Origin of the sequence: Sporolactobacillus terrae DSM 11697, from assembly GCF_000648615.1 — a bacterium.
Lineage (GTDB): Bacteria > Bacillota > Bacilli > Bacillales > Sporolactobacillaceae > Sporolactobacillus > Sporolactobacillus terrae.
In genome coordinates this window covers 1-52,233 of record NZ_JFZC01000036.1, presented here as the reverse complement: position 1 = coordinate 52,233, position 52,233 = coordinate 1, and the positions used below count along the sequence as shown (strand labels likewise).

At 46.4% G+C, this 52,233-nt stretch carries 46 protein-coding genes and 1 tRNA gene; 3 read left to right on the top strand and 44 right to left on the bottom strand.

The window, feature by feature from the left end:
• Positions 1-96: 96 nt before the first annotated feature.
• The 11 genes from tatC to AA84_RS18580 form a co-directional block, all read right to left on the bottom strand.
• Positions 97-846, bottom strand: coding sequence for a twin-arginine translocase subunit TatC (gene tatC, locus AA84_RS17300; protein ID WP_037563158.1), 750 nt, complete (start codon positions 844-846; stop codon positions 97-99).
• Positions 847-857: 11 nt separating this feature from the next.
• Positions 858-1,070 (bottom strand): twin-arginine translocase TatA/TatE family subunit, encoded by a 213-nt coding sequence (locus AA84_RS0106555; protein ID WP_028976541.1) that lies wholly within the window; start codon positions 1,068-1,070, stop codon positions 858-860.
• 159 nt (positions 1,071-1,229) lie between these two features.
• Positions 1,230-2,669, bottom strand: coding sequence for a branched-chain amino acid transporter BcaP (locus tag AA84_RS0106550; protein WP_051575169.1), 1,440 nt, complete (start codon positions 2,667-2,669; stop codon positions 1,230-1,232).
• 738 nt (positions 2,670-3,407) lie between these two features.
• Positions 3,408-4,691, bottom strand: coding sequence for a phosphopyruvate hydratase (eno, locus tag AA84_RS0106545; RefSeq protein WP_028976539.1), 1,284 nt, complete (start codon positions 4,689-4,691; stop codon positions 3,408-3,410).
• A 112-nt stretch (positions 4,692-4,803) separates the two neighbouring features.
• Positions 4,804-5,565, bottom strand: a complete 762-nt coding sequence (gene tpiA, locus AA84_RS0106540; protein WP_028976538.1) for a triose-phosphate isomerase — start codon at positions 5,563-5,565, stop codon at positions 4,804-4,806.
• Between the two features lie 47 nt (positions 5,566-5,612).
• Complete coding sequence (locus AA84_RS0106535) at positions 5,613-6,800, bottom strand: phosphoglycerate kinase (protein ID WP_028976537.1); 1,188 nt, start codon at positions 6,798-6,800, stop codon at positions 5,613-5,615.
• A gap of 144 nt (positions 6,801-6,944) precedes the next feature.
• Complete coding sequence (gene gap / locus AA84_RS0106530) at positions 6,945-7,952, bottom strand: type I glyceraldehyde-3-phosphate dehydrogenase (protein WP_028976536.1); 1,008 nt, start codon at positions 7,950-7,952, stop codon at positions 6,945-6,947.
• Positions 7,953-7,967: 15 nt separating this feature from the next.
• On the bottom strand, positions 7,968-9,002 hold the full coding sequence (locus AA84_RS0106525) for a sugar-binding transcriptional regulator (RefSeq protein WP_028976535.1): 1,035 nt from the start codon (positions 9,000-9,002) through the stop codon (positions 7,968-7,970).
• Positions 9,003-9,387: 385 nt separating this feature from the next.
• Positions 9,388-10,695, bottom strand: a complete 1,308-nt coding sequence (gene rpoN / locus AA84_RS0106520) for an RNA polymerase factor sigma-54 (protein WP_028976534.1) — start codon at positions 10,693-10,695, stop codon at positions 9,388-9,390.
• Positions 10,696-10,996: 301 nt separating this feature from the next.
• Complete coding sequence (locus AA84_RS0106515; protein WP_028976533.1) at positions 10,997-11,938, bottom strand: magnesium transporter CorA family protein; 942 nt, start codon at positions 11,936-11,938, stop codon at positions 10,997-10,999.
• 402 nt (positions 11,939-12,340) lie between these two features.
• On the bottom strand, positions 12,341-12,838 hold the full coding sequence (locus AA84_RS18580) for a CotD family spore coat protein (RefSeq protein ID WP_223362463.1): 498 nt from the start codon (positions 12,836-12,838) through the stop codon (positions 12,341-12,343).
• A 293-nt stretch (positions 12,839-13,131) separates the two neighbouring features.
• Here AA84_RS18580 and AA84_RS0106505 point away from each other — a divergent pair.
• Positions 13,132-13,204 (top strand) — tRNA-Arg (locus AA84_RS0106505).
• Between the two features lie 455 nt (positions 13,205-13,659).
• Positions 13,660-14,244 (top strand): ATP-dependent Clp endopeptidase proteolytic subunit ClpP, encoded by a 585-nt coding sequence (gene clpP, locus AA84_RS0106500; protein ID WP_028976532.1) that lies wholly within the window; start codon positions 13,660-13,662, stop codon positions 14,242-14,244.
• Between the two features lie 50 nt (positions 14,245-14,294).
• Here clpP and AA84_RS0106495 read toward each other — a convergent pair whose 3' ends face one another.
• The 24 genes from AA84_RS0106495 to hpf all read right to left on the bottom strand — a co-directional run bounded on the left by AA84_RS0106495 (position 14,295) and on the right by hpf (position 44,226).
• Entirely contained in the window at positions 14,295-14,564 is a 270-nt protein-coding gene (locus AA84_RS0106495; protein ID WP_028976531.1) for an HPr family phosphocarrier protein, read from the bottom strand.
• Between the two features lie 35 nt (positions 14,565-14,599).
• Positions 14,600-15,538 carry a DNA-binding protein WhiA gene (gene whiA / locus AA84_RS0106490; RefSeq protein ID WP_028976530.1) on the bottom strand — a complete coding sequence of 313 codons (939 nt, stop codon included), beginning with the start codon at positions 15,536-15,538 and terminating at the stop codon, positions 14,600-14,602.
• A 17-nt stretch (positions 15,539-15,555) separates the two neighbouring features.
• Positions 15,556-16,518, bottom strand: coding sequence for a gluconeogenesis factor YvcK family protein (locus AA84_RS0106485; RefSeq protein ID WP_028976529.1), 963 nt, complete (start codon positions 16,516-16,518; stop codon positions 15,556-15,558).
• A gap of 5 nt (positions 16,519-16,523) precedes the next feature.
• Entirely contained in the window at positions 16,524-17,390 is an 867-nt protein-coding gene (gene rapZ, locus AA84_RS0106480; RefSeq protein ID WP_037563162.1) for an RNase adapter RapZ, read from the bottom strand.
• Between the two features lie 379 nt (positions 17,391-17,769).
• Positions 17,770-18,717 carry a thioredoxin-disulfide reductase gene (gene trxB / locus AA84_RS0106475; RefSeq protein ID WP_028976527.1) on the bottom strand — a complete coding sequence of 316 codons (948 nt, stop codon included), beginning with the start codon at positions 18,715-18,717 and terminating at the stop codon, positions 17,770-17,772.
• Between the two features lie 197 nt (positions 18,718-18,914).
• Positions 18,915-20,441, bottom strand: coding sequence for a tetratricopeptide repeat protein (locus tag AA84_RS0106470; RefSeq protein WP_028976526.1), 1,527 nt, complete (start codon positions 20,439-20,441; stop codon positions 18,915-18,917).
• Positions 20,442-20,736: 295 nt separating this feature from the next.
• Positions 20,737-21,390, bottom strand: coding sequence for a pyrophosphatase PpaX (gene ppaX, locus AA84_RS0106460; RefSeq protein WP_028976525.1), 654 nt, complete (start codon positions 21,388-21,390; stop codon positions 20,737-20,739).
• Positions 21,391-21,467: 77 nt separating this feature from the next.
• Positions 21,468-22,277 carry a prolipoprotein diacylglyceryl transferase gene (gene lgt, locus AA84_RS0106455; protein WP_028976524.1) on the bottom strand — a complete coding sequence of 270 codons (810 nt, stop codon included), beginning with the start codon at positions 22,275-22,277 and terminating at the stop codon, positions 21,468-21,470.
• 25 nt (positions 22,278-22,302) lie between these two features.
• Positions 22,303-23,226 carry an HPr(Ser) kinase/phosphatase gene (gene hprK, locus AA84_RS0106450; protein ID WP_028976523.1) on the bottom strand — a complete coding sequence of 308 codons (924 nt, stop codon included), beginning with the start codon at positions 23,224-23,226 and terminating at the stop codon, positions 22,303-22,305.
• Positions 23,227-23,532: 306 nt separating this feature from the next.
• Positions 23,533-23,919 (bottom strand): phage holin family protein, encoded by a 387-nt coding sequence (locus tag AA84_RS0106445; protein WP_010026438.1) that lies wholly within the window; start codon positions 23,917-23,919, stop codon positions 23,533-23,535.
• The gene (locus tag AA84_RS0106440; RefSeq protein WP_028976521.1) at positions 23,916-24,107 is read right to left on the bottom strand and encodes a PspC domain-containing protein; all 192 of its coding nucleotides are present in this window, start codon (positions 24,105-24,107) and stop codon (positions 23,916-23,918) included. Before AA84_RS0106440 ends, AA84_RS0106445 begins: the two co-directional genes overlap by 4 nt.
• A gap of 99 nt (positions 24,108-24,206) precedes the next feature.
• Positions 24,207-27,086 carry an excinuclease ABC subunit UvrA gene (gene uvrA, locus AA84_RS0106435; RefSeq protein WP_028976520.1) on the bottom strand — a complete coding sequence of 960 codons (2,880 nt, stop codon included), beginning with the start codon at positions 27,084-27,086 and terminating at the stop codon, positions 24,207-24,209.
• Between the two features lie 7 nt (positions 27,087-27,093).
• Positions 27,094-29,064 carry an excinuclease ABC subunit UvrB gene (uvrB, locus tag AA84_RS0106430; protein WP_037563155.1) on the bottom strand — a complete coding sequence of 657 codons (1,971 nt, stop codon included), beginning with the start codon at positions 29,062-29,064 and terminating at the stop codon, positions 27,094-27,096.
• 385 nt (positions 29,065-29,449) lie between these two features.
• The gene (locus tag AA84_RS0106425; protein WP_028976518.1) at positions 29,450-29,740 is read right to left on the bottom strand and encodes an AbrB/MazE/SpoVT family DNA-binding domain-containing protein; all 291 of its coding nucleotides are present in this window, start codon (positions 29,738-29,740) and stop codon (positions 29,450-29,452) included.
• Between the two features lie 342 nt (positions 29,741-30,082).
• Positions 30,083-31,279 (bottom strand): cell division protein, encoded by a 1,197-nt coding sequence (locus tag AA84_RS0106420; protein WP_028976517.1) that lies wholly within the window; start codon positions 31,277-31,279, stop codon positions 30,083-30,085.
• A gap of 183 nt (positions 31,280-31,462) precedes the next feature.
• Positions 31,463-31,627: a hypothetical protein gene (locus AA84_RS18965; RefSeq protein ID WP_160168706.1), complete on the bottom strand. Its 165-nt coding sequence runs from the start codon at positions 31,625-31,627 to the stop codon at positions 31,463-31,465.
• A gap of 637 nt (positions 31,628-32,264) precedes the next feature.
• Positions 32,265-33,722: a S41 family peptidase gene (locus AA84_RS0106405; RefSeq protein WP_028976515.1), complete on the bottom strand. Its 1,458-nt coding sequence runs from the start codon at positions 33,720-33,722 to the stop codon at positions 32,265-32,267.
• Between the two features lie 172 nt (positions 33,723-33,894).
• Positions 33,895-34,788 carry a permease-like cell division protein FtsX gene (gene ftsX, locus AA84_RS0106400; protein WP_028976514.1) on the bottom strand — a complete coding sequence of 298 codons (894 nt, stop codon included), beginning with the start codon at positions 34,786-34,788 and terminating at the stop codon, positions 33,895-33,897.
• Complete coding sequence (ftsE, locus tag AA84_RS0106395; protein ID WP_028976513.1) at positions 34,778-35,473, bottom strand: cell division ATP-binding protein FtsE; 696 nt, start codon at positions 35,471-35,473, stop codon at positions 34,778-34,780. The genes ftsX and ftsE overlap by 11 nt, the downstream gene beginning before the upstream one ends.
• Before the next feature lie 381 nt (positions 35,474-35,854).
• Positions 35,855-36,922 carry a D-alanine--D-alanine ligase family protein gene (locus AA84_RS0106390; protein WP_028976512.1) on the bottom strand — a complete coding sequence of 356 codons (1,068 nt, stop codon included), beginning with the start codon at positions 36,920-36,922 and terminating at the stop codon, positions 35,855-35,857.
• 187 nt (positions 36,923-37,109) lie between these two features.
• Positions 37,110-38,006, bottom strand: coding sequence for a YitT family protein (locus AA84_RS0106385; RefSeq protein WP_028976511.1), 897 nt, complete (start codon positions 38,004-38,006; stop codon positions 37,110-37,112).
• Positions 38,007-38,803: 797 nt separating this feature from the next.
• A protein-coding gene (gene prfB, locus AA84_RS0106375; RefSeq protein WP_128166406.1) for a peptide chain release factor 2 occupies positions 38,804-39,902 on the bottom strand; the annotation gives its coding sequence in 2 pieces (ribosomal slippage) (positions 38,804-39,838 and positions 39,840-39,902; 1,098 coding nt in all).
• A 26-nt stretch (positions 39,903-39,928) separates the two neighbouring features.
• A complete protein-coding gene (gene secA, locus AA84_RS0106370) occupies positions 39,929-42,448 on the bottom strand; it encodes a preprotein translocase subunit SecA (RefSeq protein WP_028976508.1) in 2,520 nt (839 codons plus the stop codon).
• Positions 42,449-43,680: 1,232 nt separating this feature from the next.
• Complete coding sequence (gene hpf / locus AA84_RS0106365; protein WP_010023804.1) at positions 43,681-44,226, bottom strand: ribosome hibernation-promoting factor, HPF/YfiA family; 546 nt, start codon at positions 44,224-44,226, stop codon at positions 43,681-43,683.
• 406 nt (positions 44,227-44,632) lie between these two features.
• Between hpf and AA84_RS18960 the strand changes: the two genes are divergently transcribed.
• Positions 44,633-44,770, top strand: coding sequence for a hypothetical protein (locus tag AA84_RS18960; RefSeq protein ID WP_156031551.1), 138 nt, complete (start codon positions 44,633-44,635; stop codon positions 44,768-44,770).
• Positions 44,771-44,923: 153 nt separating this feature from the next.
• Here the strand turns inward: AA84_RS18960 and fliT are convergent, their stop codons facing one another.
• The 9 genes from fliT to AA84_RS18955 all read right to left on the bottom strand — a co-directional run bounded on the left by fliT (position 44,924) and on the right by AA84_RS18955 (position 52,145).
• Complete coding sequence (fliT, locus tag AA84_RS0106355; RefSeq protein WP_028976507.1) at positions 44,924-45,268, bottom strand: flagellar protein FliT; 345 nt, start codon at positions 45,266-45,268, stop codon at positions 44,924-44,926.
• Positions 45,268-45,663: a flagellar export chaperone FliS gene (fliS, locus tag AA84_RS0106350; RefSeq protein ID WP_028976506.1), complete on the bottom strand. Its 396-nt coding sequence runs from the start codon at positions 45,661-45,663 to the stop codon at positions 45,268-45,270. The genes fliT and fliS overlap by 1 nt, the downstream gene beginning before the upstream one ends.
• 12 nt (positions 45,664-45,675) lie before the next feature.
• Positions 45,676-47,283 carry a flagellar hook-associated protein 2 gene (locus AA84_RS0106345; RefSeq protein ID WP_037563152.1) on the bottom strand — a complete coding sequence of 536 codons (1,608 nt, stop codon included), beginning with the start codon at positions 47,281-47,283 and terminating at the stop codon, positions 45,676-45,678.
• A 16-nt stretch (positions 47,284-47,299) separates the two neighbouring features.
• A complete protein-coding gene (locus AA84_RS0106340; RefSeq protein ID WP_051577840.1) occupies positions 47,300-47,671 on the bottom strand; it encodes a flagellar protein FlaG in 372 nt (123 codons plus the stop codon).
• Positions 47,672-47,822: 151 nt separating this feature from the next.
• Positions 47,823-49,193, bottom strand: coding sequence for a flagellin N-terminal helical domain-containing protein (locus AA84_RS0106335; protein WP_028976503.1), 1,371 nt, complete (start codon positions 49,191-49,193; stop codon positions 47,823-47,825).
• A 169-nt stretch (positions 49,194-49,362) separates the two neighbouring features.
• A complete protein-coding gene (locus AA84_RS18335) occupies positions 49,363-50,964 on the bottom strand; it encodes a hypothetical protein (RefSeq protein ID WP_051577839.1) in 1,602 nt (533 codons plus the stop codon).
• Positions 50,961-51,341, bottom strand: a complete 381-nt coding sequence (locus tag AA84_RS0106325) for a hypothetical protein (RefSeq protein WP_028976502.1) — start codon at positions 51,339-51,341, stop codon at positions 50,961-50,963. Before AA84_RS0106325 ends, AA84_RS18335 begins: the two co-directional genes overlap by 4 nt.
• A gap of 265 nt (positions 51,342-51,606) precedes the next feature.
• Positions 51,607-51,960 (bottom strand): hypothetical protein, encoded by a 354-nt coding sequence (locus AA84_RS0106320; RefSeq protein WP_028976501.1) that lies wholly within the window; start codon positions 51,958-51,960, stop codon positions 51,607-51,609.
• Between the two features lie 17 nt (positions 51,961-51,977).
• On the bottom strand, positions 51,978-52,145 hold the full coding sequence (locus tag AA84_RS18955; protein ID WP_160168705.1) for a hypothetical protein: 168 nt from the start codon (positions 52,143-52,145) through the stop codon (positions 51,978-51,980).
• Positions 52,146-52,233 lie beyond the last annotated feature (88 nt).

The window sequence follows — 52,233 nt, the reverse complement described above, 5'->3', positions numbered from 1 at the left end:
TAAAAAGAAATAAAGAAAGAACTGCATGCCATCGCATCCTCTTACGCCCACATCAAATTTATCCCCCGAGAAACATTTTACACATAGTGCCTGTTTTCAGCTTAGCTCCACTTGATCTTCAGTTTTGCGGCTCCTTCTCACTTTGCGCCGATACGTTATCAAAGCAACGGAAACACAAATTTCATAGAGCAGCAGCAGCGGAACCGACATGAGAATGTCTGAAACAAAGTCCGGCGGCGACATCACAACGCCGACCACGATTAAGACAAAATAAGCGATGCGGCGCATTTTTCGCATCCGTACCGGCGTAAGAATCCCGATATTAGTCAAGAAAACGACAATTACTGGTAATTCAAATAAAAAACCAAAGGGCAGGACGCTATGCGTCATAAAACGAAAATAGCGTTCCGTTGTAAAGACGACCTGAAACGTCCCATCATTCAATCCGAGTAAAAAGTGAAGGATGTTCGGAAAAACGATCTCATAGCCGAAGACAAGTCCGCCGATAAAGAGCAGAAAGATCGCCGGAATATAAGAAAGCGTTACCCTGCGTTCTTTCTCACTCAGTGCCGGTGCGACAAACCGCCACAGCTGCCATGCTGCAAACGGAACAGTCACCGCCAGAGCCGCCACACCGGCGATGAGAAAATAAACGCTGACAATTTCTGTCGGCCCAAGAACTGCCAACTTGCTGCCGACACCAAGATCATGGACCAGCCATAAATAGCAGCGTTTTACGAAAAATAACATCGTCGCGCTGCTGGCGATAAACACAATAAATACAGCTATCATTCTTCTGCGCAGCTCATTGAAATGCTCAATGAGCGCCATTTTTTTGTCGGCCATGCGTCTCGATCTCAGTCCTTTTTACCGCTTGTCTTCTCTGCCCTGACGACTGATGTTTTCGCATCAGGGTCACTGTCTTCGCCTAATCCCTGTGTCGCATTTTTAAATTCTTTTAGCGTTTTGCCAAAAGCTCTGCCGATTTCAGGAAGTTTGGACGGTCCGAAGATCACCAGCGCGATGACGAGAATCAGAATTAATCCGGGAATGCCAATACCGCCTAACATATCAAGCACCTCTTTATAAAATTGATCATTGTTTGCAAATTTGTCAAAAGTACGCAACCTGATCATCGCACGACCGCCTTCATTCGTCAAACTTCTTGTTTGGCTCGCAAAAAAATAACGGAAAAGAAGGAGCTTCTTTTCCGCTGATTACTCAATCAATTATGAGTGAAGTTGTTTCTTCCGTTTTCCAAGTTCACTGTGCCTAAATCCAAAAGCAAAATAGATAACCAAACCAATGACGAACCAAATAATGAAGCGAATCCATGTCTGTCCGGTCAAGTTAATCATCAGATAGCCACAGGCCAGTACGGACAGGAACGGAATTACATAAACAAACGGAACCTTAAAATTACGCTTTATGTCCGGCCGCTTGATACGAAGGACAACCACACCGATTGAGACACAGATAAATGCAAATAGCGTTCCGATATTGACAAGCTGTGCTAATTCACCAAGAGGAATGAGCGCAGAGAAGACGGTTGCCATGCCCCATGTCAGCAAAATACTGAACACAGGCGTTTTCTTTCCTTTTGTCAGACGTGAGATCGATTTCGGCAGCAGGCCGTCACGGCTGATGGCAAAGAACAGGCGTGTCTGTCCATACATCATAACAAACAGCACGGTTGTGATTCCCAAAATCGCGCCTAGAGAGACAAAACCGGCCACCCAATCTTGATGCACAAAGCGGAGCGCAAAAGCAACCGGGTCGCCTACATTCAGCTTTGTATAAGGGACCATCCCGGTTAAGACAAGCGAAACCGCCACATACAAGACCATGCAGACTGCCAATGAAGAGAGAATCCCAATGGGCATGTCGCGCTGCGGATTGCGTACTTCTTCGGACGCAGAGGAAACCGCATCAAATCCGATGTAGGACAGGAACGCCGTTGCAGCGCCCTGAACCACCCCATCGAAACCAAACGGCATGAAGGGCGTCCAGTTGGTCGGCTGAACATAAAAGGCGCCGACAACGATGAACAGCAGAACAACGCCGATTTTAATCAGTACCATAATATCATTAATCCGACTTGACTCTTTAACGCCGCTGAGCAAGATCAATGAGAGTGCGAACACAATCACCGTTGCCATTAAGTCAAAATAAGTACCGGCGCTCGGATTAAATGCAGAACTTATCTCGGTCGGCAAATGCAGCCCGAAGCCGCGAATCAATTCTTGAAAGTATGCGGACCAACCGCTTGCAACTACGGAACAGGCAAGTCCGTATTCAAGGATCAAGTCCCAGCCGAGGATCCATGCAAACAGTTCCCCAAATACGGTGTACCCATAGGTGTAGGCGCTCCCTGATGCAGGAATCATCGATGCAAATTCCGCATAGCATAAGGCGGCAAACGCACAGGCGATTCCGGATAAAAGAAATGACAGGACAATTGCCGGCCCAGAATGCTCCGCTGCAACAACCCCGGTCATGACAAAGATTCCGGTACCAATGACGGCGCCGACACCAAGCATCGTTAAATCAAAAGCGCCTAACGCTTTTTGCAACCCCTTATTGCCTTTCGCTTGATGAACGGTAAAGTCCATTGGTTTCTTTCTGAATAACGTTGCATACAATGCAACGAGTCTGCTTAAAAACTCCATGCCAAAAACTCCTTCTGTACATCCTTAATAATCAACGATCGTGGGAAGCTATTATCTCTGTTTTCTGATTATTTATTTTCTATCTCTCTTTATTCCCCACGCGTTGTAAAAACCATTCTACATGGTACCTGGTCCTATGTAAAGGTTCTAATTTCAATCATCACAAATTGTTAAGAAATGTTTGATTAGCGCTACTGAAACCATTCGATATCTAAAGAATCCCTCACATCATTGGTATTCATGCATCATTCATCAATTAAAAGGAATGAATGATAAGAAAAGAGGGCGTCTCAAAAGGGTGTTGGATTTATACTACGCTCCGATTGCTCGCTTGCCGCGGGTGCACCGTGAGCCTTCTCAGCCAGGCAGGACTCTGTGGGGGCTTCCTTGGCTCGCTGATCCCGCTGGCACCAGAGCACTTTCGTGACTTCTGCGTTGCGCGCAGGATATCATGACTTTCGCCGTTGCATACAGGACGTACTTTCACAGGATGTGATGGCTTTCGCGTTGCATACAGGACGTACTTTCACAGGACGTGATGGCTTTCGCGTTGCATACAGGATGTATGCGCACTTAGCGAAAGTTCCTTTAGGAAAGTTCCTTTAGGAAAGTTCCTTCAAGAAAGCTCCTTTACAATCAGGAAAGTTCCTCTTTATGGCTTATCAGACGTTCTCTCTTATTAAAGTGCACAAAAAACCCTCGCTGACGCGTCCAGCGAGGGTTTTAAATAAAGCTGAATTATTTAATGTTGTAGAATGATGCATCGCCAAGGTATTCAGCAGAACCAGCAAGATCATCTTCAATTCTGATCAGTTGGTTGTACTTAGCGATACGGTCGGTTCTTGCAAGAGAACCCGTCTTGATTTCGCCGGCGTTCGTTGCAACAACGATGTCGGAAATGGATGTATCTTCAGTTTCACCGGAACGGTGAGAAACAACTGCTGTGTATCCGGCTTTTTGAGCCATTTGGATTGCGTTCAGTGTTTCAGTCAACGTACCAATTTGGTTTACTTTGATAAGGATCGAGTTGGCGACGCCAAGGTCAATACCTTTCTTCAGGTAATCGGTGTTCGTTACGAACAGGTCGTCCCCGACGAGTTGCACTTTGTCACCAATAGCCTTGGTCAGTTTTTGCCAGCCTTCCCAGTCGTTTTCGTCAAGGCCGTCTTCGATCGAGATGATCGGGTACTTATCAACCAGTTTGGTGTAGTATTCGATCATTTCGTCAGTCGTTCTTACAACGCCTTCGCCCTTGAAGTTGTACTTGCCGTCTTCATACAATTCGGAAGAAGCCGGGTCAATTGCCAGTTTAACGTCTTCGCCTGGTTTGTAACCTGCTTTTTCGATTGCTTCAAGAATCGTGTCAAGAACTTCTTCGTTGTTCTTCAGGTTCGGAGCAAAACCGCCTTCGTCGCCGACAGCAGTCAGGTGGCCCTTAGCTGCAAGAACAGCTTTGAGTGCGTGGTATACTTCCGCACCGATACGAACAGCTTCCTTGATGGAATCTGCACCTACAGGCATGATCATGAATTCTTGGAAGTCTACGCTGTTATCTGCGTGCTTCCCACCGTTCAGGATGTTCATCATCGGTGTTGGCAGAACTTTAGCGTTCACACCGCCGAGGTAACGGTAGAGTGGAACACCCAGTTCGTCTGCAGCAGCGTCTGCCGCTGCCAAAGAAACACCAAGAATTGCGTTAGCGCCTAATTTGCCTTTGTTTTCCGTTCCGTCGAGATCGATCATGGTTTGGTCAAGCGCTACTTGATCTTGAACTTCCAAGCCAATGACTTCGGGAGCGATGAGTTCGTTAACATTCTTTACAGCTTTCAGAACACCTTTGCCGCCGTAGCGTGCTTTGTCGCCGTCGCGTAATTCAACAGCTTCGTGTTCACCAGTAGACGCACCGCTAGGCACTAATGCGCGGCCTTTGCCGCCGTCTTCAGTATAAACCTCAACTTCAACAGTTGGGTTACCGCGAGAGTCAAGGACTTCGCGACCATAAACTTCAACGATTTGAGACATTCATGATCTCTCCTTATCATCATATAAATTGATCCAAAATGGTGTGAATCGAGCGCTATCTCCGGACAATAACGAACGGTCCGCACCGTTTCAATCTTATTCTTTGCAAAAATTAGCCTTTTACTGCGTCAAGCAGAGCAAGGAATGATTCAGGTTGAAGGCTTGCGCCGCCAACCAGTGCACCGTCGATATCCGATTGAGCGAGCAGATCGCCAATCGTCGCCGGTTTTACACTACCGCCGTATTGAATACGTACTTTAGCAGCGACTGTTTCGTCATACAGATCAGCAACTGTTTTGCGGATATACGCGCAAACTTCATTTGCATCATCTGAAGAAGCAGATTTGCCGGTGCCGATCGCCCAAATTGGTTCATAAGCAACAACAACGTCTGCAGCTTGGTCACTTGGAACACCTGCAAATGCTTTAGTTACTTGGTTTTTGACAACAGATTGCCATTTGCCGCCTTCACGTTCATCAAGCGTTTCACCAACGCAGACGATCGGAATCAGGTGATGGGCAAATGATGCGAGCACCTTTTTATTTACGGTTTCATCCGTTTCAGCAAACATCGCTCTGCGTTCAGAGTGGCCGATGATTGCGTATTGAACGCCTAGATCTTCGAGCATAACCGGGCTGACTTCTCCGGTGAAAGCACCGGAGTTTTCAAAATGAACGTTTTCAGCACTGATCTTCAGGTCCGAACCCTTTGCGTCTGCAACGAGACGGTCAAGAGCAAGGAAAGGAGCAGCAACAACGGAATCAACGAGATCAGCAGAAGGGACTTTGTCCTTAACTGCTTCAACAAATTCGTGTGCTTCCTTAACTGTTTTGTTCATTTTCCAGTTTCCGGCAATAATCGGTTTACGTGACATAATAAGACACCTTCCCTTTCTTGCGGTTCATTCATAGGTCTTGCAGATTATTCAGCGTCATCAAGAGCAGCAACGCCTGGAAGTACTTTGCCTTCCATCAGTTCAAGCGAAGCACCGCCGCCGGTTGAAATATGCGTCATTTTGTCTGCAAGGTGGAACTTTTCAACAGCAGCTGCGGAATCGCCGCCGCCGATGATTGTCGTTGCGTCGGTTGCGTCGGCCAGTGCTTTTGCAACAGCTTCCGTACCCTTGGCATAAGGTTCCATTTCGAAGATACCCATTGGTCCGTTCCAAACAACGACTTTGGACTTTTTGATTGCATCTGCATACAGTGCAACCGTCTTCGGTCCGATGTCAACGCCGAGCCAGCCTTCAGGCATTTTGTCGATGTCGACAACGTCTTTGTTAGCTGTTTCGGAGAATTCATCAGCGATGACCGTATCAATAGGTGTCAAGAAATTAACGCCTTTTTCTTTAGCCAAAGCCAAGAACTTCTTAGCGAGATCAAGCTTGTCTTTGTCAAGCAAAGATTTACCGATTTCATAGCCTTGAGCTTTTACGAACGTGTAAGAAAGTCCGCCGCCGACGATCAATGTGTCGACTTTATCAAGCAGATTTTCGATAACGCCGATCTTATCGGTAACTTTCGCACCGCCGATGATGGCTGTGAACGGGTGTTTCGGATTTTCAAGAGAAGCACCGAGAATTTTCAATTCCTTTTCGAGCAGGAAGCCTGCAACGGCAGGAAGATATTCAGCAATGCCTGCGGTTGACGCATGGGCACGGTGTGCCGATCCGAATGCATCGTTGACGTAAACGTCAGCAAGTGCTGCAAATGCTTTTGCGAGTTCAGGATCGTTCTTCTTTTCGCCTTTTTCAAAACGAACGTTTTCAAGAAGCAGTACGTCGCCGTCATTCAGTTTTGCAACAGCTGCATCAACTTCAGGTCCGACAACCTGATCGGTTTTTGCAACCGGTTTGCCGAGCAGTTCGCTCAAGCGTTTTGCAACAGGATCCATTTTGAAGGAATCCTTGTCTTCAGCCGTAGGACGGCCGAGGTGGGAAGCCAAAATGACTTTTGCACCATTTTCGATCAAGTAGTTGATGGTAGGGAGTGCTGCACGAATACGTGTATCATCCGTTACCGTCGTGCCGCTCAGCGGAACATTAAAGTCAACGCGGCAGAAAACTTTTTTGCCTTTAACATCAATGTCTTTAATGGTTTTCTTTGCCATGCCCAGACCTTCTTTCCAATATTTCATCAGCAGCAAGATAAGGCTGCAGTCCAAATCTCCGCCGACAAGAACAGTATTCGTAAAAAAAGCGGAAACAACTAGGGTTTCCGCTATTCAAGTTCTATTCAAAAAGTTAGGTAATGATTATTTTGCAAGCTTAGCGAAGTATTCAAGCGTACGAACAAGCTGTGAAGTATAAGACATTTCGTTGTCATACCATGCAACAACCTGAACGAGTTGCTTGCCGTCTACGTCAAGAATCTTTGTTTGCGTTGCGTCAAACAGAGAGCCGTAAGTAATACCGATTACGTCAGAAGAAACAATTGGATCTTCGTTGTAGCCGAGGGTTTCGTTAGCATTTGCCTTGATTGCTTCGTTGATTTCTTCAACTGTTGTGTTCTTAGCAAGTGTTGCGTAGAGCAAAGTTACGGAACCTGATTTAACCGGAACACGTTGTGCTGATCCGTCAAATTTGCCTTTCAGTTCAGGAATAACAAGTGCAACGGCTGCAGCAGCACCTGAAGAAGCAGGAACGATGTTTTCAGCAGCGGCACGTGCACGACGAAGATCTCCGCCTCTGTGTGGGCCGTCAAGAGTCATTTGGTCACCAGTGTAAGCGTGAACGGTCGTCATCAAGCCTTTTTCGATGCCGAATTTGTCATTCAATACTTTTGCTACAGGAGCCAACGAGTTGGTTGTGCAAGAAGCACCGGAAATAACCGTTTCTGAACCATCGAGTGAATCGTTGTTTACGTTATATACGATCGTCTTCAAGTCGCCTTTTGCAGGTGCAGAGATAACGACTTTCTTAGCGCCGCCTTTGATGTGTGCTTCAGCTTTTTCTTTCGATGTGAAGAAGCCTGTGCATTCAAGAACGATGTCAACGCCGAGTTCGCCCCAAGGCAGTTCAGCTGGGTCGCGTTGTGAAAGTACTTTAACCTTCTTGCCGTTTACAACAAAGTAACCGTCTTCTACTTTAACTTCGCCGTTGAAACGGCCTTGAGTTGTATCATATTTCAACAGGTTTCCAAGCATTGCCGGATCTGTCAAGTCGTTAACTGCAACTACTTCCAATTCTGGAACGTCTTGAATTCTTCTGAATGCCAGACGACCGATGCGTCCGAAACCGTTAATACCAACTTTAACTGTCATGTCAATAATGACCTCCTAAATGGTTTGGAAATTTTGTAAAATCTCTTGTGCAGCGCCTTCATCCGTGATAAGCACGGAATCCGGGCCTTTCTTGAAGTAAGCCTGAATAGCCTCAGCCTTAGACTTGCCCCCGGCCACGGCAATCACCGATTGCGCGCCGAAAAGGTCTTCCCATTGGAGCCCAATGGTTTGTACCTTGTGGATCACGCGGCCTGTCTGATCAAAGAAATAGCCAAAAGCCTCGGCCACAGCATGTTCCGTGTCAACTCTTTTGAGAATCTCTTCACCGGAATGCCTGCGGATCGCCATCGTTTTCGCATCACCAATGCCGTGCACGATAATGGTCGCACGATGAATCAGCTGCATGACCCGGTGAATACTGGGCTCTTCCATCAAGCTGTGATAGGACTCGTCACTGAGCTGATCGGGAACGTGGAGCAGATGATAGCGCCCTTCGGCTTTTTCCGCCATTTTAGCGCAGATCGTGTTCGCTTGATTTTCGACCTTTTCGCCAAGACCGCCTCTTGCTGACACAAACAGAAGATCTTGATGCGCTTTTCTGAGCGGGCGCATCATTTCCGCAGCAGCCGCGAGCGTGGAGCCCCCGGTCACGGCGATCACATTCACCGCACCCAGTGCGCGTTCAATTTCCTTGACGCAGGCCAGCCCCATCTCATTCTTGACTGTCGCGTACTGATCACTGTCGCCAGAGACAATGACAACTTTAGAAACGCCGAGAACTTCTTCCAATTGCTTTTCCATATTCCTCAGCCCTGATATGTTCTTCATCACGGTTCCCAAATCTTTAACAATGGCTTCTCCGTTTTCCGTCAGATGCATGCCGCTTGACGCCATATGGATCAGCCCTTGTTGACTTAGAAAGGTGACTTCCCCGCGCAAAACGCGTTCCGTCATCCCCAAATGGGTTGACAAACTGCGCCTGCCGATCGGTTGCAGAAAATGCAATGATTGAAGAATACGGTAGCGACTGGACATAATGTCTAAGACATCGGGGATCAGCCTTTTCTGAAGATCAAGCAAATGTTCCACAGCGTCCCCCTCGATCGACCGATACAGGTCTCAAAATGTCCCACACAGTCATTTTATGTCCCATCTGCTCCAAGTAACATGATAACAACTTTTGCCTACGTTTACAAGCATAATCATGTAAATGTTTTGTATAGACTTTCCATTGACGCATAATTGTCACATTAACTAAAAAGTTGATCTTATGCGTTTTTTCCAGCGGTTAAAAGTCTGTAAATTACGAAAAATGATACATTTACATTCGTTGTCTGCCGTTCCCTTTGCATCGCTCAGTGCCTGATCGCCCAACTAAATTATACCCCGTTTCGACAAAAGAAAACAAAAAAAAGATGCTGTAAGCATTTACAGCAATCCGCTCTCGGGACATTTACTGTCCCTTATATGAAAATCAAGCGCGTGCGACCGCGCGGCGCTCAATTGTTGAGCCAATGCCGCACCGTTGCCGATACTTAGCTACGGCTCTTCGGGAACACTTGATGCCCGACTGTCCAAGAATGCCGGCAATGATTTGATCCGACAACGGTCTTCTCGGGTCTTCCTGATTAATCAACTTTTTGATTTCATCTTGAATTTGATAAGCGGACAACGCGGTTTGATTTTTTCCGACGGCTCGAATGAAGAACTGCCTCATCGGCACAATACCATGATTCGTTTGAACGTATTTTCCCGCTGCCGCACGACTGATCGTCGATTCATGAACAGCCAACTGTTCCGCCGCTTGTTTCATGGTGAACGGCCGCAGCGACGTGCGTTCTCCAGTACTGAAATAGGCCTCCTGACGCTGCATCACCAATTCGGCGAGCTGCATCATGGTTTGTTTTCTTCTGGATAATCCCGAGATCAGTGCGTCCGCTTCTTCCATCTTTTCCCGCAGGTAGCGTTTTGTTTCTTTATCCGATGCCTGCAGGTACATTTGATAATCATCATTATTGATCGAAACGGTCGGCAAATACTGATCCTCAAGCTCACAGACAAGCCGATCACCTTTTTGCACGATCGTGACATCAGGAATGATATACTGCGGCGGATCCTCTTGAATCGCGGCAACCGGATTCGGATTCAGTCTACGAATTTGCGCAACCGCTGCGTTAATTTCATCCTTTGTTACATCCATCTGCTCGGCAAGTTCGGACCAGTCTCCGCTCAGAAAACAGTCTCTGTAATCCGTTAAAAGCGTTTCTGCGAGCGGGCTGCGCGATTCAAGACGTCGGAGCTGCAAACACAGACATTCAATGAGTGAGCGGGCACCAACACCGGCGGGATCCAACGACTGAAGCAGCGCCAAGGCTTGCTGCGGATCGACATCACCCTTTGCAAACGGGTCGAGAATCGCATCAGGCGCTTCATCAAGATAGCCGTTGTCATTCAGCGAATCGATCAACAGATCGGTTGCTTCAATACAGCAAGGCTCCAGACGCATCTGATGGAGCTCGCGGTGTAACCGCTCGCGAAAATCAATCGTTTGTGCTTGTGTCTCTGCAATGACATCAGACGTACTTTTCGCTCCCTTGAATGAAAAAAGATCATCACGATGAAGATCCGAATCTGCGACGTTCAAAAGCGGATTTTCCAGTGCCTTTTCACGAATTAAATGTGTAAGTTCCTCATTATTACACTGCAGAACGGCCACGGATTGATATAGGGCCGGCGTCATTTTTAACTTTAACGCTTGCCTTTGAACAAGTGCTAATCCCATCCCGCTCACCCCCTTTAGTAATAGTATAGCAACGAAATGATAAAATGACTACGCTTACAAAGTCGTTTTTTGTCGTTTTTCGTGAGAATTTTTTGAACAATGATCCATTGAACGCGGGCCGAGCGCTTTTTCGCAACTGGGGCCCCTCTATAAAAATGATTAGCGCTTTCTATCGGTATTTTTTTACGCTATATTGGCGTTGTTACAACACGAGGGTGCCTCACCGTCATCGGACTTTTGAGACACCCTCGAAATATTTCCTGTTATCCTCATTTGTAAAGTGCTGGTTTTGCAAAACCGCTCAAAAATACTTCTTCTTCCAGAAGAACAGCGCAGTGATACCAGCTAATCCGATCGCAAGTGTGATTGGAATCCAAAAACCATGTGTCACATGTTCCCAAGGAATCCCGGAAACATTCATTCCCCAGAAACTCGCAACCATCGTTGGAATTGAAAGTACAATGGTCACAGTGGTCAGGAATTTCATGACTACGTTCACATTGTTTGAAATCACGGAAGCATACGCATCCATCATACCGCTCAAGATATTGCTGTGCACTTCCGACATTTCAATTGCCTGCTTGATTTCGATGATCACATCCTCAAGCAGATCCTGATCGTCCTCATACATACGCAGGAAGCGCTGTTTAGTCATTTTCTCCATCACAATATTGTTCGATTTCAGCGACGTTGTAAAATAGACAAGCGTTTTTTCCAGACTAAGTAGATCAAAGAGTTCTTTATTTCGCATTGATTCATGCAGTTCACGCTCGATCATGGACGTTCTGCGATCAATCGTCTTTAAATACTTGAGATAATAGCGGGCGATCACATAAAGAATCTGCAAGGTGAATCGCGTTTTTTTATAGGTGAAAAAATTACGGATCCGATTATTCACGAAGTCGTCGATAATCGGATTGCTCTGCAAACAGACGGTTACGAAATAATAGGGGGTAACAATAATACCGAGTGGAATCGTATCATACGGCGCAGAATCCGATTCGTCCTGTATAAGCACCGGGAAATCGACGATGATCAGAATGGAATCATCCTCTTTTTCAATACGGGAACGTTCGTCATCGTCCAAAGAGTCACGAATGAAATCGGAAGAAATTCCGGTCCCCTCCACCACTTTTTGTATTTCAAATTCAGACGGGCGTGTCAGATTGATCCAGCAGCCCTTGGTCAGCTCATCTTTTTTAATGAGCCGATCTTGTTCATCAGTTAAGTAAATATCAATCATGGTGCACCTCCTCTTAATTCAGAGGAAGCCTACACAGTTATCCGTCCGCCGGGAATGCTGATTGCCCGGGGAGCATTTGATGCTATATAAACTTCCTCCTGCCAATGACCGGGATCAGGCTTTGGACTCGAACCATCAGAACTCATCGAACAATCACTTCCTTCGGCAAGACAATAAAATTTGCTGCACGACTCCCGCGCAGCAACGTACCGCCACGTTCTATAATACATGCTGCGCCTAAAGAACACAAACGAATAATCGCTGCCCACAAAAAAAACAGCTGCCTCATAACGGCGGATCTGTCGCTGCGTCAAGTAAGGTCATGAATGGTTCTCAGCGTACAAAAAAAAGCCTCTTGTACGATGTACAAGAGGCTTTATCCGTGATGAAGCTAACTTCCAATCAGCAATGCGGTGCAGGAAAACATGGTTTTCCGCACTGTACATTGTAGTGTTTTTCATCGCAGGTTTCCGACATTGTGTGCGGATAGTAGTGCTGATGTTCAAAGACATAGTGCGTTTTTCTAACTGTATGCAGACGGTGAATATGTCGAACAATAACCGGTTTGAAAATGTGCTGAACATTGACCGTCATCGGATCATAAACCGTTCCGCCCGAGGTAGGCGGGCAATTCAGTGTATTTTCCATTGTTTTTCCCGGTGCAGTTCCCGCCTGCGCACCAGCCATCGGATAAGCACCTTTTCCTTTCCCTTTTCCTGCCGGCTTAAATCCAGGTTTAAAACTCGGTTTAAAATCCGGCTTGAAATCTGGTTTGAAATCCGGTTTTGGTGCAGCTGCCGGACTGATGTTGCCCATATTCCCTACATTTCCCACGTTGCCGGCGGGACCGAGATTGCCAGCGTTTGGCAGGTTTTGATTTGAATAAGGTGTAACTTCCATAGTTGTTTTTCCTCCTCATCATCGAAGTACACTTATAACCTATGAACCGAAGTGGCCTGTTGCCCTAATGAGAACACCTAATTTTAGACTTTTCACCTAAATTTGGGCAGTAAGCCCACGCCGGATTACGTTGATACAAATGCTAGGCGTACGTATGACAAATTTGATTCGATAAAGAACAAAGTCTTCTCAATGGAATGATTAATCGACAACTAGAAGGAAAACGACAAACAATGCTTGCAAAAATTAACCAAATCGCTTAGAATAGACAAATGTCAGTGAATGAATACTATGCGCTCGTAGCTCAGTGGATAGAGCAATGGTTTCCGGTACCATGTGTCGGGGGTTCGACTCCCTTCGAGCGCATCGCGAAAAAAGATCAGCTAAACGGCTGGTCTTTTTTACTTGTAAAAAAGTGATTTTGCATTGTGGTACGTCAATTGTAAAGGAGCTTTCGCCCCGCAGATTCCCGCCTGTTTGAGGAGGCTTGCGGCGCGCCCGCAGCAAGCGAGCAATTGAAGCGACGATTCAGCACCGAAAAGACACGAACCCATCACATATGGCTGGAAATTAAGGAGCGGGCGCTTTTTGCTCGATTTTTCTTATCTTGCGAGAAAAAATAATCCAGCAAAGCAAAAAAGCTTGCCTATCCACATGTTTTCTATACTATTAATAAGTGAAATGCATCGCCTTAATCCTGCATTTCTAAAATCAAGGTTAAATTGCTATTCTTTAAATTTGACCTATATTGACCTTTAGGGTATTATTAATGTTGGTAAAGGGAAAAATAACTTTCTCAATGGAAAAAGGGGGTTCGTTCAATGCCTTTAATACCTACAGTCATTGAGCAGACAAATCGCGGCGAACGCGCGTATGACATCTACTCACGCTTACTGAAAGACCGCATCATCATGCTCGGCTCAGCGATTGACGATAATGTTGCCAACGCGGTTGTTGCACAGTTGCTTTTCTTAGCAGCCGAAGATTCAGAAAAAGACATTTCGATTTACATTAATAGTCCTGGCGGTTCCATCACCGCGGGAATGGCCATCTATGATACGATGCAATACATCAAGCCAAAGGTATCGACCATCTGTATCGGAATGGCTGCTTCAATGGGCAGCTTCCTTTTAACTGCCGGCGAAATCGGCAAGCGCTATGCCCTTCCGAACAGTGAGATTATGATTCACCAACCGCTGGGCGGCATGCAGGGACAGGCGTCGGATATGGAAATTCACGCAAAACGGATTATCAGCATTCGCGAAAAGCTGAACCATATCTACGCAGAACGTACCGGTCAGCCGTATGACGTGATTGCTCGCGATACCGATCGCGACAACTTCATGTCTGCTGAAGACGCAAAGAAGTACGGGTTAATCGACGAAATACTGACCACAGCAAAATAAGCAGCAAAAAGAAAAAGATCGGGGCATATGCTCCGGTCTTTTTTGCGTCCTCATTTAATCATGGTTTTACCTTTTTCAACAAGTGATGCAAGGGCTTTCAGTGCTTCCTCTGCATCGCTGCCTTCCGCTTTCATAAGCAGCTGTTCACCGCAGGCCGGAGCCATACTCATCACGCCCATGATGCTTTTCATATTGGCAACACGACCGTTCTGCTCAATCGTCAGCTGCGATTGATACTCGCTTGCCTGTTGAACAAATCGTGCCGCAGGACGCGCCTGAAGGCCTTCTTCAAACCCAATCGTCACTCTCTTTGTCAGCAATCGCGGATTGCCTCCCTTCATGAAAATGACGGCGCCTAAACGTTTTGGCCTTGTCGAATCCGATTGGCAATCGCGTCAATTTTGCGAAAGCGGTGATTAATCCCGGATTTGCTGATCGGCTCGCCGTTCACCATTTCTCCGAGTTCCTTTAATGTAATGTCCGGATTTTTCAAGCGGATCTCGGCAATTTCACGCAATTTATCCGGCAATTCATCCAAACCGATGCTTTTCTCGATGAGACGAATGTTTTCCATTTGTCGCATCGCAGCAGACACGGTTTTATTGAGGTTGGCGGTCTCACAATTGACCAGCCGGTTCACTGAGTTACGCATATCTTTGACAATACGGATATCTTCAAAATAAAACAAGGCCTTGTTTGCGCCGATAATGCTCAGAAAATCGGTGATTTTTTCGCCCTCTTTCATGTAGATGATGTATCCGTTCTTTCTCGGTAATATTTTGACATTAAGATTGAACGTATTCATCAGTTTAGCCAAAGAATACGTATATTCTTCATAATTTGAAAAGATTTCAAGGTGATATGAAGATTCCGGATGGTTCAACGATCCGCCCGCCAAAAAGGATCCGCGCAAATACGCACGCTTGCAGCACGCCTTTTCAACAAGGTCCAGCGCAATTTCACGTGTGAACTGACCATTGTCATCAATAATTTTCAGATTTTCAAGAAAGGAACGCGCCGACTCTTTCAGGCGAACAATATAAACGTTATTCTTTTTCAGCCGCATCTTTCTGCGCACTAGGATTTCAACTTGATAATGATACACCTGCTTGATTAAGCGAAAAATGCGGCGAGAAATGGCCGCATTCTCCGTTGCGATATCGAGTTCAATGCGTTTATTGCGGATCGAGATAAATCCGTTCATGCGCGTCAGTGCCGCAAGTTCGGCACGTGCGCAGCAGTCATCCACCTCAAGCATGGTTAATTCTTTTTTGGTTTCAGCGGCAAATGACATGCCCATTCCTCCAAACCTTACACTTTTTTCTCCGTGGCTAAAGACATGAGCATGCGTCCAACCATTGCCTCGTCATGGCGGACGACACCGCCGGCTGTTTTAATCAGCGGTGCATGAATGATGTCGATACCGAGATCATTTAATTCTTTCCAGTCAATTTGTACCGGTTCCGACTCCTCAACTGCATAGCGTTTCAACAAATCAACTTTAATCGGCCGGCTGTTGACGATGATGGTATCGATGAACAGAGACGGCACATGACGATGAATGGCCTTAATATGCTGCGACGCAGTAAAATGGTCGGTTTCTCCTTTTTGCGTCATCACGTTGCACACATAAACCTTACGTGCTTTTGAACGTACAATTTCCTCAGCCAGATCCGGGACAAGCAGATTGGGAATCACGCTCGTAAATAAGCTGCCCGGGCCAAACGTAATCATTTCCGCTTCACGAATGGCGCGAATGCTTTCCGGGAGCGGATGAATATCCGCCGGTTTGATAAATACATGTTCAATTTTCTTATTTGCTGCGGTAATCTGCGATTCACCTTCAACAATGCTGCCGTCACTCATCAATGCGCCAAGCGCAATCATCTGATCGGCTGCAGGCAGCACTTGACCGTGCACGTTAAGAATACGGCTCAACTCGCGTACAGCTTTCACAAAGTCTCCAGTAATCGACGTCAATGCAGCAATCAAGAGATTGCCTAGGGAATGGCCATTAAGTCCACTGCCGGTTTTGAAACGATGCTGAAGGAGCTGTTGAAACATGGGTTCAACATCCGACAGGGAAACAAGGACATTGCGAATGTCGCCGGGAGGGGGGATCTGCAGTTCGTTTCTCAGTTTCCCGCTGCTGCCTCCGTCATCCGCAACAGTCACGATCGCAGTGATATCCACCGGATACTTCTTCAATCCGCGAAGTACAGCCGGTAGACCGGTACCGCCGCCAATCGCAACGATTTTTTTTCGCTCTGTCATTCGAATTATGATCCTCTCTCAATATCCCGGTGCGACACATTGGTCGGGAAATCTCCGGAAAGTTTTTTGGCAATCCATTCGGTCAGTGCAACCGACCGGTGTTTGCCGCCCGTACAGCCGATCGCAATCACCAGCTGTCCCTTGCCTTCGCGCTTGTACTGCGGAATCATGAATTGAAGCAGATCCATAAGTTTCGTCAGGAATTGCTTCGTTTCCGACCATTTCAGTACATATTCAGCGATATCGGCATCCAGCCCTGTCCGCTCACGCATATGCTTCACATAATAGGGATTTGGAAGAAAACGCACATCAAAAACGAGATCGGCATCAATCGGCAGACCGTATTTAAATCCGAATGACAGCAGATTGACACGAAACGTCTCGGTTTCTTTAGCAAATTCCTGAACGATGGTATCGCGAAGTTCCCGCGGTTTCATATCTGTTGTATCTATATAGTATTGCGCAAGGCCTTTGACTTCTTCCAACTTTTTGCGCTCAGCACGAATTCCTTCAATGGGCCGGCTCTTCGGCGAGAGTGGGTGCGAGCGCCGCGTCTCTTTGTAGCGATGCACCAATACCTCATCTTTCGCGTCAAGAAAAAGAATCTTGGGTTTGATTTTATCCGACTTGCTGAATGAATCCAGCGATTCGAAGAGCGAGTCGAAAAAAGTGCCGCCGCGCAGATCCATAACAAGAGCTAGCTTATTCAGTTTTTCAGAATCCGAGTCTTCGATGAGATCAATAAATTTAGGAAGCAAGGTTGGCGGCAGATTATCGATGCAGAAGTAACCCAAGTCCTCAAAAATGCGGGTAGCAATTGTTTTTCCCGCACCCGACATACCCGTTATAATGACTACTTGAATATCCTTCATGTTGCATCCATCCCCACCGATCAATTTTTCATGAACCATGCGAGCGTTTCGCGCCGTATTCACTACTCTTATTATACTCGAAATAGAAAGATTCAGGTAGCAGTGTGGTGGGACAAATTACCGGCATACGATTATGCTCATGAAATAGACGCCTACAGAACCAATAGATGCTTAAAAATGATTCATGATACAAAAAAATACGGCACCGCCTTGCTGAGCGAGCCGTAACATCAATTGATATATATAAAAAGGGGGGTCAATCTCATACCCCTATCATAACGTTCTTTCATTGCATAAAGATTACACGAGAATTAAACAAGGATAAAATCAACGCACAAACTTCACTTTTGCATCATGACGAAAGGCATAGGCTGCATGCTTATTTTACTGCGGATGCATCCTTAAGTTTTTCAACATACTTCTGAGCGTTTTCAGCAGCAATACTTCCATCGCCGGTTGCCGTCACGATTTGACGCAATTCTTTTTGGCGCACATCGCCGGCGGCAAAGATACCTGGAATGCTGGTTTCCATCTTTTCATTGGTCACGATATAACCTTGATCATCCAAAATACCCAAGTCTTTCACCGCGTGAGTCAACGGATTCATACCAACATAGATAAATACACCGTCAACCGGAAAGTCGCTTTCTTCATCTGTTTTCTTATTTTTCAGCGTCAGACTGGACACTTTTCCATCTGTACCGTTGATTTTCGTACAGATCGTATCCCACAAAAAGTCAACTTTTTCATTATTGAACGCGCGGTCTTGAAGAATCTTCTGCGCCCGTAACTGATCACGTCGGTGAATAACCGTCACGCTGGATGCAAATCGGGTGAGGTAGGTTCCCTCTTCAACTGCTGAATCACCGCCGCCGATGACTGCCAACTTCTTGCCTTTAAAGAATGCACCATCGCAAACCGCGCAATACGAGACGCCGCGTCCGGCCAGTTCCGTTTCACCAGGAACGCCGAGCTTGCGGTATTCTGCTCCCGTCGTCACGATGACCGTACGTGCCAAATACTGCTTGCTGCCGCAGTCAATCGTTTTGTGATCGGCTCCGTCAATAATCTTCTTAATGTCTCCATACGCATATTCGGCGCCGAATTTCTTTGCATGTTCAAACATTTTATTTGATAGATCCGGTCCAAGAATGGATTCGAAGCCCGGATAATTTTCAACTGCTTCCGTATTTGCCATTTGACCGCCCGGGATTCCCCGTTCAATCATTAACACCGACATATTTGCTCTTGCCGCATAGACGGCTGCAGTCATCCCGGCAGGCCCCGCCCCCGCAATCACCACATCATAAATTTTCTCTTCTGTCAATGTCACACATTCCTTCCTTAACAAGATTATCCGCATCATTTACCAATACGCAAAAAGCATTGAGAATTTAGGATCGGCTCAGCAAGCCGCGATCCTTTTTTCGCTAAGAAAAATGAATTTTTAATAATAATTATTATTATCTGCTCATCTGATAATTCTATGCTAAAGAATGGAGACACCAAAGTCCAGAAAATTGCTCAGATCTTGTTATCGCCTTGTTCATGCGACGTCGTATCCCATTTTGTCCTTAGTGCACAGGATAATTCATGAATTTTTTTTCGCAATCGATAGACGGTTGTTCCGGCTTCTTCTGCAATTTTTTTCTGTGTCACTGCCTCTCCGCATTCTTTATTCCAGAGATAAATCAGTGCAGCTGCCCAACCCTTTACATCGTTTTCCGAAGCCGTGGTCATTGCATCGATCACTGCCCAGAAACTGTAAAGCTCGGGATGCTTCATCGCTTCCTTTTGTCCGCCGGCAAGCTGCTCCACTTCGCGCATGATTTGCATGTTCGCATCACGAACGCCAGATCGGGTCTCGCTGATGATCCGTGTGGCCATACGCTTTATTTCCGCTGATTGGGCACGTTGAGCAGTTTCAGACAGTACATCGTGCATGTAGTGCGCTGCTGCGTAAAAAAGTGCAAACAACCGATAGGCTTCTTCCTCACCCTTCAATGCTTTCCGGACGAGATCCTTCACCATGAAGTTTCCCGAGGCGTCCGCTTCAAACATCATATCCTGAATTTTGTTGTATTTAAACGGGTGAAACGGTTTATCACTAAAGTAGTCGGCACGGCGCCAGTGTTTGCGCGCGCTTTCCAGATGACCACAGCGATAAGCAGCCAGTGCCACCCAATAATAAAAAACTTGATCGCGATGAACGCCGCGTTTTTCCGCAACATTCAGCCATTGATATGCTTTCTGATAGTCTCCAATCAATAGATAGGTAGAACCCAGCTTGCCGCAATGCTCCGGATAAATGGGGCACATCTGGCCTAGAACCGCCACAACCGCAGCCCGGTCCTTCTGCTGACCAAGCTGATCAAAAAATGTAGTTAAGTTGCACAACGCATGAATATTTCCCGGGTCCTTCTGCAGCACGCGCTGGACCGCATCGAATGCATGTACCGGATCACCCATAGAAAAATATGCGATCGAAAGATTATTTTGTGCCGCCAGAAAATCCGGCTCATCCTCGATCACCTGCTTAAAATGATGAATCGCTTCGTCAAAATGACCATGTTCCAGAGCCAAGCGCCCGCGCTCATGTTCCGTCACATAGGGTCTCTCGTCCCCCTCGAGTTCCTTAAGCTCTGAACTGAGCATCTGGTACAGATCTTCTGCTTCACGCTTGAAGGTCCCGTTTGGTTCAACCGTTAAATAGATTTGAATTTCATCTAAGGCTTCTTGGATTTCACCAAGATAGGCGTAATTGTTGGCAATAAAAAAATAACAATCGGTTACGTTTGAATCGAGTTCGTAAACGACTTTTTTCAGCAATCGATTCGATAATTCATAGTTTTCCAGTTCTGATAGAATCTCCGCCTGGCGGCATAAGTAGTCAACCGCATTGGGATTGAATTGAATGGCTCGATCTAAGTAGTGACGCGCACGTTCAAAATCTCCTTTTCTGAAACTGGTCATCCCTTTTTGATAAAAAAAGTCGCCGTCCCGGCGAAAATCGATAACCTGTGCTTTCTTTGTCCGGTTCCTCTCATCCATAAATACCCAGTTCCCCCGTGCCTTTATTAAAATACTGCACTATTATAGCATAACTGCTCGTCCGCATTGCGTGCATTCTTGTTGCGTGCAGGACGTACTTTCACAGGATGTGAACGTTCCTTTACAATCAGGAACGTTCCTTTATAATTAGCGAAAGCTTCTACTTCCGCAGAACGCGGCTGATTAATCATTCTTGATCCTGAGTGACACTTCAGCTGCTTGCTTGCCGCCGTATGCTCATCTTGTAAGAAAAACCTGAAGCTGCGGTTATGCCTGCTTCAGGTTTTTCAATCCGTTATTTTACTGTCGCTCCCGCACGAACAACGATAGCAATCAGATCGTTCATTTGATGAAGCATATAATCGGGCTTCAAGTTTTTGAGCATCGTTGTCCCCTTCAGCGACCATCCGACCGCAGCGGTTTTAATCTGAGCATTTTTCCCCGCTAAAATATCACCGGGACTGTCGCCAACCATAATCGTTGAATTGGTTTGTGCGGCCAGAGCATCCATTGCGCGTTCCACCGGTTCAGGATCAGGCTTTAGGTGCGTCACATCATCGCTTGTAACGACGGTCTCGAAGAATGGTGCCAGTTTGGTATAGCTCAAGCCGCGTTCCACCATGTCGCGCTTCTTCGTGGACACAACGCCGAGACGGCAGCCTTCATCTTTTAAGGCGGTCAAGGTCTTGCGCACATGCGGAAACGCTTTGACAAGCTGATCATGAAATCGACTATTGTGGTCGCGGTAGACTTCAATCATTTGTTGGGTAAGCTGAGGACTGACAGAGTGAAAACTGGTCTCCAGCGATTCGCCAATAAACGGGATCAAATCCTGCCGTTTGTATTGCCCTGGAAAATATTTGTCCAATGTGTATTGAAAAGACGTTAAAATCAAGTTATTTGTATCAATCAATGTGCCGTCCAAATCAAAAAGTACTGTTTTTATCAATTGTTCAATCTCCCGCTTCTAAAAGAATCCTCTTTTTGCTAGTAGGTGAGCTTACTCGTTACCGTGTACACGAGCCGTTAAATCCCGTACCGCGGCCGTTCCTTTTGTTTCATCCGCCAATAAGCGATCAATCCGATGCCTGCAATAATCAGCACAAGCGACAACCACTGCGAGACACGCAGCGGTCCCATCATCAAGCTGTCTGTGCGCAATCCTTCAATATAACTGCGTCCGATCGCATACCAAATCACATAGCTGACGAAAAGTTCCCCGCGTTTCAATGCAACTGTTCGGCGAAGGATCAGTAAAAGTGCAAAGCCAAGCAGATTCCAGACGGATTCATAAAGAAAGGTCGGTATGTAATAGACGCCGTCAATATACATCTGGTTGACAATAAAATCCGGCAAATGCAAGTGCTCAAGTGCGGCACGCGTGGTCGGTCCGCCATGCGCTTCCTGATTCATGAAGTTGCCCCAGCGCCCGATTGCCTGGCCGAGAATCACGCTTGGTGCGCAGACATCGGCAACTTTCCAAAAAGGTAACCGGCGTACACGGCAAAAGATCACGGTTGTGACTACGGCACCGATCAAAGCGCCGTAGATCGCAATACCGCCGTTCCAGATTTTAATGATTTCTCCTGGATGATCCATGTAGTAGTCCCATTCAAAGACAATATAGTAGAGCCGGGCACAAATAATTCCGATCGGTGCTGCGTACAAAATCAAATCGGTAAACGTATCGGAAGGAAGTCCGACACGTTTGCCTTCGCGAATGGCCAGAATCAGCCCAAGCAGGGCGCCGGTCGCAATAATAATTCCGTACCAATAAATATGCAGCGGCCCAAGTGTGATTGCCAATCGATTTAACGGTTCAATGCTTTCATTCATGATAAGTTACACCTCAAATTTTCGTTCATTCATGCTCATTCAGCGTGTCATTGAGTCGATCCGCAAACTGCTGGGCGGCGTGATAGCCCATATTCTTTAATCGAAAATTCATGGCTGCGACTTCGATAATCACCGCCAGATTTCGTCCGGGCCGAACCGGCAGTACAAGGCGCGGAACCTCTGTATCAATTAACTTCGTCTTTTCTTCATCGAGTCCAAGACGATCATAGACCTTGTTTTGATCCCAAAGTTCCAAGTGAATCACCATAGAGACGGTTTTATTACTGCGCACCGCTCCGGCACCGAACAAAGTCATCACATTGATAATCCCGAGCCCGCGAATTTCCAGCAAATGCTGAATCAAGTTCGGAGCGCTTCCGATCAGCTCCGACTCGCCCTGCTGCCGAATTTCAACCGAATCATCGGCAACCAGCCGATGGCCGCGTTTGACCAGTTCAAGTGCTGTTTCACTCTTCCCTACACCGCTGTCCCCGGTAATCAAAACGCCGACACCATACACATCGACCAAAACACCATGCACGGCAGTCATTGGCGCAAGACGCGATTCCAAATAGTTGGTAATCATACTGCTCAGTCGCGTGGTCTGCATCTTCGACTGAATAACCGGTACATGACGCTTATTGGATGAAATGATAAATTCCTCAGGGACCTCAATTCCCCGCGAAATCACAATACACGGGGTCTGCGCCGTACACAGCTGCGATGTTCTTTTGTAACGCTCATCCATACTCAGCTCATTAAAGAACGAGAGTTCCGTTCGACCAAGCAGCTGCAGCCTTCTTCTCGGATAATAGGTAAAATAACCGGCAATTTCAAGACCGGGACGAGAAATATCACTGACAATAATCGATCGGTTAACGCCCTCTTTGCCGCTGACCAACTTAAAATCAAAATGTTCAATGAGTTCATGTACACGTACTTTATTCATCGTCGTCATTTTGCCGCCGGAACACGTCCGCTGTTCTTTCATCATCACGCCTCCAACAATCAGAGCGACCTGCGTTCAAAAAGCATAAACTCCGCCGGGCAAGGCGTACATACCGGAGCGCAAAGCATCCTCCGTTTCTCACTCGAATTGCGCCGGGGGGTCGTTCCGGCGCGCGCTCAGGGTTATTCATGAACCGGGCATCTCACCCGATCTGATTCATTTTTTCCTTTATTTTACCATAGAATCAATCCATTACGAAAACAGACGCATAAACAATAACGTTCAAATAAAAAATAATGCGGCGCCTTAATCGCGTCGCATAGGTTTGATCATAAAGTTCTGAATGATGAGCTGACAGAATGCCATAATGATCGCTACAATCAAGGCACTGCCAAAGCCGTCAAGTTCAAACGCCGATCCCATAATCATTGCGGTGAGTTCCAGCATCAGCGCGTTCACCACAAAAATAAAAAATCCTAAGGTCAAGATCGTTGCCGGCAAAGCAAGAAGAAGCAGTACCGGTCGGATAAATAGATTAAGAAACGATAAGATCAAGCTGGCCGCCAAGGCTGCGCCAACGCCGGAAATATGCACCATCGTATGCAAATATCCAGCAAGTGTCATCAGAATCACCATATTGATGATGACGTTAAGCAAGATCTTTGCAAGCCAGTTTTTAAACAATTGCGTCACACTCTCTCAGGTATAATTAGATAAGCAATAAAATAACCGATCAGGCATGGAAAGACAACCGTTACGAGTGCGAGCACGACAAATCCGAGCCGAACTAAGGTTGGATCCACATGAAAAAACTCGCCGATACCGCCCAGTACGCCTGTCAGCATCCTGTTATCTGAAGACTTATAAAGCCTTTTTTGCATCCGTATTCCTCCCACCATTGATATCCTATTCAACTATACCCTTAGCTCATGCCTTTCGACAAGAAAGAGATGGTTCACCGGAAAAACTTCCCTTTGATTTTAAGCCTTTTCAGCCACTTGCTGCTGCGCGTGCAGAGGTTTGTCCATGCGTGCATGATCACGTTCCAGTACCGGCTTTAAATAACGACCCGTGTAGGATTCCTCGGTTGCAGCAATCTGTTCCGGTGTTCCGGTCGCAACGATTGTTCCACCGCCGTTTCCGCCTTCGGGACCAAGATCAATCAAGTAATCGGCACATTTGATCACATCAAGATTATGCTCAATAATCAACACGCTGTCGCCGCTGTCGACCAGTGCTTGAAGCACGTCGAGCAAACGCGAGATATCATCCATGTGAAGTCCTGTTGTCGGTTCATCAAGAATGTACAACGCACGTCCCTTTGTTCGGCGATAAAGCTGCGAGGCAAGCTTGACACGCTGCGCCTCACCACCGGACAGCGTCGTCGCCGGCTGGCCGAGACGAATATAGCCGAGTCCGACGTCAAAGAGCGGCTTCAGCCTGCGCTTAATGCGCGGTACATTTTTGAAAAATTCCATTCCTTCTTCAACGGTCATATCAAGGACATCGGCAATCGTTTTTCCTTTATAGGTTACATCGAGTGTTTCACGATTATACCGTTTCCCGTGGCAAACCTCGCAAGGCACGTAAACGTCAGGCAAAAAGTGCATTTCAATTTTAATAATGCCGTCGCCGCTGCATGCTTCACAGCGGCCGCCTTTAATGTTAAAACTGAAACGGCCCTTCTTATAACCGCGCACCTTTGCTTCATTTGTTGCTGCAAAGACTTCGCGAATCATATCGAATACACCGGTGTAGGTCGCTGGATTTGAGCGCGGGGTTCGTCCAATCGGTGCTTGATCGATTTGAATGACGCGATCCAGCTCTTCAACCCCTTTAATTTGCCGGTACTCACCAGGCAGGTCGCGCCGTCCGTGCAGCTTCTGAGCAAGTGCCTTAAACAGCACCTCGTTAACAAGTGTACTCTTTCCAGATCCGGAAACCCCGGTCACAACGGTCATCACGCCGAGCGGGAAGGTGGCCGAGACATTTTTCAAATTGTTTTCTTTGGCTCCAATGACCTTAATTGCACGTTTGCTTGTTTTTCTCCGTTTGCCTGGAATCGGGATGAATTTGCGTCCTGAAAGATAAGCACCGGTCAAAGAATGCTGATTTTGCATAATTTCTTCGGGGGTCCCTTGAGCCGTGATCTGTCCGCCGTGTTCTCCCGCACCCGGTCCAACATCAATAATATAGTCGCAGGCGCGCATTGTATCCTCATCATGCTCGACAACAATCAAGGTATTGCCCAGATCGCGCATGCCAAGCAACGAATGAATCAGTCGATCATTGTCGCGCTGATGCAGACCGATCGACGGTTCATCCAAAATGTAGAGGACCCCCATCAACTGGGAACCGATTTGCGTTGCCAGCCGAATCCGCTGCGCTTCGCCGCCGGATAACGTACCCGCTGCTCGGCCAAGCGTCAAATAGTCTAAGCCGACATCGATCAAAAATTTCGTTCTCTGCCTAATTTCACGCAGGATCAGCCGCGCAATCGTCTGTTCCTTCTCTGTTAGTTCGAGCTTCTCGAAAAAAGTCAGCATCTCACGGATCGGCATCTCGGTCACTTCGCTGATACTCTTTTTACCGATCTTAACTGCCAGAGCTTCCGGACGGAGCCGGTGACCGTGACAGGTTGGGCATGCCTTGTGCATCATGTATTCCGACATCTGTTCGCGGATGTAGTCGGAACCGGTTTCCCGATAGCGGCGGCCGATGTTGTTGATCACCCCTTCGAAATACATATCCTTATCGCGTACATCACCGAACTCATTCTCATAGTGAAAATGAATCCGTTCCGTACCGGACCCGTACAGGAGCAGGTTCAGCTTGTCCTTTGGCAGCTTCTCAACCGGCATGTTCATATCAATGCCGAAATGAGCACACGCCGATTTCAGCAGCTGCGGGTAATATTGCGAACTCGTCGGTTCCCAGGCAATAATTGCTCCCTCGGACAATGTTTTCGAGCGGTCGGGGATCACCAGATCAGGATCTACTTCCATACGCGAGCCTAACCCGTCACAATCCGGGCAGGCACCGAACGGGCTGTTGAACGAGAAGAGACGCGGTTCAAGTTCCCCGATCGAGAAACCACAATACGGGCATGAAAACTGTTCGGAAAAAAGCAGTTCTTCGCCGCCGATAATGTCAACCACAACACGGCCGTCGGTCAGCTTCGTTGCTGCTTCGAGCGAATCGGCAAGTCGCCCCTGGACGTTCGGCTTGACAACGATTCGGTCGATCACGACATCAATGGTGTGCTTTTTATTTTTCTCAAGCTGAATCGCTTCAGCAACCTCGCGCATTTCGCCGTCAACGCGAACTCGGACATAGCCTTTTTTCTTGATGTCTTCAAGTGTTTTCACATGAGCGCCTTTTCTTCCGGAGACGATCGGAGCCAGAATTTGCAGCTTTGTCCGTTCCGGGTACTCCATGATTCGGTCGACCATCTGTTCAATCGTCTGCGAGGTGATCTCGACCCCATGTTTTGGGCAGTACGGGTGGCCAATGCGCGCATATAAGAGCCGCATATAATCATAGATTTCCGTTACGGTGCCCACGGTGGAACGCGGGTTGTGCGACGTCGTTTTCTGATCAATTGAAATCGCCGGCGACAAGCCTTCAATCGCGTCGACATCCGGTTTATTCGACTGACCGAGAAACTGGCGCGCATAGGCGGACAGCGATTCTACATAACGGCGCTGCCCTTCTGCATAGATCGTATCGAAGGCCAGCGATGATTTTCCGGACCCCGACAGACCGGTAATCACGACCATTTTATCCCGAGGTATGGTGACGTTGACATTTTTTAAATTGTGTTCGCGTGCGCCTTTAACAACAATATTCTCAAGTACCATGTGCGCGTTATCCCTCCGCTTTCAATTCATAGAGCGCGTCTCTGAGTTCGGCGGCGCGTTCAAAATCGAGTGCCTTCGCTGCTTGCTTCATCTCTTTTTCAATACTGATGATCGCTTTATTGCGTTCACTCTTAGTCATTTTCTTCTTTTTCTTTTTGCCTGTATCTTCTTTCTTTTCCACTTCATAGGTGGCCTTAATCAGTTCTGGAATTGCCTTTTGAATCGTTTTCGGTGTGATGTGATGGGCTTCATTAAATTCAGTTTGGATTTTGCGGCGCCGTGCCGTCTCATCCATTGCCATACGCATCGAATCGGTGATGTGATCAGCATACATGATCACGCGTCCATTTGCATTACGGGCTGCACGGCCAATCGTCTGAATCAAGGATCGCTCCGAACGTAAGAAGCCCTCCTTATCGGCATCCAGGATTGCGACAAGCGATACTTCCGGAATGTCCAAGCCTTCACGAAGCAAGTTGATGCCGACAAGCACATCAAACTCGCCCCGTCTGAGATCGCGAATGATTTCAATGCGCTGCAACGTCTTAATTTCCGAATGCAGGTAGTTGACCTTAATGCCCATCCCTTTCAGATAATCGGTTAGGTTTTCGGCCATCTTTTTCGTCAGTGTTGTCACAAGCACACGTTCTTTTTTCTTAATTCGCAAATTGATTTCATCATAGAGATCGTCAATCTGGCCTTTGATCGGCCGAATCTCAATTTCCGGATCAAGCAACCCGGTTGGCCGGATAATCTGTTCGATCGGCTTGCCGGAATGTTCCAGCTCATAATCTGCCGGTGTCGCCGAAACATAAACGATCTGATGAATCCGTTCCTCGAACTCTTCGAATTTCAGCGGCCGGTTGTCTTTCGCCGAAGGCAGCCGGAATCCATGGTCGACAAGCACATTTTTACGTGCCTGGTCACCGTTGTACATGGCACGGATTTGCGGCAGGGTCGCATGCGATTCATCAACCATAATCAGGAAATCTTTTGGAAAATAGTCGATCAAGGTATAGGGCGATTCACCCGGTTTCCGGAAGGTCAGATGGCGCGAATAGTTCTCGATGCCTGAGCAGAAACCGACTTCCTCCATCATTTCCAAGTCATAACGCGTCCGCTGCTCCAGGCGCTGCGCTTCCAGAAGTTTGCCGTTGTCGTTGAGCACCTTCAAACGCTCATCAAGCTCTTTCTGAATATTGACAATCGCACGTTTCATTTTTTCCTGACCGGTAACGAAGTGCGATGCCGGATAGATGGCCACGTGATCGCGTTCGCCGACGATCTCGCCGGTCATCGGATCCATTTCCGTCAACCGGTCGATCTCATCGCCGAAAAATTCAACCCGGATGCAGTGATCGTCGCGTGAGGCCGGAAAAATTTCGACGACATCGCCGCGCACGCGAAAAGTACCACGTGTAAAGTTAATATCATTGCGTGTGTACTGAATATCGACCAATTGGCGCAGCATGGCATCACGTTCTTTCTCCATGCCCGGACGCAGCGACAGAACGAGCGATCCGTACTCTTCCGGCGAACCTAAACCGTAGATGCAGGACACGCTGGCGACGATGATTACATCGCGGCGCTCGAACAGTGCACTTGTCGCCGAGTGACGCAATTTATCGATTTCATCGTTAATGCTTGAATCCTTTTCGATATACGTGTCGGTTTGCGGGATATACGCTTCCGGCTGGTAATAATCGTAGTAACTGACAAAGTATTCGACCGCATTATTCGGGAAGAATTCCTTGAACTCGTTGTACAGCTGGCCGGCGAGCGTTTTGTTATGCGCAATGACCAGTGTCGGCTTCTTTACGCGGGCAATCACATTTGACATCGTGAAGGTCTTGCCGGTTCCTGTTGCCCCAAGCAAGGTCTGGTGCTTTTCACCATGTTCAATGCCGTGAACCAAGCTATCAATCGCTTCCGGCTGGTCGCCTTGCGGTTTGAAATGGGACACAAGCTGAAAATCCATACCACTGTCCTCCAATCTTCTCCGTTCTATCTATTTAAACGAAAAAAGGTATGATTCGTCTCCACTAGAAAAAATCTTGCCTAAATTATAGCATAACTGTATAAAAAAATGACAGCAAAATGCGAACAGATATTCCTGGTTTGTGGGTAAGCGTCTCCTCAACTGCGCAGCATCATTATAGCCGATGCCAGCGCAAAGTATCGAATAGCGCACGAAAGCCTGTCCTTTAACGGGTACGGTGTATTGGAGTGAAGCATTGGAACGCGCAAGCTTCGATGAGCATTGAGCATCTGCATGCTAAAATCATGAGAGATCACTTGATTCATTTTATGGAAAACTAGAAAACTTCCATGGCGCAGTGCCATGGAAGTTTTCGAAAGTCGGGTTAAGGCTTAATATCTTCACCCATATAACGCTCAATCTCTTGAACCACACTTTTCGCAGCTTTGCGGCTCAAAACGAGCTTGCCGTTTGCAAGAACCAAATTATCCGGTGAAACTTCATTCGTAATCTGGCACGCCATATTCGGCACATATTTTTTAAAGATGATTCGCTCATCTTCCGTGAATATTTCCAAAGGGTCGCCCTCTTTAATATTCATCGTTCTCCGTAACTCAATCGGTATGACAACACGTCCCAATTCATCAACCTTCCGTACAATTCCTGTTGATTTCATTCCAGGATTCCTCCTCTCAGACATTGTTTCATTCAGAGCCTATGCCCAATTATAGCACCATCTTATGTTGCACAACGCATCAGAGACACCGGTATTTTTCATAAACACACAGGTTTGCAAAATAAGTGAAACGCTCACATTTTTTCAGAGTGCTTCAAGTTCAGTAACTATTTTACATTGATTAATCAAAGAATGGAAACAACTCGTTCAGAAATAAATTCGTGCGCCGAGAGCCGCGAGCAGCCCCCGCCCAAAAGCATGAATGAGGACGTTACGATCAAAAGCGTTCCTCTATTCCTGAACGTATTTTGTTTCTGTTATACTATTCGAGATTCGGATCGGCTATTTGTCTTTTGCCTGCATATTCCATTCATCCCTCTCTAGAAAGAGCAAACCGATTTTAAAGTTATCATTCTCGTGAATCGCTCCTTTAACGAAGCGCTGCTCACCGAACCGATCAAACACTTCAAGCTTACAGTACGCACCATGCTTCTGCAATGCTTCATAGAAGTCCGAAACGCTGCTTACTTCCAAATCATTGACACGTAAAATTTCTTCACCGGGAACGATGCCCATCCGGTTCCCAAGTGAATGAGGAATGGCACCAATCACGCGCAGCCCCCGGTTCGGCATCAAGAAATAGAACGGCCGTGTCTGACGCAAATGGTGGTGATACCAAACCAAAGCAAGCCGGCTGATCAGAACGACAGCTCCGCCAATAACAATAAACATCGATTGATGCAAGAGTAATGCTGCTCCGACAAAAGCGGCCATCACTCCTGCTGTCGCCAGCATCCAGAGGGCCGATTGACGTACCGCGGGGCGCGGCATGGCGTAGGTGATTAATTGAGCGATCCCCACCCCAAGCGGAAACAGGGCCAAACTGAATGACGAACCGTTTGACACAAACGGCCATGCACCGACAGCCGGAATCGCCCCGGAAACCGGTACAAGCAAAAACAGCGGCGCAATCCATAATTGGCAAGCTTCGTGGGCGCCTACCAATCCGCCGCGGTAACTGCCGATCAGTCTGGGAGAGGACTGCTGCGTGCCCCAGAAAAAGACGAGCGTACTCTCCATCAGCAGGGCGACGGTCAAAAACAGACCAAATGACACATAATCGATCGAATGAATCTCTTCGATCCAACGATTGAGGAATGCATATGGTGTATGGAAAGCCGGCATCACGGCAGCTGCAATCACGGTCACGCCGCCTGCGATGGCCGGCGACAACAATCGTTGCTGACAGGTGAGCAAAACCGCCACCGTTGCAAGCGACAGCAGCGCAATCACTCCGGGTGCAAGACTCGCACCGGTCACGGCAAGCACAAGCGACCCGCAAAGGCCGACCAGGATGCTTGGAATGATGCTTGCAAAAATTGTGTTGAACATCCCATACGCCTTCACACGAAACGACAACCGCTCCCTTCGCACCCGCTGCGTGCTGTATACAAACAATGCTAAAATCAGCAAATAAAGCAGCGGATTCATAAAAAATGATGCAACACTAGAAAAGATCAATCCGATGATGTCCGACATGTCCAATTCCCCCAGCTTTCGATCCAATCTTCTTGATGTTTCGACAAAAAGCTTGCAGATTCCTGCCCGCACTTTCTTTTAATTATACATGAGTTGACCCTTTGTCGCCGTTCCCAAGGAAAATTTTTACTCTGTTCTTTTGAATTTCCTATCTTCGTTCCAAAACAAGGCCGAAAGCATCAATCATACTTGATCAAACAGCGATCGATGCCTTTTTATTGCTGCGGCTGCTCGCATCAACAAGGCGCGATCCCGCTGGCGCCCGAGCATCTCAATGAGGGGTTCTTGAATCTTTTTGAGATAGTTAAAAATGATACCGGCCCCTCTCACTTCTTTTTCATTAAGCATTCTGGTCCTTCATTAAGCAACTCGTAACATAAGCGGAGTTTTTTCGGTTATATGCAGAGCAGATCTCATTTCGGAGTACATAAGCGGAGGTTTTCCGGTTATGCAAAGCAAAATCCCTCCTGTTCACGTTTTTCCAGTTGATAAGCGGAATCTCTCCGTCGATTTACTTCCGCAGGATGCGGTGACTTTCGCGTTGCATACAGGACGTACTTCCGCAGGATGCGGTGACTTTCGCGTTGCATACAGGACGTATGCGCACTTAGCGAAAGTTCCTTTAAATTAGCGAAAGTTCCTTTACATAGCGGAAGTTCCTTTCATCACCTTGTGCGCGTACGACACTCCAGCTGCTCGCTTGCCGCGGGCAGTCCAGGAGCCTCCTCAAACATGCTGAGATCTGCGGGGTCTCCTTTGGCCTGCACTCCCGCAGGCGTCTCGCGCTTTCGTGTCTTCCGCGCATACATGATGTACTTTCACAGGATATGATGACTTTCGCGTTGTGCACAGAATCCTTTAGCAGAGGTTCCACTTTTATGAGGCTTATCGTCGTACCACAAGGCAAAATTATAATTTTTCTCTACATGTAAAAAAGGCGCCTCACAGTCAACTGTGACTGTGAGACACCTTTTTGCTTGATCATTTATTTAAGTTCTTTTTTGATTTCTTCGATCGCCGAATTGAGCTGACGGTCATGTTTCTGATTTTTAATCGCGTTCAAGGTTGCTTGCTGCAGCGCGTCGGCCGTTTTCTGGTCAATTTCTCCGCTTTCCGGCAATTTATTTTCTTTTTGGAACGCCTTGAGCGCCTGCTGCGTTTGTTTGCTGAAATACCCATCGGTACGTCCCGGGTTTTGCCCAGCTGCCTTGAGCATCTTTTGTGCATTGGCAATCTTTTCATCGGTTTGATCAACCCGGAAGGTCTGACCTTTTTTCAAGTTAATCGGCGTGACATAGTAGTAATCCGGTTGTTTCACTTCTATGGTTGGCTGAATGCCTTTTTTGTGAATCCAGTTGCTGTCCGGTGTCAGCCATTTGTCCACCGTAAGTTTCAGTTCGCTCTTATCGGTCATCGGAATGCTCTGCTGAACCGTTCCCTTGCCGAACGACTTCACACCGATCAGCGGGTAGCCGCCAGCCTCTTTCAGCGCACCGGCAAGGATTTCAGAAGCAGATGCCGATCCGTCATCAATCAGGGCAGCAATGGGATAATCCTTCTTCTTCTCAAGCGTACTGTAGAACGGCTGCTTCTTGCCTTCTCGGTTCTGAATCTGTACAATCGGCTTCTTCGATGAGATCAGCAAATTACCGATTTTTTCGACCGCTTGCAGATAACCACCGGGATTACCACGCACATCAATGATCAGACCCTGCATCTTTTCGTTTTCAAGTTTGTCGAGCGCTTTGCTGAATTCGCCATCGGTATTTTCATTGAACTGAGTGATTGCAATGTAACCGATGGAATTGCTGCTTGATTTCAGCATTTTGCTCTCTACGGTGCGGATGGGAATATCGTCGCGCTTGATTGAGAACGTCAAAAGATCGCTTGCTCCGGAACGCTTAATCCCGATCTTAACAACGGTTCCCTTTTTCCCGCGGATCTTATTTACCGCTTGGTTGATGGTCAGTCCCTCGGTTGACTTTCCATTGATTGTCATAATCGCGTCTTTCGGCTTCAGACCGACTTTCTCCGCCGGAGAACCTTTAATCGGTGAGACGACAGTGACTTGTTTGCCGACCATTTGAACTTCGGCACCGATTCCTTGGAATGAAGAGGACAGGGACTGCGAAAAATCTGAAGCAGTCTTAGCATTCATATAGCTGGAAAACGGATCGTTAAGCGCGTCGATCATTCCGTTAATTGCGCCATCATACAAATCTTGACTGCTGATCTTCTTATAATATTCGTTCTCGATCAGATCATGGATCGCTTTAAGCTTTGCTGTTTCCTGATCCGGTGCAACAGCACCGCCGGCGACAGCAGCTGTTTTTTCCTGGCTTTGATTCTGGACAAAGCGGAACACCGCATAGGAGCCGCCTGCCCCTACGATCAGTGAGATCGCCATCAGCAAAGCGACCACTTTGCCGCTGAACTTTTTCATAAAGAAATGCCTCCTCAATCAACACGGTTTTTCCTTTGGCACAGCTTCTCAGGCATGTGCACTTAATTTTTATCATACCCCAATGCGGTCCACTTGTCTTGGCGAATAAATACACACGACCAATAGTGGAATAAAAAAAACCGCCGATCAGTGCCGGCGGCCCAAGAATGGCTTAGACTTTCAAGAACTTGCGTACCGAGTTCAAGCTGCCCCAAACGCCAATCAAGGCGCCAATGGCCACAAGCAGCAAGCTTAAATTCGTAACCATTGTATGATATGGAATCAGCTTGATGAACATCTGCTGCAAGTCGCCCCCAAGATTATAATAGGCAAGTCGGTAGACAACCATAACCAATACAATTGGAAGAATTGATCCCATCACACCCATGACAAGGCCTTCAATAAAGTATGGCCAGCGAACGAACGCGTTTGTCGCTCCGACCAGCTTCATGATTTCGATCTCGCTGCGGCGAGCAACGATGGTCAATTTGATGGTATTGGCAATCAGGAAAACGGATGTGAACAGCAATCCGAGAATCAGCACAATCCCAACATTGCGCGCAATTCTGATGAAGCTGAACAATCTTTCAACCGTTCCTTTACCGTAGCGGACATCGGTAACATTGGGAAGCTGTTCCGCCTTTTTCGCTACTGCAATCGTCTGCTCCGGCTGTTTTGTTTTTAAAATAAACGCATTCGGCAGCGGATTTTCTTTCTGCAGATCGGTGAAACTCTTCTTATCGTTTCCAAGGCTTTCCAACAGATTGTTCAAGCCTTCTTTTTTCGACTGAAAACGGACTTCCTGAACGTTTTTGATTCCCTTCAGTTCTGTCGCCAAAGCATCTTGCTCGGATTGACTGATTGACTGATCCAAGTACACGCGCACTTCGACGTCACTCTCAATGTCACCGGCAATCTTATTCAAGTTGAACATGACCATTAGGAACAGTCCGACCAGAACGAGAGACACCGTGACGGCACTGACGGATGCGAAGGTCATCCAACCGTTCCGTCCTAGACTTTTAAAGCTTTCATTCACATGTCTTCGCATCGTTCTAATCTTCATAGCCATAGTCACCTTCCTGCTGGTCGCGCACAATCATGCCGCCTTCGAGGGCTAATACTCTGTGACGCACCTTGTTGACAATATCACGGTTGTGGGTTGCCATGATAATCGTTGTCCCTTGATCATTAATCCGTTTGAACACGTCCATAATCTGCCACGAGGTTTCCGGATCCAAGTTCCCGGTCGGTTCATCGGCAATCAGTACCGGCGGCCGGTTCACAATCGAGCGCGCGATTGAGACACGCTGCTGCTCGCCTCCGGAAAGCTGGTTTGGAAACGACCTCAGTTTGTGCTTCAACCCAACCAGATCCAATACGTCCATCACACGCTTTTTAATTTGGCGCGGATGTTCCTCAATCACTTCCAACGCAAACGCCACATTTTCATAGACCGTCAGTTTCGGCAGCAGTCGAAAATCCTGAAACACGATCCCGATCTTGCGGCGCAGATAAGGAACCTGACGTTCACGCAGATTCGCGATATTCTTGCTATTGACAAAGATTTTCCCTCGCGTCGGTTTCAATTCTCTGAAAATCATTTTTATAAAAGTCGACTTCCCGGCCCCACTCGGACCAACGATGTAGACGAATTCGCCCTGCTTGACAGACAGATCGATGCCGTTTAGTGCCATTACCCCATTGGGATAGGCTTTCCAGACATTCTGCATTACAATTGCGTCACTCATACAGTCTCTTCCCCCAAAATCCTTTTTCTTGCCTTTTGTCGCAAAACCAAAAAATCTGTCTGATTATACGTTTCTATGTAAAACATTCGCATCCATTGAGAAATTGGGAGGGTTACCCAAATTGAAAAATCAAAGACGAGCAAAATCCCATTTCATTCGTAAATAAGGATGCAAGTCATCCAACACTAAACATTATAGCATTCCATCCCCGGCAAATTCCGATGAAAATTATTACAATTCAATTTCAAAACAAAAACGAATCATGTCGAAAAATCGGTATACCCGCCGATTTAGAGTGCCAAGCAATAAAGGGACAAAAAAAATCAGCTTTTCAGCTGATTTTTTCACACACTTTCCTGTCTTTCGTTTTACAGAGACGGTTTAATTCGCGTTCTCAAGGGCTAATTGAATGGCATGGTCGGTGATTTCAGTGACGCTGATGCCGGCTGCTTCCATCATGCGCGGGTAGCGGCTGTAACTGGTGAAGCCCGGCATTGTGTTGACTTCGTTAAAGACCACTTCATTGTCAGGCGTCAGGAACAGATCGACCCGCGCAATTCCGGTGCAGCAGAGCGCGCGGAAAATCGCTTTCGCAGTGTCCTTGATCTTTTCCTGCACCGCTTGAGGCAGCTGTGCCGGTACATGGATGCTGGCGTTCTCAAGTCCGGTCTTCTTGAACATGTCCTGATGAATGTGGAAATAGCCGTTCGTCACAACGATTTGATCGACTTCACCCACCGTCAAGTCATCGCCGTGACCGAGAATCGAGCAGCCAACCTCGCAGCCGTCGATTCCTTCTTCAATTCCGATCTTCGTATCATACTTCTGCGCTTCACGGATCGCTGCAACAAGCTTGCTCTTTTCCTCAACCTTAGTGACGCCGTATGAGGAGCCCCCGCTTACCGGTTTAACGAATACCGGATAATTGAAACCGGTCATCACTTTTGCCAACTGCTCTTCAGAAATCGCACCGGTCAAAGCAATCGACTCAGGCACGCGGATGCCGGCTTCTTTCACAACGCGATGCGAGACGTCCTTATCCATGCACATCGCCGAGCTCAAGACGCCGCAGCCAACGTAAGGAATGCCGGCGAGTTCAAGCAGGCTTTGAATCTTTCCATCCTCGCCGTTTTTGCCATGCAATACCGGAAAAACAACATCCAAATGAAGCTTCTCGGACACGCCGCCAGCTGTTTTCAAAAGGCCATGCTGACTCGGATCAGGAAGCAGCATAACCGGCGTACAATCGGATTGCTCCCATGTGTCTTGCGGAATCGCTTCCAATGGTCCTTCATAGAGCTTCCATTTTCCATCTTCGGCGATGCCAATCAGAACCGGCTCATAGTTTTCCCGATCAAGATTTGTAATGATTGTATACGCTGATTTCAGCGAAACTTTGTGTTCTGATGACTGTCCGCCAAAGAGAACCCCAACAGTAATTTTTCCCAATGTGTCCGACCCCTTTTTCAAACCGGTTAAATGATTTTTTTATTCAAAAGCCGTCATTCAATGTCTTACTTTTTCATCATACGCAAAAATGACTCGTCTCTGCTTCATTATTTCTCAAGCCGCACATGCAACCTGTTGATTTGAATCCGATCGTTCACAGATCGTTCATTTTCAAACTTGGACACCATCAGCTGCGCGTATAAAATCCTTTTCCAAAGACTTCCGTCGCATTCGTGATAATGAAAAAAGCATCCGAATCAATCGAGCGAACGAGCTGCTTCAGATGAGTCAGCTCGCTTTGCGAAACAACGGTCATCAACATCGGCCGATCATCGCCGGTGTAGCCGCCCTGGCTGATAATTCGCGTCACACCGCGGTCAATCTCTTCTAAAATTCCTTGACGCATTTCATCCTCTTTCTCGGAAATAATCAGCGCCATTTTCTCGGTATTGAAACCGAGCTGCACCACATCAATCATTTTAGCGGTGATATAGATACTGATCAGTGCATAAAGCGCCGCCTCAAGCGACATGAAAAACGCCGAAGTCAGCACAATCATCGTATCCAACAGCGACACACAGAAACCAAGCGAAATGCCGCTGAATTTCTGAATGATCTGCCCGGCAAGCGCCGTACCGCCGGTTGATCCGCGGCCGCGGAACACCAAGCCAAGCCCCACACCGGTACCGACACCGCCAAACAAAGCGCCGAGCAGCGAACTGCCCGTCGCCGCCGGCACATTCGCCGTAACAAAAATAAAGAACGGCAGCATCACGGAACCAAGCAGCGTCTTCATCGTGTAGTCAAGATAACCGAAACTGCGCCCGAGCACAAACAACCCCAAGAAAAACACGGGCAGATTGATCGCCCAAAGCACATAGGACGGCTCCCAACCAAGCGTCCAGTGAAGAACAATACCGATTCCGGCTACTCCGCCGGAGGCGATATGCGTCGGCAACATAAAAGCATTGAACGAAAGGCCGACAACAAACGTTCCAAAAATGACCCATACATAATCAAGAAGCATTGCTGTTTTCCCTCGGTTAGGAACAGCATGCTTGTCTCTCTTTCCAAACACCTGCATGAAGTTCAATACTCCTTCTTTCGAAAATGGCCGAATGTGTCTATTTTAAGACAAAAATCGCCATGCGGTCAACAAAAATTAGACAGGAAATCATTTTATCGAAAGGAACCATTGCTTCAAATCGCGGTGCAGGAACAAGCTAGATATGCGTTTACATCGGTTTGATACGAGTTCTCGTTCGTTTGATACTACTTTTACCGCGGTTGATACGAGTTTGGATTCGTTTGATACAAGTTGAGGTGTAGCATCAATTTTGATACGATTTTCAATGCTTTTGATACAACTTTTCGTTCGTTTGATACAACTTTTACCGCGGTTGATACGAGTTTGGATCCGGTTGATACAAATTGCGGTGTAGCGTCAATTTTGATACGATTTTCAATGCTTTTGATACGACTTTTCGTTCGTTTGATACAACTTTTACCGCGGTTGATACGAATTTGGATCCGGTTGATACAAGTTAAGGTGTTAGCCTGACTTCGATACGCGTTTCAATGCTTTTGATACAACTTTTCGTTCGTTTGATACAACTTTTACCGCGGTTGATACGAATTTGGATCCGGTTGATACAAGTTGAGGTGTAGCGTCAATTTTGATACGATTTTCAATGCTTTTGATACAACTTTTCGTTCGTTTGATACAACTTTTACCGCGGTTGATACGCGTTTTCAGCTGTTCGTTACATGTTTCGTTGGTAACGCTGTCATTTTGTCTGCAATCGCTATAATAACTGGATTTAATTACCCGAAAACGGAAAAAAAGGAACCGGATCGCCGGTTCCTTTTCGATTATTTGATTCATAGGTGGAGTCGGAGGTAAGCATCGATGAATGGATCGATGTCGCCGTCCATGACGCGGTCCACATTGCCGATTTCGACGTTGGTGCGGTGATCCTTAACCATAGAGTATGGGTGGAACACATAGGAGCGGATCTGGCTGCCCCAGCCGATTTCCTTTTGTTCGCCGTGGAGTGCAGCCATTTCTGCTTCCTTTTTCTCCTCTTCCAATTGAAACAGGCGCGATTTCAACATCTTCATCGCTTGATCGCGGTTTTGGAACTGTGATCGTTCCGACTGGCAGCTGACGACGATCCCGGTTGGAAGGTGCGTCATGCGGACCGCAGACGATGTTTTGTTGATATGCTGTCCGCCGGCGCCGCTGGAACGGAATACGTCGACTCTCAAGTCTTCCGGACGGACTTCGATTTCAATATCATCATCGAGTTCCGGCACCACTTCGCAGGAAACAAAGGATGTGTGTCGGCGCCCGGCTGCGTCAAACGGTGAGATGCGCACTAAACGGTGAATCCCTTTTTCCGCTTTTAAGTAACCGTACGCATCGGTTCCTTTGATGAGCAGGGTGACACTTTTAACGCCGGCTTCATCACCCGGCAAGTAGTCGAGTGTTTCAACCGCGAAACCTTTGCGTTCCGCCCAGCGCGTATACATACGCAGCAGCATTGACGCCCAGTCTTGAGCTTCGGTACCGCCTGCGCCGGGATGCAGTTCCAAGATCGCGTTGTTGCGGTCGTGCGGACCGCTTAGCAGCAGCCGCGTTTCATAGCGGTTGAACGCGTCCCGCGCTTCGCCGAGCGACTCTTCCAGTTCCGCTTTCAGATCCGCATCGTTCTCTTCTTTGACTAACTCGTAAGCCACTTGCAGATCTTCGAATTTGTTTTGCAGGTCGGTCAAACTGTCAACCTTGCCCTTCAAATCGTTGGACTCGTCGATGACCTTCTGCGCTTTTTCATTATCATCCCAGAAGCCGGGCATCGTCATTTTCTCATCCAATTCGGCGATCCTTGCTTTCTTGTTATCTAAGTCAAAGAGACCCCCTAAACGCTTTGAGACGGGTTTCCATCTCATCAATTTCGTGTTTCATTTCTGGTAAATCCATGTTCATCCTACTTTCTTACCCACAGATCATTTTCCGTGGCAGTTTTTGTATTTTTTACCGCTGCCGCATGGGCATGGATCGTTACGGCCGACGTGGACTTTGCGCTTGATCGGCTTCTTCTTCACCGGTTCGTCGTCCTGGCCGCCGGAAATCACGCGCAAACCATGCGTTACGTTTTCACGCTGAATCGGCTGTTCCTCGCGCAACTCCGCCTTCATCAGGAAGTTGACGATTTCTTCATCGATGCTGGCGACCATTTCTTCGAACATCTTGAAACCTTCAATATTGTATGCACGGTATGGGTCGACCTGACCATAGGCGCGCAGATAGATGCCTTCGCGGAGCTGTTCCATCGCATCAATGTGATCCATCCACTTGGTATCTACCGTACGCAGTGTGATCACGCGCTCAAATTCGCGCATCCGTTCCGGCGTGAAAGCCGCTTCTTTCTCATCATAGCGGGCAAGCGCCTTTTCGTACAGATCATCGATCATTTCTTCGGGATCTTTACCATCAAGATCTTTCAGCGAAAGCACGCCTTCGCTGAAGATCATCCCGTTCAGGTAATCGACAACTGCTTGAAGATCCCAATCTTCCGGCACTTCTTTTTCCGGTGTATGAGCGTTCACAACGTTTTCGATGACCGACTTCATCATCCCTTCAATTTCCGGACGAAGATCTTTCGATTCAAGCACTTCCATACGCTGCTTGTAGATGATTTCACGCTGTTGGCGCATGACGTCGTCGAATTTCAACAGCTGTTTACGCGCATCGAAGTTATTGCCTTCGACACGTTTCTGAGCGGCTTCAACCGAACGGCTGACCAGCTTGCTTTCGATCGGCGCCGAGTCGTCCATGCCGATTTTTTCCATCCAGTTCTTTAATTTATCAGAACCGAAGCGCTTCATCAAGTCGTCTTCAAGTGACAGATAGAAACGGGATTCCCCCGGGTCACCTTGACGACCGGAACGCCCACGCAACTGGTTGTCAATACGACGCGACTCGTGACGCTCGGTACCCAAGATAAACAGACCGCCAAGATCGGCAACCCCTTCGCCAAGCTTAATGTCGGTACCACGGCCGGCCATGTTGGTGGCGATTGTTACCGAACCCGCTTGGCCGGCATTTTCAATGATTTCTGCTTCACGGGCATGGTTCTTCGCGTTCAAGACGTTGTGCGGGATACTTTTGCGCTTCAGAAGTTTAGAAATCAATTCCGACGTTTCAACGGCGACGGTACCAACGAGCACCGGCTGACCGCGGTGATACAGCTTCGCAATCTCTTCAACAACCGCGTTAAATTTACCCTTTTGCGTTTTATAGATCAAATCCGGATTGTCTTTACGAATCATCGGTTTGTTAGTCGGAATTTCGATAACATCCATGTTATAGATACTCTGGAATTCTTCTTCTTCGGTCTTCGCCGTACCGGTCATCCCGGAAAGCTTTTGATACATCCGGAAAAAGTTCTGCAGCGTGATCGTTGCCAGTGTCTTGCTTTCACTCTGAATATCAAGACCTTCCTTGGCTTCAATCGCTTGGTGCAGTCCTTCGCTGTAGCGGCGTCCCTGCATCAGACGGCCGGTGAACGGATCGACAATCACAATCTCGCCGTCTTTAACCACGTAATCCTGATCGCGATGCATGATCGCATGCGCCTTCATCGCTTCGCTCACGTGGTGATTGATGTTGACGTTTGAATAATCGTATAAGTTCTTGATGCCGAAGAATTTCTCTGCCTTCGTCATGCCTTCTTCTGTCAGCTGCACGGATTTCGTCTTCAGATCAACCGTGAAGTCCTGCTTCTCAGTCAGGAGACGGGCAAACTGATTGGCGCGCACATACAGATCGGTCGATTTCTCCGCATTGCCGGAAATAATCAACGGTGTCCGCGCCTCGTCAACTAGAATCGAGTCGACTTCATCGACAATCGCAAAATTCAACGGTCGCTGCACGCGTTCTTCCTTATAAAGCACCATGTTGTCGCGCAGGTAGTCGAAGCCGAATTCACTGTTCGTCCCGTACGTAATGTCGGCAGCATAGGCTTCCCGCTTCTCTTCCGGATTCAAGCCGTTGCGGTTCAGGCCGACCGACATGCCGAGAAAGTTGTACAACAGCCCCATCTGCTCCGCATCACGCGAAGCCAGATAGTCGTTGACCGTAACCAGATGAGCGCCTTTGCCTTCCAGCGCGTTCAAATAAAGCGGCATTGTCGCAACGAGCGTTTTCCCTTCACCGGTTTTCATCTCGGCGATATTGCCTTGATGGAGCGCAATCGCACCAATCAACTGAACGTAGTAAGGCGTCATGCCCAGAATACGCGTTGATGCTTCGCGAACAACCGCAAAGGCTTCCGGCAGCAAGTCATCAAGCGTTTCACCATTTTCCAGGCGCTGCTTGAATTCCGGCGTCTTCGCCTGAAGCGCATCATCACTCAGCGCCTTATAGTCATCAGCCATGTTGTCAATCTGATGCGCGATTTTTTCCATCTTGCTGAGTTTGCGGAGACTCGTGTCTCCGAGCACTCGTTTAAGCATTCCTATCATGCCTGCATACACCTCATTTATTATTTCTGATTTGGCGAAACTTGCCGCACCCTCAGAGTCATTCCTGTGTCAAACGTTCACATCTGAACCTGTCCGAAAAAAATCTTCATCAATATGTTCTTTATTTTAACAATATTCCCCTATGGTGACAATTGCCTGAAAGCGAGAACTGCTTCTGCGGCAAGCGCACGCAGACTCCCTATTCAGATGTTCGCAAAATCGCCCCATTTTCAGGGGCACGCATTCCGCTCATTAGGTAAAAACCAACATTTTCTATTATACGTCAAAACGGGCGCTATGAAAACAGAACGGGCCGTTTGGGGATGAGGCGGACGCCGGGTCTGGGACTGGTTATCCGTCGCGTTTGGCACGTTTATCAGCCAGTTTCGGGATTTTATCGGTCAGTTTGGCGATTTTATCGACCGGTTTGCGATTTTTATCAGTCAGTTTCGGGATTTTATCGGTCAGTTTGCAATTTTTATCAGTCAGTTGCCGAATCGTCTGTGCTGTCGAAAAAACGCTTTGCCTAAGAAGGACTAGGCTACGCCTAGTCCTTACTTCCGCAGGATGCGGCTTTCATTCATCACCTTGTGCATGAACGACACTTCAGCTGCTCGCTTGCCGCGGGCAGTCCAGGAGCCTCCTCGGACACGCAATTTATCTGCGGGGTCTCCTTTGGCCTGCACTCCCGCAGGCGTCTCGCGCTTTCATGTCTTGACCTAACTCTTATTGATGAAATGTCGCTTATCGTTGTACACCAAAGCAAAATCCTTAACTTTTGTAAGAGAATCCGGGCAAAAAGCGCCCGATCCTTACTTCCGCAGGATGCGGTGGCTTTCGCGTTGCATACAGGACGTACTTTCACAGGATGTGATGACTTTCGCGTTGCATACAGGACGTATGCGCACTTAGCGAAAGTTCCTTTAAGAAAGTTTCTTCATACATGTGTGATGGACTCGTGTCTTTTCGGTGCTGAATCGCCGCTTCGGTTACTCGCTTGCCGCGGGCGCACCGCGAGCCTCCTCGGACACGCAATTTATCTGCGGGGTCTCGCTGACACGCATCAACAAGGCGCGATCCCGCAGGCGCCAGAGTACCTCTGCTTTGATTCTCGGCCAAGACACTAGTCTATTGGTTTGAAGATGGGGCATAATCATATACTTTTCTATCCTGACAAAAAGAAGAGATTCGCCTAGGCGAATCTCTTCTTCATTTTATGCTAATCAACTGGGTTACACTTGGTCAATCAAGCCGTACCGTCCATCCTTGCGGCGGTAGACCACTGCGGCTGAGTTATCCTCCGCATTGTTAAACACATAGAAGGAATGTCCGAGCATATCCATTTGCAGGATTGCCTCTTCGACAGTCATTGGCTTAAACACAAAATGCTTTCTGCGGACAACGTCGAGCGTATCTTCTTCAGTCGGCTTCGTTGCTGTTATATCGCTGCTTGCGTTCTGAACCGCCTGACGCAACCCTTGACGGCTCTTGCGGTTGATCTTCGTCTTATGCTTCTTGATCTGGCGTTCCAGTTTGGTAACCGCACCGTCAATTGCTGTATAAAGATCTTCCTCACCCACTTCAGCTCTTAGGAGAAGGCCTTGAAGCGGAATCGTCACTTCGACCACTTGATCTGTGTTGTGCACACGCAAGTTCACCCGTGCGCTCGTCTTAATCGGCTCATTGAAGTACTTTTCCAGTTTGCTGATTCTCTTCTCTGCATAATCCTGCAAAGAAGGTGTCACCGTGATGTTCTCTCCGCGAATAATAAGATCCATGAGAAAGCCTCCCTTCAATACTATATAGATTCGCCATTTCAATTCGATTTCCTGCCATACAGACAAAATTTTCTTACAAATTGCGCGTTCTTTTATATCCTTTCGACAAAGAAAGCCGCTGTAAACCACGCCCCCATCCATGCGTAAAAGGTATTAATCACATGCAACATTCCAATTAAACATAAGCGTGCAAAAGCGCTGAATTGTATTGACCCTGCTGGGAATAGCTCATATAATAATAACGCAAACAAGAAAAACTGCATCATTTACCGCAGCTTTTCCAACTTTTTCTTAAACGTGGACACCTTATTCGTTGTCAGATAATCTCACATTAGCTTGGATTTCATTTATAACGTATCGGTTATAGAACTGACATTGACCATATCTCATCAAAGGGGTTTTGACCATGTCCGTCAAAAAGGAAGAAATCATCGAATTGTTCGAAAAGCTCAATGAAGATGAAAAAGAATCAACGTACAATTACTTGCAGTTCCTCGCAAGTCTCAATACAGACAACCAAGGCGAAGCAGTTGCCGCCGAATAACTAGCGCCGAATGCGCCCATCCGCTCACCGCAGCGGGTGGGCGTTTTGTTTATGTAACGGAAAAAAACGAGCCCAAATCATTTCAATGATCTCAGTATATGAATGTGTGGAATATTGGTGCAAAAGAAAAATCACCGGCGTATGCGGTGATCCTCACTCTCGTTTATCTAAAAACATTCCATCTTTCGTTGGCCCGGTGTATGGATTCCGGTAACGATTGACGGTTTGTTTCCGTTGTCGGAATTGATTCATGTCACGGGCAATTTCCCGTTTAATCCGCTTAAGCGGTTCATCAATCCGCCGATTGATTGCCTGAACGCGTTTTCCTAATTCCCGTTCTGCTTCAGTCGGGCTGGCCGGAAGCTGTTTCAGCAAAACTTCGCGCTGATCAAGCAATTGCTGCAGCTCCGCAAGAAACGGATCACGCTGCTCACGTGTGTAGCCACTCACAAGCTGTTCAAGTTCAAGTGAAAGATCGTAAATCCTCAGAAGAACCATCACACACGATCCCGCTTCGGCTGATTCTTCTGCGTAATTTCAATGACTTGCTTCCATGTGTCGCGAAAGTCAACCGCATAGCCTTCCACTTCATCTAAAATTGACGCATCATTCTTGATGTTTGCGTCAATCAAGCGGCGATTCATATAATCGTACATCTGCATCATGCTTTTGGCTACATCCTGTTTTTGATCAAGCGTCACCATCAATTCACGGATAATCTTCTGTGCTTTTTGAATATATGTGTTCTTTTCTTCGATTTTGTCCTGTTCCATAGCCAGTTTTGCTTGACGAATAAACTTAATGCATCCATTATAGAGCATCAAGGTCAGCTCTCCCGGCGTCGCCGTAAGGACTGAATTTTGTTGATAAGATTTGTATGCACTTGCTGGCATTGCTGGCCCTCCTTACACTTGTTGTCCCATAAATTGTTGCAAATACCCCGCCTGACTATTCGCTTGGTTAATCGCCGCTTCCATCGCATCAAATTGATTATAGTAGCGCGCTTGAATATCCTGAAGCCGCAACTTAAACGCATCAATCCGGTCATTCATATCATCAATCGATTTGCCCATCGAATACTGCGTATAGGTCATACTCGTGTTCCCGGCTTTATCCTCAATCCGATCCATCGTATTCTTTAACGTCGTGTTTAGCCGTTGCATAATCCCTTGTTCCGAAGTCGTGTCCCCGGTTTTCGTGAACAGTTCCATGACCGCTTGAGGATTAGTACTGATCGCTGCTTTCAGCTTGTCCTCATCGATCACCAACTTGCCGTGATCAAGATAATTGTTACTCGTGGTAATCCCGATTTCCGCAAGCTGATCCATCTTCGAATTGCTCGTTCCACTCACCGGTGAATACAAATTGGTACGGAGCTGACTCAGCGCGCTGCTGAGAATGCTGTCATTGGCCAGCATGCCCGACTTCGCTTTGTCGGTCCAGTTGGTAATGTCCGAGTCTTTCATGCTCGATTTCTGAGCATCAGTAAGCGGAGCATAGCTGCGATTACGTTTTTCAGAGATTTTGTCATTAACTTGTTTGATTGTGTCGTTGTATTGGTCGACAAAGTCAGTAATGGTTTTATACACAGAATCAACATCGGTATTAATGTTGACAGAAACTGCATTGGTAAATGAACTCTGCAAATTAAAGGTTACACCACTGACCGTAAAGGTATTTGAATGGCGCGAGGTTTTTAGGCCATTCAGAGTAAAATTGGCATCTGTTCCATCCTGCTCCTGCTTTGAATCCATATTCAAAGTTGTGGTGAGAAAATCCCCACTGAATTCAATTTCAGAATTGTGTTGCGTAACTTTTCCGCCAGCATCTTTTAGATCCGGATGATTATCTCCAGTCGCTGTACGCGTCATTGAAATTTTTCCGGTTGCTGCGTCATAAAAAGCATTTACACCAATATTTGAACTTGTTATATCCGACATGATTTTATCAAGCGATGTAGTCGACGGATCATATGAGAAGTCATGAGTTGTTGCCTGACCATCAGTATATGTCTTAATTGAAAATTCAATTGGGTTGGTCAATTCACCGATAGTTTCCGATTGTGTCGATAAGTATGCGGACGAATCAAATTTTGTTTTGTCTGTCACAATTGAGTCGCTACTTTGATTATGTGCAGCCGTAGCCAAAGTCACATCGGAGAGCGTATAGGACACATTTCCGGAATTTGCTCCACCCGTTGCCGTCACTTTAGACAAATCACTTGATGTTGCTGTTTTTGCTAAAAACGGTCCTTGTAGCTTCAGTTTCTGTGTTGTCGTTTGAAGATTGCTGAGCAGTGTATTCATCGAACGATAATCATCACGCTGCCATTCCGTCAACTGCAGATTCTGCTGCATCTGGACGAGTGGCTGGCTTTCCGCTGTCATTAGTTTAGCTACAATGCTATCTATATCCATACCACTTGCAAGACCGCTCACACGGCTTGAATTACTAGCGCCAATCATACTATTTATTGAATCTATTGAAGCACCACTTGAACTTGAATCTGCCATTGTATTCACCTCTTCATTAAACGCGCTTATTAATAATCAAACCTAATTTTTCAGCGATTGCTGCGTACATGTCCATGAATTTCTTTGGGGGAATTTCGCGAATCACCTGATGCGTCCGCACATCTTCAACCCGTACATAATACTCATCCAGTTTATCATGCAATACATAATGCATCTGTGTCAGCTGCGGCTTCAGCAATTTGTTCGCCTCTGTAACGAGATCCCCTAATTGCTTCTTATTAAAAGATTGATAAATTCTCTCTTCTTTGCCCGTCCTGTCTTTATTGGGTAACAATTGAATCTCATTTATTCTTCCCTCACCAGACTGCTGCATCTCTGATAATTGACTACTTCCCACCGATGGACTCACCGTCAGATCCCCATCCATGGCCAGCCCTCCTCAACCTACCATCTTAAATCATCTAATAGTAATATCGGTTGATCGGAAGAAAAGTTTAAGAACGGCTACAGAAGAATTATATAAGAGAAAACAAAAAAGAGCCTCCAAAAATTGGAGACCCTTCCGATTAAAACGATGATTACCGCAGCAGCTGCAGAACACCCTGAGGAAGCTGATTTGATTGAGCGAGCATAGCTTGAGCAGCCTGGTTCAGGATGTTGTTCTTTGTAAAGTTGCTCATTTCCTTGGCCATATCAACGTCACGAATACGTGATTCAGCAGCAGTTAGGTTTTCGGAAGATGTACCAAGGTTATTGATCGTGTGTTCCAAACGGTTTTGATAAGCACCGAGTTTCGCACGTTCACTTGAAACTGAACCAATCGCATTATCAATTTTTGAAATGGCGCTGTTCGCACCAGCTTGAGTAGTAACATCAACTTGTGAAATTCCAAGATTTTGTGAATCCATAGCATTAATAGATAGATTTAAATTCTGATCTTCATTCGCACCAATTTGGAAAGTTAAACCACCACTAACTGTAATGGAGCTACCATTTACAGCCGCAGTTGCTCCTTCCGAGGCTAAGGTAAACTGTAAGCCCGTAAAGTCACCAGAAGTTACCGTAACATTATTCCCTTGATAAGCGAATGACGCACCTGCCGCAGTTAACCCACTAGCATTTGTCCCAGTGCCAGCCTCAGCGGTTGTGTGATCAGATCCATCCAATGTGTTTGCTACAGCTTCTGCAACAGATATTGATTGATCTGCATTAGCATCATCTGACGTGATCGCTAAGTCTGAAGTAGTTTGGTCAAATGTAGCTGTATAACCATCTACGGTACTAGAAATATTTTTCGCAATATCATCAAATGTCTGTCCAGCACTGAAACCTACATTATAAGTTTGACCGTTAGCAGTAATGTTTAATGTGCCATCCGCTGCTGCGGTTGTTCCTGTAGCAATATTTATAGTAGCTGAAGCTTGGGTTGCCATCGTTGCATCAGCTGTGGTGAAATTTAATGTGCCAGATTTAGTAGCTGCTCCCACATTAAGTTTCGTGATATTTTCACCATTTGATGTCTGAACACCTATAGAGCCAGTTAATAATTTTTTAGTGTTGAATTCTGTGGTGTCAGCAATTCGATCGACTTCTGAAGTCAGCTGGCTAATTTCTTTTTGAATCTCTTCTCGATCAGAAGCGGTATTCGTGTCGTTTGATGACTGAACGGCCAGTTCTCTCATTCTTTGTAGAATAGAGTGGGTCTCGTTTAAAGCTCCTTCAGCAGTCTGAATTAAGGATGTACCATCCTGTGCATTCTTACTTGCCATATCCAAACCGCGAATCTGTCCACGCATTTTTTCAGAAATAGCGAGACCTGCAGCATCATCACCGGCACGGTTGATACGAAGACCTGAAGAAAGTTTTTCAAGAGATTTTTGAGTAGCTGCTGTGTTTTTGCTCAAGTTATTGAGCGTGTTCAACGCAGCAATGTTGTGATTGATAATCATAACTTGTTTCCTCCTTGAATTGTGAATTCCCACGTCCATGTGGAATTTGGCAATCGGGAAGGCGCCTTCCCAATCTCCTTACATTTTATATATCGACAAGAGCAAAAAGATGTTTAGTAGACTAGGATGCTTTTTCATATTTTTCATGCGATGGAATGATCAGTTTCTATCACCATAGGTCTAACATTTCCTCGACTTTCCGATTGTCCGCCTGTCCGTTTTTCAAAAACACATTAGGAATTCCATTCGCATATCCACGGACATTCTTCTTACCGAATATATCTGCAACACGTTTGCATGTTTTGATAAATTCGGAATTATCCTGTGGTTTATCGAGTTGCATATCTTTATCATACAACCACTTGTCTTTCGCCCCCTCGGAATAGCCGATAACTGAGCACTTCACCGCGCCTTTCATATTGTGTCGGGCCGCCAGTATGCTACGATAAATAAAATCATCAGTCGGAAGAGAATAACCTGCAAAAATAATATGCTTAGCTTTCTCTAACGCCACCTTCATATCACTCTGAATTTCTTCAATGAATGATGGATTACCACCTTTGAAATTGGTTTGCATGACCAACGGTGTATGATGAGCTTCTGTTATTTGTCCGCAATGTGTGCACTGAACTGCATCATACACACCACCTTTTATTGCCTTTTCCTCTTCAGTAGAACGTGCTTTTTTCGGCGATAATGATGGAATGATTTGAGGAGGAAATAAACTATCCGAATCAAACGTCCAGTCATTTCCAAGATAGAAAGTTAGCTTGCCACATTTGGGACATTGTCTAAATCCATGACAACCATGGGGAAAGTAAAATTTTCCTATCCTTACTCGTCTGTCTGTATGATGATCCGGATCATTAAGCCTTTGGACTGCTGTTTCATTCATTGGGAACCAAGCGCCGGGAGTACCGCCATTAACCTTCCTAACAGCCATAAAATGTGCAAGATCATTAAACAATTTCATAGGCTGAGGTGGCATACCAATGTTGGGTCTAAAGGCTGAGTCATTAGCTTCTCGATGCGCATTAAATATTAACCAGAGCAAGATTGGATCCCAGTTCATCGATATTACTGCGTAACTAAACAAATAAAAATCTCGTGAATCCAAATTTCCTTTTCTCGCTCTTTCTAGACCCTCTCTTTTCATACGGTCTGCCAATAACTTGGCAAAGCCATAGTATTGGCGATAAATGTGTTTACTTGTGTCATCTTTTATCATTTTCTGATAACTTATTGCATGAAAAAGTTGAGTGAGCATATCAACTGTTCTTCTGGCCGAAATTAAGCGATCAAGAGTAATAAATTCACCATCCACCTCAATACCGTTCTGCGACTTGATATGCATATCGAGTAAATTATACAGATCCTGAAGTGCTAAGCTCCCGGCATTGATTCCTGGGCAACGTTCGATAACTTGTATAACAGCACTCCAATCATACAAACGGGCAAGTCTCTCCGCACGTTTTACATTAAATCCAAGATTATTTCTTGCTTGTTCTCTTTTAGTATCTGATTGTCTCAAATCAATGATTGTCAAGAAATCTTTCAATTCATCAATAATTTTATTCGTTGCATCCGGTAACGCTTCTTGAATAGTTGCAATATCTACTTGATTAGTCTTTGAATTTGATAACCCGGATAGTGTATGGAACACATTACCGATTTGTTTCGTCATTAACATTCCAAGGCCTTGTGTTGCGCCCGCTCCCCAAAAAATCACTGTTTCCGGCCAGTAAGGCTTATATTGGGTATTTGCATTCATTTCAGATCATCCGTTAGTTCAACACCCTTAATGACGTACCCGTTACGTTCGCCCGCATAGAACATAGTAAATAACAATAACGTTGAAGACTTGTATTGATCTAGTATGAATTTTGATAGTTTGTCTGAACTAATCGTTAACCATGTTGTTTGTGGAAGCGGCAAGATCATGTTCTCTTTTGTAATACAATCGTATTGCTCTGTGGTCCCAAATCCCTGTAAAGGAATCCATGAATTAAACATTTTATTTGATTTGTCCGGCAGTATCTTTTCAGTACATATTGAAAATTCCGAGGTGGCACAAATTCTAATCTGAGATTTATTATCATTGTCTTCTTTTACACCAATAATTTTGCCAATAATTCTATATTTAGTCATTAATCTTCCCCCCGAATAGTTAAAATCGAATTCTTTTTAATTTGAGCCAATCAATATCCTTTAATTGCGTGGACTTATTCCCAACCTTTTGAATTGTAAACTTATTCCCATCATTTGTCACATATATCCTACCATCCCCTATCAAAACCTATTTCTCGAACATTAGTTCCTTGAATCTTGTCGCGAAAGTTTGCTTTCTCAGGTCTGTATTGAAGAAGGCCGATTTGCTTTCCCAATAGATGAAAACGTCTTGTTTCTAACTTGTTTATTTGTATGACTTTTCAGAGATATTAATATTTGAGTATACTGTTGTTAACCTCGTTTTTAGACCGTTCATTCTTTTATTTGATAATCGAGATATTTTAAGTTTGTTAGACTCTATTTCTGATCCTAAGGTTACTATTTTTTGTTTTAGATCTGTGTTCTGAAGTGCTTCTTTTTCTAGAACTGTTAGAATTTCATCAACTTCATCTTCCGGAATTCTTTTATTTAACTCTTGAGCTAATGATTTAACTTGGTTTTGTAAGTGTTTGTTAGTTAATTCGAGTTCATTTATATCTACTTTTCTTTGATTAATAGTATCCTTATACTGCTCGAAGACGAGACCTTGTTGCTTCAATTCATTCAATTCACTTTTTAGACTTGCAAGACCAATATTCTTTTTTCTTGTCGGGCATTTTTTGCATAATCTTTAGCAATCTTTTTAATTTCTTCATTTGAAACTTTTTTATCATTTTGTTTTGCTTCAAGTACTGTTTTTGCCGAATATCCTAAACCAATAGTTGCGGAATAAACTAGTGGCATTGTATATTGCCATCGCAAAAGCCCAGTTATGCCATGTTTTTGGGACACTTAGGACATAAACGAGGGACATGTGTGCCATGCGAGGGAC

Coding starts and splice junctions, on each gene's coding strand:
- tatC (WP_037563158.1), bottom strand. CDS start 846: ATGGCCGACAAAAAAATGGCGCTCATTGAGCATTTCAATGAGCTGCGC.
- AA84_RS0106555 (WP_028976541.1), bottom strand. CDS start 1,070: ATGTTAGGCGGTATTGGCATTCCCGGATTAATTCTGATTCTCGTCATC.
- AA84_RS0106550 (WP_051575169.1), bottom strand. CDS start 2,669: ATGGAGTTTTTAAGCAGACTCGTTGCATTGTATGCAACGTTATTCAGA.
- eno (WP_028976539.1), bottom strand. CDS start 4,691: ATGTCTCAAATCGTTGAAGTTTATGGTCGCGAAGTCCTTGACTCTCGC.
- tpiA (WP_028976538.1), bottom strand. CDS start 5,565: ATGTCACGTAAACCGATTATTGCCGGAAACTGGAAAATGAACAAAACA.
- AA84_RS0106535 (WP_028976537.1), bottom strand. CDS start 6,800: ATGGCAAAGAAAACCATTAAAGACATTGATGTTAAAGGCAAAAAAGTT.
- gap (WP_028976536.1), bottom strand. CDS start 7,952: ATGACAGTTAAAGTTGGTATTAACGGTTTCGGACGCATCGGTCGTCTG.
- rpoN (WP_028976534.1), bottom strand. CDS start 10,695: ATGGGATTAGCACTTGTTCAAAGGCAAGCGTTAAAGTTAAAAATGACG.
- AA84_RS0106515 (WP_028976533.1), bottom strand. CDS start 11,938: ATGATTGATATTTACTTAACTGATGAACAAGATCGGCTCATTAAAAAA.
- AA84_RS18580 (WP_223362463.1), bottom strand. CDS start 12,838: ATGGAAGTTACACCTTATTCAAATCAAAACCTGCCAAACGCTGGCAAT.
- clpP (WP_028976532.1), top strand. CDS start 13,660: ATGCCTTTAATACCTACAGTCATTGAGCAGACAAATCGCGGCGAACGC.
- whiA (WP_028976530.1), bottom strand. CDS start 15,538: ATGTCATTTGCCGCTGAAACCAAAAAAGAATTAACCATGCTTGAGGTG.
- AA84_RS0106485 (WP_028976529.1), bottom strand. CDS start 16,518: ATGACAGAGCGAAAAAAAATCGTTGCGATTGGCGGCGGTACCGGTCTA.
- rapZ (WP_037563162.1), bottom strand. CDS start 17,390: ATGAAGGATATTCAAGTAGTCATTATAACGGGTATGTCGGGTGCGGGA.
- AA84_RS0106470 (WP_028976526.1), bottom strand. CDS start 20,441: ATGGATGAGAGGAACCGGACAAAGAAAGCACAGGTTATCGATTTTCGC.
- lgt (WP_028976524.1), bottom strand. CDS start 22,277: ATGAATGAAAGCATTGAACCGTTAAATCGATTGGCAATCACACTTGGG.
- hprK (WP_028976523.1), bottom strand. CDS start 23,226: ATGAATAAAGTACGTGTACATGAACTCATTGAACATTTTGATTTTAAG.
- AA84_RS0106440 (WP_028976521.1), bottom strand. CDS start 24,107: ATGCAAAAAAGGCTTTATAAGTCTTCAGATAACAGGATGCTGACAGGC.
- uvrA (WP_028976520.1), bottom strand. CDS start 27,086: ATGGTACTTGAGAATATTGTTGTTAAAGGCGCACGCGAACACAATTTA.
- uvrB (WP_037563155.1), bottom strand. CDS start 29,064: ATGGATTTTCAGCTTGTGTCCCATTTCAAACCGCAAGGCGACCAGCCG.
- AA84_RS0106425 (WP_028976518.1), bottom strand. CDS start 29,740: ATGAAATCAACAGGAATTGTACGGAAGGTTGATGAATTGGGACGTGTT.
- AA84_RS0106420 (WP_028976517.1), bottom strand. CDS start 31,279: ATGTCGGACATCATCGGATTGATCTTTTCTAGTGTTGCATCATTTTTT.
- AA84_RS18965 (WP_160168706.1), bottom strand. CDS start 31,627: ATGCTTAATGAAAAAGAAGTGAGAGGGGCCGGTATCATTTTTAACTAT.
- AA84_RS0106405 (WP_028976515.1), bottom strand. CDS start 33,722: ATGAAAAAGTTCAGCGGCAAAGTGGTCGCTTTGCTGATGGCGATCTCA.
- ftsX (WP_028976514.1), bottom strand. CDS start 34,788: ATGAAGATTAGAACGATGCGAAGACATGTGAATGAAAGCTTTAAAAGT.
- ftsE (WP_028976513.1), bottom strand. CDS start 35,473: ATGAGTGACGCAATTGTAATGCAGAATGTCTGGAAAGCCTATCCCAAT.
- AA84_RS0106385 (WP_028976511.1), bottom strand. CDS start 38,006: ATGCAGGTGTTTGGAAAGAGAGACAAGCATGCTGTTCCTAACCGAGGG.
- secA (WP_028976508.1), bottom strand. CDS start 42,448: ATGATAGGAATGCTTAAACGAGTGCTCGGAGACACGAGTCTCCGCAAA.
- hpf (WP_010023804.1), bottom strand. CDS start 44,226: ATGGATCTTATTATTCGCGGAGAGAACATCACGGTGACACCTTCTTTG.
- AA84_RS18960 (WP_156031551.1), top strand. CDS start 44,633: ATGTCCGTCAAAAAGGAAGAAATCATCGAATTGTTCGAAAAGCTCAAT.
- fliT (WP_028976507.1), bottom strand. CDS start 45,268: ATGGTTCTTCTGAGGATTTACGATCTTTCACTTGAACTTGAACAGCTT.
- fliS (WP_028976506.1), bottom strand. CDS start 45,663: ATGCCAGCAAGTGCATACAAATCTTATCAACAAAATTCAGTCCTTACG.
- AA84_RS0106345 (WP_037563152.1), bottom strand. CDS start 47,283: ATGGCAGATTCAAGTTCAAGTGGTGCTTCAATAGATTCAATAAATAGT.
- AA84_RS0106340 (WP_051577840.1), bottom strand. CDS start 47,671: ATGGATGGGGATCTGACGGTGAGTCCATCGGTGGGAAGTAGTCAATTA.
- AA84_RS0106335 (WP_028976503.1), bottom strand. CDS start 49,193: ATGATTATCAATCACAACATTGCTGCGTTGAACACGCTCAATAACTTG.
- AA84_RS18335 (WP_051577839.1), bottom strand. CDS start 50,964: ATGAATGCAAATACCCAATATAAGCCTTACTGGCCGGAAACAGTGATT.
- AA84_RS0106325 (WP_028976502.1), bottom strand. CDS start 51,341: ATGACTAAATATAGAATTATTGGCAAAATTATTGGTGTAAAAGAAGAC.
- AA84_RS18955 (WP_160168705.1), bottom strand. CDS start 52,145: ATGCCACTAGTTTATTCCGCAACTATTGGTTTAGGATATTCGGCAAAA.